Genomic DNA, 56,880 nt, shown 5'->3' with positions numbered 1-56,880 from the left:
CGCTTCATCCAGCAAAAACTGGAAGACACCGGAATTTCGCCTTCATTCGAAGAAATGAAGGAAGCGCTCGACCTCAAGAGCAAGTCGGGAGTTCACCGGTTGATCTCGGCACTGGAAGAACGCGGCTTCATCCGTCGCTTGCCGAACCGGGCACGCGCTCTCGAAGTGATCAAGCTGCCGGAAGATGCGGTGACCGGGTCGAATGCTGCGGCCCCATCCGTCGCTCCTGCGGCGAACGACGCAATCATCGCTCCGCATGCCGCAAAGGCAGTCGCTCCCTCGCCCGCGAACGATATCATCGAAGTCCCGCTGCACGGACGCATCGCTGCCGGCGCCCCGATCGAAGCGATCGAGGGCCAGTCGAGCATGCCTGTCCCTGCGGCACTGCTCGGCCCGGGCGATCATTACGCGCTCGAAGTATCGGGCGATTCGATGATCGAAGCCGGCATTTTCGACGGCGACTTCGCCCTCGTCCGCAGGGCCGACTCGGCTCGCGATGGCGAGATCGTGGTCGCATTGGTCGATAACGAAGAAGCGACTCTCAAATACCTGCGCAAGGAAGGGCCGATGATCCGGCTCGACCCGGCCAATGGTGCCTATGACCCGCAAATCTACGAAGCTGGCCGTGTCCAGGTGCAGGGCAAGCTCGCTGGCCTCCTGCGCCGTTACCACTGACCTGTGAGAGAAACCGAATTTACAGGGGCGTCCAACGGGCGCCCCTTTTCGCATGGCGCTCAATCGACCTCGGGATTCCACCAGCCATGTTCACCTTGCGACGCCGCGACAGTGCGAACACGCTCTTCCCCGAGATAGAGAGCGATACCGCCGTTACGCTCCAGATAGCGCCGGTCGACCTTCAACCAACGTGGCATACAACTCCGGGGCAGCCAGCGGTCCGCGACAACGATATCTGAAAGCTCGCAGGCGGCGGCCAGTTGCCGCTCATCAATACGCTGCTTGTTTAGCGCGACCAGAACAATCCAGTCGCGATCGTTGCCGGTCAGCCTGATAGTGCAGAAATCCGAACTGCACCGTGCGCCTTGATACGACTGAATGCGCTCGGGCTCTATCTCGCTCCCCGCAAGTTCGACGATATTGGTCCGTGCATATGTCCCGGGCGCACCTCGCAAAACGAACAGTCGGCCTTGCTCGTCGACCAAGCCGAGATTGCCGCCGTCGCGCGTGACGAGCAGGTCGGGTACAGGCGAAACCGCCAGAGAAATCGCGCCAACCCCTGCGGGGAGCAGCCCCCATAACCGCGCATTGCCCCGCCACAGAGCGAGCCACAGGCCGCCGGCAACAAACAGGGCGATAATCCCAAGTCCCATGTGGGGCACCAACTTCACCGCCCCGGGCTGGGAAGCGGTGAAGTGGGCAAGGCCGATCAGCAGGTCGAGCGACACCCCGACGAGCCACCAGAACGGTGCCCCTGCTCCGACCAGATCGAAGATCAGCGCAAGCGCGATCAAGGGCATCGACACGAACGTGACCAGCGGAATGGCCAGGACATTGGCGAAAGCGCCGTAAAGACCTGACCGGTGAAAATGGAAAAGCACCACAGGTGTCAGGGCGATCTCGATGACCAGGCCTGTTACGAAGAGCATGAGCGTACGCCGCGCCAGCCACCTCGCCCCGCTTTCTTCACGCGGAGCAAGGAAAGCCCGGACGGGCGCGGAATTGTGCAAAGCGATGATCGCGATCACGGCCGAAAAGCTCATCTGGAAGCTGGGGCCGACAAGTGCTTCGGGCCAGGCGAAGAGTACGGCAGCTGCGGCCACCGCCACCATCCTCATGGACAAAGGTTCGCGCCCTAGGGCCAGCGCGCCCAAGACCAGCATGGCCCCGATGCAACTGCGCACTGTCGGCACCTCCGCCCCCGTGAGGAGGGTGTAAGCGATCCCCGCCCCGGCGCCCACCGCTGCAGCGACCAGCGGCAACCGCACTCTCAGGGTGAAGTACGGCCACAAAGCGAACAGCTTGATCGCCAGGAAATAGGCTGCTGCGATGACGGCGCTAACGTGCAGCCCGCTGATCGAGAGCAGGTGCGTCAGTCCCGCATCGCGCATCGCGTCCTCGTCTGCGGTAGATATCCCGCCGCGATCGCCGCTGGCAAAAGCTGCAGCGATTGTCCCCGGCGCTCCATCAAGGCGGGCTCTGACATGTGCGGACAATTGCCTCTGCGCGCGGGCGATCAGCGAATTGCGATTACCTGCCTGCTCGACCAGTTCTATTTCTCCGGCAACCGAGCCTGTTCCTGCGAGGCCCTGAAACCATGCTGCCCGGGCAAAGTCATAGGCGCCGGGCAATATAGGCGCAGACGGAGGCATGAGCCGAGCCCTGAGCCGAATTCGCGCGCCCTCTTCCAGCCCGGCCATATCCTTCTCGATCGGCACGTTCACACGGACCTTGATCGGCACTCCCGCTTCCGCGTCCCTCGACGCAAGGGTGAGGCGCACGCGTTCTTGGGCAGGTTGTTCCTCCCGCTCGAGGATGCGCGCATCGAGCGTCACCATCTTCGGATGCTCGATAGCCGGAGCCCCCACCAGTTCCGACTTGCTCCACACCACTGCCAAACCGAGCGCGAAAGCAATAGCTACAACGGTCGACGCGAGCCGCAGGGCTGCGCGGTCATCCCGCCCTCGCCATATGGCCAGGGACGCCAGGGCCGCAAGCAGGGCCAGGCCGATAGCGGCCGACCATTGCCAATCGTTCTTGAGCAGGAACCAGGCGGCGATACCCCCGGCGAAGGCGACAGTAATCCAGGGCCCGCGATCGAATGACGAGGTCGTCAGAAACCTCTCTGCGGCCTCACCCGTTCTGGACAAGACAGCGCGCATGCGCCAAGGGCGCTGCACTGCAACATCGGCGATGCCGTCCGGCTCGCCAAACGGCACCTGTGGCGTCCCCTCTATCGCCATGGAAGTCTTTGAAAGGAAAGAAAAGCAGATGGCAAGTGAAACCGCGGCAGGTACCAGCGCAAAGCAAGTCGTGACCCGCTTTGCCCCCTCGCCGACCGGATTCCTGCACATCGGCGGAGCCCGTACTGCACTTTTCAACTGGCTATTCGCCCGCCATCACGGTGGCAAGGCGCTGTTGCGGATCGAAGATACCGACAAGAAGCGCAGCACCCAGGAGGCGATCGACAAGATCCTCGAAGGTCTCGACTGGCTGGGCCTCGATTATGACGAGCCGCCCGTCTTCCAATCCGATCGTGCGGAGCGTCATGCCAATGTCGCGCATAAGCTCCTCAAGGCGGGTCATGCCTACAAATGCTTTGCGACGCCGGAAGAACTGGAGCAGATGCGCGCCGAACAGCGCGCCAACAAGCAGCCGATGCGCTACGATCGCCGCTGGCGTGACCGGGATGCATCGGAAGCTCCTGAAGGAACTCCCTTTACGGTTCGCCTGAAGGTCCCGACCGAAGGCGCGACGACGATCAAGGATGCCGTGCAAGGCGAAGTTACCGTGCAGAATGCCGAGATCGACGACTACATCCTCCTGCGCGCAGACGGCACTCCGACCTACATGCTCGCCGTGGTCGTCGATGACCACGACATGGGCGTTACGCACATCATCCGCGGTGACGATCACCTCAACAACGCGTTCCGTCAGCTTCCGATCATTCGCGCAATGGACGAGATCGAGGGCAACTGGCCCGATCCCGTTTACGCCCACGTTCCCCTGATCCACGGGTCCGACGGCGCCAAAATGTCCAAGCGGCATGGCGCAATCGGCGTCGAGGCTTATCGCGACGACGAAGGCGTCCTGCCCGAAGCGCTTTTCAACTACCTGCTTCGCCTCGGCTGGGGTCATGGCGACCGCGAGGAAATCACGCGCGACGAGGCGATCCAGCTGTTCGACCTCGACGGGGTCGGCAAGAGCGCTGCCCGTTTCGACATCAAGAAACTGCAAAATCTCAACGCTCATTACATTCGCGAAGCCGAGGACCAGCGGCTGGCCGAGCTGGTAGCGCAGGAGATTGGCAAGCCGGACGAGACAGAGATACTCGCCGAGGCCATGCCGGTCCTAAAACCGCGTGCAAAGACCGTTCACGAACTCGCTGAAGGTGCAGCCTTTTTGTTCAAGAAGCGACCGTTGGAGATGAGCGAAAAGGCTCAGGGCCTCCTTGACGACGATGCACGTGCCCGCCTGGCCGGCCTTTCCGAGCTTCTAAAGGCGGAAAATAGCTGGACAATCGAGGCTCTCGAAGCCACTACGAAATCGTATGCCGAGGCGCTTGAACTGGGCCTTGGCAAGCTCGCGCAGCCGCTGCGCGCCGCACTCACGGGCACGACCACGTCGCCCGGAATTTTCGATGTTCTGGTCCTGTTGGGCAAGGAGGAATCTCTCGCGCGGATCGACGCGCAGGCCTCCCCGGCAGGCATCGGGCAAAACTGACTGAGGAGACTCGCGTGGCCGATAAACAGGCAACTCTCGATCTAGGCGGACAAAGCCAAACCTTCCCCGTGCTGGAAGGCAGTGTTGGTCCGGATGTCGTCGACATCCGCAAGCTTTATGGCACCACCGGCAAGTTCACCTACGATCCCGGCTTCAAGTCCACCGCCAGCTGCGAAAGCGCGCTGACCTATATCGACGGCGAAGAAGGCGTACTGCTGCACCGCGGCTATCCGATCGGACAGCTGGCGGAACATTCCAGCTTCATGGAAGTCAGCTACCTGTTGCTGAATGGCGAACTGCCATCGCATGATGAGCTCGACGACTTCACCTACACGATCACGCGCCACACCATGGTCCACGACCAGCTGCGCCAGTTCTATCAGGGTTTCCGCCGCGATGCGCACCCGATGGCCATCATGTGTGGTGTCGTCGGCGCTCTCTCGGCATTCTACCACGACAGCACCGACATTTCGGATCCCGAGCAGCGCAAGATCGCCAGCCACCGCCTCATCGCCAAGATGCCGACGATCGCAGCGATGGCGTACAAGTATGCCGTGGGTCAGCCGTTCCTTCACCCGAAGAACGACCTCAGCTACACGGGCAACTTCCTGCGCATGACCTTCGGCGTTCCGGCCGAGGAATATGAAGTGCACCCGGCCATCGAACGCGCGATGGACCGCATCTTCATCCTCCACGCCGACCACGAACAGAACGCATCGACCTCGACCGTGCGCCTCGCAGGGTCATCGGGCGCGAACCCGTTTGCATGCATCGCTGCCGGCATTGCTTGCCTCTGGGGTCCCGCGCACGGCGGCGCAAACGAAGCGGCATTGAACATGCTGCAGGAAATCGGATCACCCGATCGCATTCCGCACTACATCGAGCGTGCCAAGGACAAGAACGATCCGTTCCGTCTGATGGGCTTCGGTCACCGCGTCTACAAGAACTACGATCCACGCGCCACGGTCATGCAGAAGACCCTGCGCGAAGTGTTCGACGCGCTGAACGTCAACGACCCGGTCTTCGAAACCGCTCTCCAGCTCGAGGAACTCGCGTTGAACGACGATTATTTCAAGGAAAAGAAGCTCTTCCCGAACGTGGACTTCTACTCCGGGATCATCCTCAATTCGATCGGCTTCCCGACCACAATGTTCACCGCGCTCTTCGCCCTCGCCCGTACCGTGGGTTGGGTCGCGCAGTGGAACGAGATGATCTCCGATCCCGCACAGGTGATCGGCCGTCCGCGCCAGCTCTACACTGGCCCGACCGAGCGCGATTACGTGCCGATGTCGAAGCGCTAAGACATACCAAAAAAATCGGATCAGGGGCGCTTCGGCGCCCCTTTTTCGTATCAACTGTCCGTGTTGTCCTTGTCCGGCACGGAAGAGCCCGGACCATCGCGCCTTTTACTGCGCAAGTCCTCGGCAGCCGGAACCGACAGGGTGAAGCGTGCACCCAACCCGGGCGCGCTTTCAACGGTCAGGTCACCGTCCATCGCACGCGCGATCCGGCGCGAGATATAGAGGCCAAGACCCGATCCCCCATCGCCGCTGCGGCCGAGACGCTCGAACTTTTCGAAGACACGGGCCTGCTGGTCTACTTCCAGTCCATGCCCCTGATCGGCCACGGTGATGAGCGCGCGCGATCCGATCTGGTCGAGACGCAACCAGACCTGGCTGCCTTCCGGGGAGTAGCGGATAGCGTTGCCCACAAGGTTCAACAGGATCTGGAGCACCCTGCGGAATTCGGCGATTGCCAGCTGGCTCTCGCCTTCCACTGGCGGCACGAGCGTAATCCCACGCTCCTGCGCCCTAACCCCTAGGATACCGCACGCTCGGCGAGCGACATCGGCAAGGTCGATGCGATCCGGAGCAGTGACGAAGTCTTCCGATTCCACGATTTCCAGGTCGGAAAGGTCGTCCACCAAGGCGAGAAGATGCTGGCCCGCGCTGGCGATGTCTGCCGCGTACTGGCTGTATTCCTCCGCGAGAGGCCCTGCAAGCTTGGTCCGGATGGTTTCCGCGTTGGCGATGATCCGATTGATCGGCTGCCGCAGAACCGGAGTCAGATCCTTGCCGAGCGAGGGGGTGTCTGCCTGATCTCCGGCGTCATGATCCGACATCGGAGTGCTGGCCGCGAGGTGCAGGACGAAGCCCGCGCTACCCGGTTCTCCCTTGCCCAACGGCTCTAGGTGGGCGGTCCACTGTCGCTTCGAACCCGGAATACGGCACTGCGCCCCGTCGAGGAGGCGCCAGTGCAGGGGTTGTTCGTAGTCCTTGGTGGGCAAGTCGACGAGGTCCGTCCAAGGCTGCCCGAACGCCGCGAGCGAGCGATTGCGAAAATCCGCCAGATCCGCCGCTTCCGTATCGACCGACAGGATCGCTTGATTGCTGTCGAGCCTTGCCGTGCATTCGGCAAGGTGGCGATTGACCTCGATCTTGCGTCGATCCGCATCGATCTCGTTGTCGGGTGGCAATTGTTCGCTCTGCCAACTCTCGATGACGATCTCGCAGCCACTGTCACCGCCATTGATTGGCGTAATTTCGGCCCAGGCAGTGATGCGGTTCTCGCCATCGATCGCCTCGAATTGACGCGCAAGCTTGAGCCCGTAGGACCGCGCTTTCTCCACCAGCGAAAGGAGCCCTGGAATTGCGATGGTAGAGCCGAGGCTTCCTCCGCAATCGCGGTTGAGCTGCGCAAGGACGCCGCTTGCCTCCGTGAGGCGATCTTCCTCGTCGCTACGCCCTTCGGCGATATGTCTGGTGGTCACGTTCATCCGCCGATCTCCGGCGCGGCATCGGAAAGCATGGAGCGCGCTTCGCTCGCAGTCAGGTTTGCCAGACCCGGCACGGGTGCCGCTTGGGGATGGAGCTGGAGCAGGACTTCGTCGACCTGCGACGGGGCAAGGCCGGCGGACCTGAGGCTCAGGGCGAGGCGCGTGACCTGCCTTGCATTGGTTGCCAGCACCACAAGCGTGCGCTCCTGGCCCGACTTCGCACCGAGCACCGTCAGGAAGAGCCCTACGCCAGCCTTTTCCGGCAGGAGTGCATCTTCCAAGCTCCGTCCCAGACCGGCAGCGAGGCGTGCCATGAGCGCGAGCCTCCCCGATCCTTCGTCGAAATCGCTGCGTAGCTTCGCTTCGGCACGGGTCAGCGCATCGGATGCCCGCCCGCCGTTATAGTCACGCCACGTGAGCAGGACCTGGTGAAAGAGATCGCCCGGCAATTCGGACAAGGGCAATTCCATACGCCGCTGTGCCTGTACAAAGCGTGCCTGCGCAGCCAGCGCAGACATCGCTGTGCTGGCAGTCGCGGCGTTTTCGCTGGCGATCAGTTTCTGCAACTCGGGCGAGAGCACCGGATCGATCCCGTATTGCGCTTCGAGCCTTTCGGTAAGTTGCCATTCTACCGCCAAGGCGTGGCAGTGCGACAGCAAGGCGGAATTGGCCTGTAAGTGCATCGCCAGAGCCTCACCGTGGCGTTCGGCAAAAGCCTCCCTCCCCGATTGACCCGTTGCCTGCGCCTGTACCCGAAGGATCTGCCAGGCGAGATCGTTGAGCATGCCGCGCAAGCGGGCAAGGATCTCGTCGCTGAACAGCGAATGGTCGGGCGTGGACAGCAAATGTCCGAGAATAGGTTCGATGCGCGAAAGCGTCTGGTCGCCGCGGGACAGCGCAGCACGCAGGTCACCCTCAGCGTCATCCCTGGTCCCAGCAAAGTCCTTCGCCATCATCATTCTCCGCGCGTAGCAGTTCGTTGGTTAATTCGGGGTTAGTCCTTGCGAAAGGGCCCGAAAAACCTGGTGACGAGAACAAGCAAGGCAATGGCGGCAGCAGCTTGAGCGCCGAAGCCGAGGAAAGCAGCCGGAGCAAGCAGGAAGCCAAGCAATATCCGGTCGGCGTAGGTGCGCCTCCAAACTTCGCTCCCGTGCCGTTCCCCGAGCCTAAGAAGGCCAAGCAGAACGAGCGGGACGAAAACCCGCGTGAGTTCACTTTCCTCGGATGATGCCAAGTATATCAATAGGATGAAAATTACATCTAAAGAAGATTCGAGGAGCTTGAGCAACGGGCTACGCTTGGCGGCGACCTGTCCCTTGTTGGCTACGCGTTCGACGACACGTCCCATACGCGCAAACAAGGCAGCCATCGTCACCAGCGCCAGGCCGACAGCTGGCATGGAGAACGCACCTGCAGCGATCGAGAAAAGCGTGAACACGCCCGATGCGACCACCGGACCGTTCTCCCCGCGTCCACCCACTATGTCTCGTGCGAGACGCGTCCCCGCGCGCTCTGCAATCGCAATACCCGGGGCATGGAAGGACACAGGTTCGCGCTGTGCCTCGATCCAGCGCAATTCCCTGGCGGCCAGCCCTTCGCGCGTCGCGTCGATCGTCCAGTCGTTTTCGTCCACGAGTTTACGTTCTGCAGGAACAAGCCTCGTCCCGGATTGAAGCGCAAGCCGCATCAGGACCGACGGGACGTCGATATCCGGCTCCATTTCGACGAGACGCTCTACCAGATTGCCCCGTGTCAGCAGCACTCCGCTCCAGGCGAATTCGGGATCGATCCGCTCGAAACCGGCGGGAACCGCTATGTCCGCGGGAAAAGCGATAACGGCAGGCTTCGTCAGCAGACGTTCTGTCGTGGCAGCATCTGGTAATACGCCGGAAGCGATTACCAATATCTCGTCGGTCGCAGTTACCAGGCCCGACAGCTTTGCCGGTTCACGCAGCGCCATGAACTTGGCACCTGCACGTTCTGCACGGTGCTGCAATTCGATCACTTCACGGCCGATACCATCGGCCATGCAGGCCACCGCCTCGCATCCAAGCGAGAGAGCAAGGTCGAGCTGGCGGTCGATGACACGGGCCCCTGCGAAGGGGACGAAAGCCGGTCTCATCCGTCCGGGCCTGGGATCCCGGTCGAGAGTAGACAGCAAGGCAATGCGCACGACTTATGTTCTCCGACGACGTGGGCCGACCTTAGAAGCACAGCGCAAGAGTGGAAAGCAGCGAGCTTTGCCGCCCTCGCCTATTCCCCGAATTTATGGATAAACGCCTCGATCGAGCTGATGACCGTTGGCTCTCCCGGCGCTGCTTGCAGAGCTCCTTGGGCCAAATCCATCAACTCGTCAGCCGCGAAGCTGGCCGCAAGGCCCCGCAGGCGCTCTGCCGCCTGGTACCAGTTTGCATCGCAACGAGCGCGTTTCAGCAGGTCCAGTCGCTGTTCGACACTGCCAAGAAAGGCGGCGCGCAGCTCTCCTGCGATCGCGGCGTCCTCGCCGGCTGCCTTGGCCAAGGCACTGTCAAAACTGGCAGAATGGTAAGCCATGGGCCTGCGAAATACGGCGAACCGAGTTAAAGAGGCTTTAAGGATACGGCAAAAGTGGTAGCCTTGCCGACTATGAGAAAGCGTTCGCACATCAGTGTCGTCGAGGGTGAGCCTGCAGCCGAAGCGGTGCAGGAGCCGGAAGCTCTTGAACTTCAAGAGGAATTTGTCGAAACCGAGGAATGGTTCGACGAAGAGCCCGAGCCTATGTCGCGCGCCGGGTGGATTGCCCCTGCCCTCGCCGCCATTCTGACTGCAGCATGGAGCGGCTTCTACGCCTGGGCGCATCGCGCGGAAATTCTTGCCGGGGGGACGCCTCAGCAATGGAGTGCATGGATCACGGCATGGGCCATTCCGGTCCTGCTGATCGTTTCCCTGCTGATGCTTGTGCGCCGCAATTCGACCGTGGAAGCCCGCCGTTTCGGTGAGGTATCGCGCTCGCTCTCCGAAGAATCGGCCCGCCTCGAGGCCAAGTTGGCAGTCGTGAACCGCGAACTGAGCCTCGCGCGCGAATTCCTCGAGAGCCAATCTCGCGATCTCGAATTCGCAGGTCGCTCTGCAAGCGAACGCCTTTCGGAGCATGCCGACCGGTTGCAAAGCCTCGTGCGTGACAATGGCGAGCAGGTCGACGCGATCGCCAGCGTCAGCTCTACAGCTCTCGACAACATGACCCGCTTGCGTAACAGCCTGCCCGTCATCGCCACTTCGGCCAAGGATGTGACAAACCAGATCGGCGGCGCCGGACGCAATGCACAGGAACAGCTCGACAAGCTCGTCGAGGGTTTCGAGCGCCTCAACGAATTCGGTGCGGCCAGCGAGCGCCAGGTCGCCTCCCTTCGCGAGCGGGTCGACGAAGCTGTCGAAGCGTTTTCCGCACAGGCTGGCGATCTCGAACGGATCGCCGAAGAACGTTTCGCAGCCCTTCGCGAAGGCAGCGATGCCGCACGCGCAGATCTCGACAGTCGCGAAGTGGAAGCACTCGCGGCGATCCGCACGCGCTCCGAAACCCTGCGTAGCGAACTGGCCGAAGCCCAGCAGACCGCCAATGCGGAGGAAGAGCTGGCCCTGTCATCGATGCGTGAACGTTTCACTGCACTGCGGGTCGAAGCCGCGCAGGCCTCGGGCGCGATCCGCAAGGGCGAAGAAGGCGCAATGGATGCGTGGAGCACGCAGGTCGCCGAAATGAAGGATCGCCTAAGCGGTGCCGTGGCTGAAATCGAGAAGATGGACGCCGCCGTTATCCAGGCGGCGACTGCGCGCCTCAACGTGCTGTTCGAGCGGGCAGAGACGATCAACACCCAGATCAGGGCCAATGGCGAAGCACTGGATCATGGGGCGGAGCAACGCCTCGCAGCCCTTGGCGAAGCGCAGGATCGCATCAGCCAGGAGCTGGCCGCAAAACTCGCAGCAATCGACGAGGCAATTGCCGAACGCCGCGAAGCCCAGCGCAACCAGATGACCGTTATCGCCGCTGAAGGCGACGCGCTGGCCGACAAGATCGCCGACCTGGGAACGACATTCGAAACGGTCACTGATCAGGGTCGCGAAGCAAACGAAACCATCGCCAATGCTATCGAGGCTCTGAACGAGAAACTCGCCGGAAGCCGCGAGGCTCTCGACGGGACAGACGCTGCTGTCGCCACTCTCACCGATTCAAGTGTGCGCCTCCTCGAGCTGATACAGGCGAGCGCGCGCCAGAGCCGCGAGGATTTGCCGGTAGCCATGGCAGCGTCGGAAGATCGCCTTGCCCAGATCGAGCGCCGGACTACGGAAATCCGCGACCTGCTCGAGCAGGCCCGCCAATCGGGTGATACGCTGACCGAAGGTATGGCGGACGTCGAACGCCGCACGCAAGAGGCGATGGAAGGGTTCGAGAACTTCCAGTCCGGCTTCGGAGAGACCGCAGCGGCCCAGGTCGACAGCGTCGAGCGCCTGCGAACAGGTGTGACAGCCCTTTCTGCCGAGAGCGAACAGCTCGCAGAACGCGTTCAGGGTGAATTGCGCACAGCGATCGCGGCTTTGGAAACCAGTGCTCGCGAAGCGATGGCGGCAATCGAGAGCGAAGAAACAGCGCGGGTTGAAAACCTCGCCAAGTCGGTTGCGGAACGCAGCGCTGAAGCCATCGACAATGCCCTGGCCGAACACACCGACACCGCCCTCGCCCGTCTCGACGAGGCGCGCAGGCGGTCAACGGATGCAGCTCGCGATGCGACCAAGCAGCTGCGCGACCAGCTCAAGCGCCTGAACGACCTTACGGGCAATCTCGAAGCCCGCATCTCGCATGCGCGCGAGAAAGCCACCGACAGTGTCGACAGCGATTTCTCGCGCCGTGTCGCGCTGATTACGGAAAGCCTCAATTCCAACGCGATCGATATTTCCAAGGCGCTATCGGCAGAAGTCACCGATAGTGCGTGGGCCAGCTATCTACGCGGAGATCGCGGGATCTTCACGCGCCGCGCTGTCCGCCTGATCGACAATGGCGAGGCGCGCGAAATTGCGGAGCTGTACGATGAGGATCCGGACTTCCGGGAACACGCCAACCGCTACATCCACGACTTCGAGGCATTGCTGCGCAACCTCCTGTCCACGCGCGACGGCAACGCGATCAGCGTGACCTTGCTCTCCAGCGATATGGGTAAGCTTTACGTGGCCATGGCGCAGGCGCTGGAACGCCTGCGCAACTAGGCAGGCTACCGGCCTACAGTCGGTCCCCAGAAGATCAGGTCTTCCGCCTCGATCCAGCCATAGGCGTAATTCAGCACGTAAAGCGTGGTGAGCACGATCGACAGGATCGTTGCGCGAACTGCAATGACGCCGGGCCTGAAATTGACTGGGGCACTGTCTGCCTGCCCCGGCACTTTCTCCGCGCCGACTTCATCCGGTGTCTTGATTCCGAAGGGCAACAGCACGAAGGCGCTGACGACCCAGAAGAGGACATAAATCGCGACTATCGAAGTCCACTGCATCGGGAGTCCCATGGCTCTTACCCCAGGTTCTCTGGCAGGAGGACACGTACCTGAGGGCGCTTGCCCGACCAGCGCTGGGCCGCACGACGGGCAGCGAGCCGCGCCGCTTCATGCACAGACGATGCACTTCTGGCGTCCTTGCCCTTGAGCTTGCCGAGCGCCTCGCGGATATCTGCCAGCGCTTCTTCGGTGAAATCGCCGTAATCCTCGTCGAGAGGCAATCCCAGGCTGTCGATCCGCGGAGACAGGTCGCTGTCGAGGGCGACGATCACCACGCCTTCGTGCATGATCCGGCGACGCATGACGATCGCATCGCCATCGGCCGGGGCGATTATGTCGCCGTCGAGGACAAGACGCCCCGCCCTCACCTTTGCAATCGTGCCCGGAGCACCGGGTGCGAGGCGCACGATATCGCCGTTCTGCTGGACCACGGCATCGGGGATGCCGTTCTCGCGGCCTAGCCTTGCCTGCTCCTGCATATGCCGCATCTCGCCATGGACCGGCACCAGAATTTCCGGGCGCAGCCAACCATAGAGGGCTTCGAGTTCCGGACGGCCGGGATGGCCCGACACGTGGATCAAGCTCTGCCGGTCGGTCACCATGGTCACCCCCTTGGCCGCGAGGCGGTTCTGGACCGCGCCGATGGAAAGTTCATTGCCGGGGATCTGGCGACTGGAGAACAGGACAACATCGCCAGGGACGAGTTGCAGCGGATGGTTGTCTTCGGAGATACGCGACAATGCCGCTCGCGGTTCACCTTGGCCGCCGGTCGCCAGGATCATGACTTCACCGCGGGGCAGGCCCATGGCGGTATCGAAATCAACCGGCTCGGGCAGATCTTCGAGGTAACCGTTCTGCTGCGCCACTTCGATGATGCGGTCGAGCGAACGCCCTGCGACGCACAGCTGCCGCCCGGTTTCTCGGGCGACATTGCCAAGGGTTTGCAGGCGGGCGACATTACTGGCAAAGGTCGTCACCAGGACACGCTTGCCCTTGTGCCGCTGCACCTCTTCGAGGAGCCCCTTGTAGACCGCCCCTTCGGAGCCGCTGGGCGACGGATTGAAGACATTGGTGCTGTCGCAAACCAGCGCCAGCACGCCATCGTCGCCGATCTCGGTAAGCTCTTCTTCAGTGGCGGGCTCGCCGATGATGGGATCGTCGTCCAGCTTCCAGTCGCCGGTATGGAATATCTTCCCGTACGGCGTATCGATCAGAAGCGCGTTGCCCTCGGCAATCGAGTGAGCAAGCGGGATGTAGGTAATTTCGAAGGGTCCGACCTGGAAACTGCCGTGGTCTTCCTCGATCTCGTGGAGTTCGATTTCGCCAAGCAGGCCCGCCTCTTCCAGCTTTCGCCGCACCAGTTCCATCGTGAACGGCGTCGCATAGATCGGCACGCCGAGGTCGGCTGCAAAATACGGCACCGCGCCGATGTGATCCTCGTGCGCATGGGTGAGCACGATGGCTTCGAGCTGCTTCGTCCTCTCTTCGATGAAGTCGAGGTCGGCGAAGACGAGATCCACGCCGGGATACTCGCCGCCCGAAAAGGTCATGCCAAGGTCGACCATCAACCACTTGCCGTTGCAGCCGTAGAGGTTGACGTTCATCCCGATCTCGCCCGAGCCACCAAGGGCGAGAAACAGCAGTTCGTCTTCGGGGGTAAAATTCTTTTTCAAGTGGATGCCCTTTCAGCCAGCATGGCGAGACCATCCAATGTGAGGTCGCTATCGACCTCGTCGAACAGGTCGGTAATTTCATCGAACAGGAGTGCCAGTCCGCCGGTTGCGACGACTTTGGCCGGTCGGCCTATCTGGCGCCTCATGCGCTCTACAAGGCCCTCTATAAGGGCTACATAACCCCAGAACACGCCTATCAGCATCTGGTCTTCGGTATTGCGACCGATGACGTTCTCATCATCGGGTTTCCTGATCGCGATACGCGGCAGTTTTGCCGTGTTCCCGACCAGCGCATCGAGCGAAAGATTGATCCCCGGGGCAATGATTCCGCCCTTGTAAGCGCCTGTGAAATCCACCGCATCGATAGTCGTCGCCGTGCCGAAGTCGATCACGATCAGGTCGCCTTTGTACTTCTCATGGGCAGCAATGGTGTTGAGGGCGCGGTCTGCGCCAAGCGTTCGCGGATCGTCGACATCGATCGCAATACCCCATTCCGCTTTGTCCTGCCCGGCGATGAGCGGATCGATACCGAAGTATTTTTGCGCCAGCACAGTGAGATTGTGGATGGATCGCGGAACGACCGATCCAACGATGATCTGATCGATGTCTTCCCGGTCATGTCCCTGAAGTTCGAGCAGTCGCAGCAGCCAGACGGCATATTCGTCACCGGTCCGGCGGGGATCGGTCGCGATACGCCAGCGCGCCTTGATCTCTCGTCCTTCGAAAAGCGCGAAGACCACATTCGTATTTCCGACATCGGCTGCAAGCAGCATGGATCAGCCCTCCTCTCGTGCCAACATCACGTCACCAGCGTGGATGACCTTCACTTCGCCATCAGACAACCGCAATTGCAATGCTCCGGTTTGATCGAGCCCTGCAAACGCGCCCTTGATCGGTTGTTCCCCAGGGGGCTGAACATGAAGCAGCGTACCGTGACGGTGTGCAGCCAGTTCCCAGCGGCGGATCAGGGGCGCAAGGCCGAAGGTGCGCCAGCGCTCCAGCTCGGTGTCGAACTGGCGAGCGAGCGAATTTGCGAACTGGTCTCGATCCGGCGCCGGTCCCGAAGCCGATAGAGCGATTGTTTCGCGGTCTGGAAGCTCCGGCGCTTTCGCAAGGTTCACGCCTATGCCGACCACGATGATATCGCCCTCGCGCTCGAGCAAGATACCTGCGAGCTTGGCGCCGCGCATGAGGACGTCGTTCGGCCATTTAAGAGCAATTGCGCCGGGCTCCCCGACCATCGAGATCACGGTTTCATAGACCGCCAATCCGGCAACGAGAGCAAGGCTCGCCGGAGCAGGATCCGAGGGGCGGACCTCCACCATGGTCGACCCCATGAAGTTCCCGGCCCCGTCGAACCATGCCCTGCCCTGCCGGCCCTTCCCGGCCAGTTGGCGGTCTGCAACGAGCCAGCTTCCCTCGCTGACGCGGTCGCCCCGACGAACGCGCTCCAGCAGATCCGCGTTGGTCGAACCAGTTTCGGCTAGGAACTCGATCAAGCTGCGAAGGACAGGGCCTGGGCGGCAGCGTCAGCCGCCGCACCCAGCCATGGCGTGAGCAGGTAACCGAGCGGGGAGATAACCAGAACGCAAAGGCCGAGAACCACCCAATGGGAAACCGGCGCTTTTGCAGGTGCTGCACCCTTGGGTTCGTCGAAAAACATCACCTTGACGAACTTGATGTAATAGAATGCGCCGATAACGCTGGCGGCGATACCGATAGCGGCCAACGCAATCATGTCGGCCTGCACGGCTGCCTGGAACACCACGAACTTGCCCCAGAACCCGAACAGCGGCGGAATACCCGCAAGGCTGAACATCAGCGCAAGCAAGCACCAGGCAAGTGCCGGGCTGCTGGTGGACAGGCCGGAAATGTCGTCGAATGTGGCGAGCGCCTCGCCCTTGTCGTTACGCAGCATGAGCAAGGCAACGAAGCTGCCGAGCGTCATGAAGACATAGATCGAAAGGTAGACGAGCACGCCGGAAATCCCGGCCGGTGTCGCGGCGGCAAGGCCGATGAGGATGAAGCCTACGTTGTTGATCGAAGAGTAGGCCAGCAAACGCTTTAGGTTCTGCTGCCCGATGGCGCCCAAAGCGCCCACAACGATGGAAGCCAAGGCCGCGAAGATTACGATCTGCTGCCACGCTTCTGCCTGTCCGCCGAACGGCACCGCCGCCATCCGGACCAGCATGGCGACCGCAGCGACCTTGGGTGCGCTGGCGAAGAATGCCGTGACCGGCGTCGGCGCGCCTTCGTAGACGTCAGGCGTCCACATATGGAAGGGAACTGCGGCGACCTTGAAGGCTAGGCCGGCGAGCACGAACACGACGCCAAAGAGTGCGCCGGTCGAGAAGTCTGCGTCGAAGGCAGCCCTCACCCCATCGTAGCTCGTAGTGCCGGAGAAACCGTAGACGAGGCTGACGCCGTACAGGATGATACCCGAGGCGAGGCCACCGAGAATGAAGTACTTCAGACCGGCTTCGCTGGACTTGTCATCGCGCCGCGCGAAGCTCGCGAGGACATAGGACGAAAGGCTCGAGAGCTCGAGACCGATATACAGCGTCATCAGGTCGACCGCCGAAACCATGATCCCCATGCCGACTGCGTTGAACAGCATCAGCACGGCGAATTCTCCGCGGAACTGGCCGCGATCCTCGAAGTAGCGAGGGGCCACGATCAGGCAGGCAATGGTCGCGATGTAGACGAGCGATTTCGCGAAAATGCTGAAAGCATCGACTTCCAGCAGGCCGCCGAATGCCGCAGCGCCTACGCCATCATTGGCGAGCGAGAGGTTGAAGATCAGGGCGCCGAAAAGTGCGGTAACCGCGGCGATCGTAATGGCGCGGGCCGAAGAGCGGGTCGTCCAGGCGGTGGCGAGCAGGAGGATCAAGCCGGCAATCGACAGCCCGATTTCCGCACCGGTCAGGTAGAGCGAGTTAGCGTAGGACATCAGTGCTCTCCCTCCGTTCCGTGCTCTGCAGCGATATAATTTGCAGCATGTTCGTCAGGCGTCCCTACCGTCAGTGCGCTGTCATATTCGGGCGCGACGCTGGCAAGGCGGGCTTCGAGAGTGGCAATGTCCTGGCGCATCGGGGCGAGGAAACTTTCCGGATAGACGCCCATCCACAGCACGGCGGCGGCGATGGGTGCGAGCATTGCCCATTCGCGGGCATTGAGATCCGGCATCCGGGCAGCGTCGGCATTGACCTGCTCACCGAATGCCACGCGGCGATAGAGATAAAGCATATAGGCAGCGCCAAGGATGATGCCCGTGGTGCAGACCAGCGTCACAAATGTCGAAACCTTGTAGATGCCTGCAAGGGCGAGGAACTCGCCGACGAAGTTGCTGGTCCCCGGCAGGCCGATCGATGCCATGGTGAACAACAGGAAGAAGAGCGCGTATTTCGGCATGTTGATCGACAGGCCGCCGTAGCGGGCGATCTCACGCGTGTGCAGACGGTCGTAGATGACGCCAACGCACAGGAACAGCGCACCCGATACAAGGCCGTGGCCGAGCATGACCATCATCGCGCCCTCCAGCCCCTGCACGTTGAATGCGAAGAGGCCGACGGTCACGATCGCCATGTGGGCGACGGACGAATAGGCGATGAGCTTCTTCATGTCCTCCTGCACCAGCGCGACGAGCGAGGTGTAGATGACGGCGACCATAGAGAGTGCAAAGACCAGCCACGCGAGATCCGCGCTGGCATCGGGGAACATCGGCAGGCTGAAGCGGATGAAACCGTAACCGCCGAGCTTCAACAGCACGCCAGCCAGGATGACCGAACCCGCAGTCGGAGCCTGGACATGGGCATCGGGAAGCCATGTGTGGACCGGCCACATCGGCATCTTCACCGCAAAGCTCGCGAAGAACGCCAGCCACAACCACAGCTGCGCATCGACCGGGAAGTCGTACTGCATCAGTGTGGGAATATCGGTCGTGCCCGCCTCGTTCACCATCCACAGCATGGCGATCAGCATCAGCACCGAACCGAGCAGGGTGTAGAGGAAGAACCTATACGAGGCGTAGATACGGTTATCGCCGCCCCAGACGCCGATGATCAGGTACATCGGGATCAGGCCGGCCTCGAAGAAAATGTAGAACAGGAACAGGTCCTGCGCGGCGAATACGCCGATCATCAACACTTCCATGAGCAGGAAGGCCGCCATGTATTCGCCCACACGCTTGGTGATCGAATCCCAGCTGGCGAGGATGCAGATCGGCATCAGGAATACCGACAGCATGATCAGCATCAGGGCTATGCCATCGATGCCGAGGGCATAGCTGAACCCGGCGAAGAGTTCGGCGCGTTCGACGAACTGCCATTGAGCGCCGCCGATCTCGTAATTAAGCCACAGCAGGATGCCGAGCGCGAGATTGAACAGCGTCGCGAACAGCGCGACCATTCGCGCGCTGCCGGCATTCAGGAACAGGCAGGCGATGGCCGCAACCAGCGGCACGGCGAGCATGAGCGAGAGGATGGGGAACTCCATCAGAACAGCACCCAGGTGACGGCGGCGACAAGTCCGAGGAGCATCACCAGCGCATAGCTATACAAATATCCGGTCTGGAACTTCTTGGCGCCCACTGCACCTTTCTCGACCATCCAGGCAACGCCGTTGGGGCCGAAGCGGTCGATCGTGCCGACGTCGCCCAGTTTCCAGAACTGGCGGCCCAGCCAGAAGGCAGGAACCACGAAGAGGTAGTGATAGAGCTCGTCGAAATACCACTTGTTGTAGAGGAAGCGGTAGATCGGACCGAGCTGTTCGGCTGCCTTGCCTGGGATCGAAGTGTCCTTGATGTAGGCGAGCCAGGCGACGAACAAGCCGATCAGCATCACGATCAGGGCTGCATACTTCACCGCATAGGGCACGGCGTGCATCGCGTGGATCAGGGCTTCGTTGTAGAAGATCGAACCGCCCCAGAACGCTGCACTGTCGAGGAATGCAGGTGCAAACACCTGGCCTGCTGCAATCGCACCGATCGACAGCACCCCGAGCGGGATCAGCATCGAGATCGGGCTTTCATGCGGGTGATAGCCACCGGTCGTGTCCTCGCCCGCTTCTTCGGGGGTCTTGTGGACCGAATGCTGGATGTGCTCGCTCTCGATCCAGCGCGGCTTGCCCCAGAAGGTAAGGAACATCAGGCGCCAGCTGTAGAAGCTGGTCAGTAGCGCTGCGAAAACGCCCATCCAGAAAGCGAAGCTCGCCATTTCCGTGCCCCGCGCAAACGCGACTTCGATGATGGCATCTTTGGACCAGAAACCAGCAAACCCGAGGTGCAGATCGTAGATACCGACACCGGTAATCGCCAGCGTACCAGCCATCATGGCCCAGAAAGTCAGCGGGATGTGCTTACGCAGATTGCCGTAATACCGCATGTCCTGTTCGTGGTGCATCGCGTGGATGACCGAGCCTGCACCGAGGAACAGCAGCGCCTTGAAGAAGGCGTGCGTGAACAGGTGGAACATGGCCGCGCCATATGCGCCCACCCCTGCGGCAAAGAACATGTAACCGAGCTGCGAACAGGTCGAGTAGGCGATGACGCGCTTGATGTCCCACTGTGTCGTGCCGACGGTCGCCGCGAAGATACAAGTTGCAGCACCTACGAAAGTCACCATCGCGAGCGCGATGGGCGCGGTTTCGAACATAGGCGACAGGCGGCAGACCATGAAGACACCTGCGGTGACCATGGTCGCCGCGTGGATCAGCGCGGAAACGGGCGTCGGGCCTTCCATTGCGTCTGGCAGCCAGGTGTGCAGGCCAAGCTGGGCCGACTTACCCATCGCGCCGATGAACAGCAGGATGCACAGGACATCCATGGTGTGCACGCGCAGGCCCAGGAAACCGATGGTCGCGCCGCTCATGCCGGGAGCCGCTTCGAGGATTTCGGGGATCGAGACCGTGCCGAAAACCCAGAAGATGCCGAAGATACCCATCATGAAGCCAAGGTCGCCGACGCGGTTGACCACGAAGGCCTTGATCGCCGCAGCATTCGCACTGGGCTTCTTGAACCAGAAACCGATCAGCAGGTAGCTGGCGAGGCCCACCCCTTCCCATCCGAAAAACATCTGGACCAAATTGTCGGCGGTCACCAGCATCAGCATGGCGAAGGTGAAGAGCGAGAGATAGGCAAAGAATCGCGGCTGGTCCGGGTCCTCGTCCATGTAACCCCAGCTATAGAGGTGGACGAGCGCCGAGACGGTCGTGATGACCACAAGCATGACCGCAGTGAGCGTATCGACGCGCAGCGCCCAGTCGAAGCTCAGCGCACCCGATTGGATCCAGGTAAGGACTGGGACGACGGTCGCTTCGGCATTGCCGGACCAGAACGACAGGAAGATCGGCCAGCTGAGGGCGCACGAGATGAACAGGCCACCCGTGGTGATGCTCTTCGCGAACACACTCGGCGCGCTCTTATTGACCAGTCCTGCGACAATTGACGCGACCAGCGGCAGGAATACGATGACGAGGATCGATTGCACGTTTGCTTACCCCTTCATCCGGTTCGCATCATCGACCGCAATCGTGCCGCGGCCACGGAAATAGATCATCAGGATCGCCAGACCGATGGCGGCTTCGGCAGCAGCAACGGTCAGGATGAACATGGCGAAGACCTGCCCGACCAGATCGCCGAGGAAGGCGCTGAATGCGACCATGTTGATGTTCACTGCAAGCAGGATGAGTTCGATCGCCATCAGGATAATGATGATATTCTTGCGATTGAGGAATATTCCCAGGACGCCGAGCACGAACAGGATCGTGCTGACGACGACATAATGTTCGATGCCAATCACAGCTCGACTCCCTTGCCCACTTCGGGCTGTTTCATGACGGTTGCCTCGTCCGGATTGCGGCGAACCTGCTTGCCGATGTCCTGCTGCCCGCGCTTCGATTTGGAAGGACGGTGGGTCAGGACGATCGCGCCGATCATTGCAACCAGCAGGATGATGCCCGCGATTTCGAACAGGAACACATACTTGGTGTAGAGCAGCGCACCGATCGCGGCAGTATTGCTTTCGGCCACGACAGAAGCATCTCCCGCAGGCGGCGTACCGAGGTTGATCGAGCCGACGTTATAGGCGCCGATGCCCAGCACCAGCTCAGCGAGCAGTATCAGCGCCACGACGATGCCAAGCGGGAAGTTGCGAATGAACCCTGCGCGCATGGCCGCGACATCGATGTCGAGCATCATGACCACGAACAGGAACAGCACGGCGACCGCCCCGACGTAGACGATGACCAGCAGCATCGCGATGAACTCGGCGCCGACCAGGACCATGAGGCCGGCGGCGTTGAAGAAGGCGAGGATGAGCCACAGGACGGAATGCACCGGATTGCGGGCCGTGATTACCATCACGGCCGATGCAATCATGATGATCGCGAACATGTAAAAGGCGATAGTCTGGATCATGTTGCCCCGGTTACGGTTGCGGCGCGGTTAGCGATAGGGTGCGTCGGCTTCAAGGTTTGCGGCGATGGCCCGCTCCCACTTGTCACCATTCGCGAGCAGCTTGGCCTTGTCGTAAAGAAGCTCCTCGCGGGTTTCGGTTGCGTATTCGAAGTTCGGACCTTCCACGACCGCATCCACCGGGCAGGCTTCCTGGCAGAAACCGCAGTAGATGCACTTCGTCATGTCGATGTCGTAGCGCGTCGTTCGGCGGCTGCCGTCTTCGCGCGGCTCGGCCTCGATCGTGATGGCCTGGGCCGGGCAGACCGCTTCGCACAGCTTGCACGCGATGCAGCGCTCTTCCCCGTTGGGATAGCGGCGCAGGGCATGCTCGCCGCGGAAACGCGGGCTCAGCGGGTTCTTCTCGAACGGATAATTGATCGTGACCTTGGGCTTGAAGAAATACTTCAGCGTGAGGGCGTGCGCTTTCACGAACTCCCACAGGGTGAACGATTTGATCAGATGGGCGACGCTCATGCGGCGGCTCCGAAGTGACCGGTCGCCATGAGGTAACCGGAAATGACGAGGACGAAAACGAGGCTCAGCGGCAAGAATACCTTCCAGCCCAGGCGCATCAGCTGATCGTAGCGATAGCGCGGGACGGTCGCCATGACCCAGCTGAACATGAAGAAGAAGAAAAACGCCTTCAGCAGCAGCCAGACGATGCCCGGAATATCGAACCAGGGAATGAGGTCGATATCGAGCGGCGGCAGCCAGCCCCCGAAGAACAGCAGCGCGTTGAGGATGCACATCAGCAGGATGTTCGCATACTCGCCGAGCCAGAAGAGCGCGAAGCTCATCGAGCTGTATTCGGTCTGGTAGCCAGCGACGAGTTCCGATTCCGCCTCGGTAAGGTCGAAAGGAACGCGCTGCGTTTCTGCCAGGCAGGAAATGAAGAACATCACCCAAATAGGAAAGATCAGCGGGTGAACCACATAGGCGTTTATGATGCCGAGGCCGAAGCCTTCCTGCGCACGCACAATGTCGTTGAGGTTGAAGGTGCCCGCAAACAGGACCACGCAGACGAGGATGAAGCCGATCGAGACTTCATAGCTGATCATCTGTGCCGACGCGCGCATCGCCGAGAAGAACGGATACTTCGAGTTCGAAGCCCAACCCGCCATGATGATGCCGTAGACCGACAGCGAACTGATCGCGAGGATGTATAGCAACCCGACGTTGATATCGGCCAGGACCATGCGTGCATCGAATGGGATCACGGCCCAAGCCGCCAGCGCGACAGTAAAGGTCACGATAGGCGCAAGCAGGAAGATACCCTTGTTCGCCGCGCTCGGGATAATGGTTTCCTGCAAGAAAACCTTCAGACCGTCGGCAAAGCTCTGCAGCAGGCCGAAGGGGCCGACCACATTGGGGCCGCGGCGCAGGTTGATTGCCGCCCAGACCTTGCGGTCGACATAAATGATCATGGCCACTGCCAGCATCAGGGGCAGCGCGATGAGCAGGATGCCGGCGACGGTGGCTACGCCCCACGCCCATTCATAGCTCATGCCGAGGGATTGGAAGAACTCGGTCATTTGCGACCTTCCATGTGAATATCGAACCGCACGAGAGCAGCGGCAGCGACCAACAGCCAGCTGCCGTAAAAGACATTATCGATTACCGGACCGCCGGAAAGGATCGTCGCGGCAACAGCCGCAACGAAAAACAGGATCAGGAAATGCGGTGTGAAACGCGCCACCATGCGTGTGAAAGGATCGCTCATTCTGCCGCCTCCGCAAGCTCACCGCCATGGAGCAGTTCGCTGGAACAACGCTGCATCACTTCGCTGGCACGCGCGATGGGGTTCGTGAGGTAGAAATCCTTGATCGGATAGGCGCTCATCGTACCTTCCGCCTTTGCCTTTGCGTCGGCCGTGGGAAGCGAGCCATAATCGGCCAGGCCTTCCTCACCGAGAGCCGGGACTTCAGCGATCATCGCAGACTGCAGCTGTGCGAAACTGTCGAAGCCGACCTCGACCTTGAGTGCATCGGCGAGCGCGCGCAGGATCGTCCAGTCCTCGCGTGCGTCACCCGGTGCGAATACCGCCTTTTCGGCGAACTGCACGCGGCCTTCGGTGTTGACGTAGGTCCCGTCCTTTTCGGCATAGCTCGCTGCCGGGAGGATGATGTCCGCCGAATGCGCGCCCTTGTCGCCGTGGTGCCCGATGTAGACCTTCAGCGTATCTGCAAACGGCTCGAAGTCCATTTCGTCAGCGCCGAGGCTGATGAGGACCCTGGGCTTGGCTTTGACGATGTCCGCCATGCCGCCCTTTTGCGCGAAGCCGAGCATCAGGCCGCCCATGCGCGCGGCGGAGAAATGCAGGACGTTGAAGTCCGCACCCCAATCGCTGGCAAGCGCCATTGCCTTGCCATGCGCGCCCTTGAGCGCACCGCCGCCGACGATGACCGCGCCGCGTTCGGCATTCTCGAATGCGTCCTCGACGTCCTTCGGGAGCTTGTTGAGAACGCCAAGGTCTTCACCAAGGAATTCGGCAGGATAGGTCGTGTCCCAATAAGGTCCGACGACGTAAACCTTCGCGCCGCGTTTCACGGCCTTGCGAATGCGTACGTTAACCAGCGGGGCTTCCCAGCGGATGTGGCTTCCGACAATCAGGATCGCGCCTGCGTGTTCAAGCCCCTCGAAGGTCGAGTTGAAATTGACCGCTGCAAGGTTCGACACGTCGTAATCCATGCCGGTCTGGCGGCCTTCGATCAGCTTCGAACCGCAGGCCTTAAGGAGCGACTTGGCGGCGAACATGGTTTCGCAATCGACCATGTCACCGGCGACGGCGGCAATGGCCTTGCCCGGCTTGGCCTTGGCGATGGCCTTGAAAGCCTCGTCCCAGGTCGCGGGCTGCAACTTACCCCGCTTGCGCATGAAGACCTTGTCGAGACGACGCTTGGACAGGCCGTCGACCATGTAGCGGCCCTTGTCGGACAGCCATTCTTCATTGACCGCATCGTTGACGCGCGGAAGCGCGCGCATGACTTCGCGGCCACGGCTGTCGAGGCGGATATTTGCGCCGACCGCATCCGAAACGTCGATGCTGAGTGTCTTCTTGAGTTCCCACGGACGCGCTTCGAACGCATAGGGACGCGAGGTGAGCGCGCCGACGGGGCAAAGGTCGATCACGTTCGCCGACAGCTCGTGCTCGGCTGCCTGCTCGAGATAAGTCGTGATCTGCATGTCCTCGCCGCGACCGACCGCGCCGATTTCGTCGACGCCTGCGATTTCCTCGCTGAAGCGCACGCAGCGGGTGCAGTGGATGCAGCGGGTCATGACCGTCTTGATAAGCGGGCCCATGTATTTTTCGGTCACAGCGCGCTTGTTCTCGTGATAGCGCGTCGCCCCGCGACCATAGGTCATCGACTGGTCCTGCAGGTCGCATTCGCCGCCCTGATCGCAGATCGGGCAATCGAGCGGATGGTTGATGAGGAGGAACTCCATCACCCCTTCGCGCGCGGTCTTGACCATCTGAGTGTCGGTGCGGATTTCCTGCCCCTCGGTGGCCGGAAGCGCGCAGCTCGCCTGCGGCTTGGGCGGACCGGGCTTCACCTCGACCAGGCACATGCGGCAGTTGCCCGCGATGCTCAGCCGCTCGTGATAGCAGAAGCGCGGAATTTCCTTCCCCGCAAGTTCGCAGGCCTGAAGGACGGTCGCGCCCTCGGGGACTTCTAGTTCCTGTCCGTCTACGGTGACTTTAGGCATTATTTGCACCTTCTGAGTGCTGTTCGTCTCCAATAGCACGGAGACTGCTCCAATTTTTCATCAGCACCCAAGCGGAAGCTCCGATGATTAAAAGCGAGACGAGCGCGGCCGTGCTGAAATTCGGAAAGAAGCCGGTATTCATTGCTATCGCGAGCACCCACCCCAACATGATTCCAGCAGCCCAAAGATATGCGCCAAGCCGCAGCATCTGCCACAATGCCACACCTGCAGCGACCGCAAGTACCTTCGGCAGTGCGAGCAGGAGCCATGTATTCACATCGTAAGGTTCCGCTGCGGTAGCGGCTCCATACAAGCTTCCAATCAGGGAAACGGAGAACACAAGTATCAAGTAGATCGCTAGGACTGTAATGGTGGTAGGCCGTGTTCTCATTCTGCGGCCTCCGCAAACTTGGCTTTATGTTCTTCGATCCGGCGTTCGAGCTCGGGGCGGAAGTGGCGGATGAGGCCCTGGATCGGCCACGCCGCCGCATCGCCCAGCGCGCAGATGGTGTGACCTTCGACCTGCTTCGTAACCTGCTGCAGCATGTCGATTTCCTCGATTGCCGCATCGCCTGTGCGCAGGCGTTCCATCATGCGCCACATCCAGCCCGTGCCTTCACGGCAGGGCGTGCACTGGCCGCAGCTCTCGTGCTTGTAGAAATAGCTTAGACGCGAAATCGCGCGGACGATGTCGGTCGACTTGTCCATTACGATGACGCCGGCCGTGCCGAGGCCCGACCCGAGGTCCTTGAGACCGTCGAAATCCATCGGCGCGTCCCAGATTTGCTCTGCCGGAACCAGCGGGACCGACGAACCGCCCGGGATGACGGCGAGGAGATTGTCCTTGCCGTCGATGATGCCGCCGCAGTGCTTCTCGATCAGCTCGCTGAACGGGATGCTGAGCGCTTCCTCGACCACGCAGGGCTTGTTCACATGGCCGCTGATCTGGAAAAGCTTGGTGCCCTTGTTATTCTCGCGGCCGAAGCTTGCAAACCAGCTCGCGCCGCGGCGTAGGATGGTCGGTACAACGGCGATCGATTCCACATTGTTGACCGTTGTCGGACAGCCATAGAGGCCCGCGCCTGCAGGAAACGGCGGCTTGAGGCGGGGCTGGCCCTTCTTGCCTTCGAGGCTTTCGATCATCGCGGTTTCTTCGCCGCAGATGTAGGCACCCGCGCCGCGGTGCAGGAACACGTCGAAATCATAGCCAGACTTCGAAGCGTTCTTGCCGATGAGGCCAGCGTCATAGGCCTCGTCGATCGCGGCCTGCAGCGTTTCGGCCTCGCGGATATATTCGCCGCGGATGTAGATATAGGCCGCCCTCGCCCGCATGGCGTAACCGGCGATCAGCGCGCCCTCGATCAATTTGTGCGGATCGTGGCGGATGATCTCGCGGTCCTTGCACGAACCGGGCTCGGATTCGTCGGCGTTGATGACGAGGAAGCTGGGACGACCGTCCTTCGATTCCTTCGGCATGAACGACCATTTGAGACCGGTCGGGAAGCCTGCGCCACCACGGCCGCGAAGGCCAGAAGCCTTCATTTCCTCGATGATATTGTCGTGCCCGCGCGCGATCAGCGACTTGGTATCGTCCCAGTCGCCGCGCTGCTGCGCAGCCTTCAGGCCCCAGTCCTGGAAGCCATAGAGGTTGGTAAAGATGCGATCCTTGTCAGCCAGCATTGCGATTCTTCCAGTTCCTGACTGTCACCCAGACACCTGCACACAAAAGTGCCGCGGCTATTACGTTTCCTACAAATCCTTCGATGCTGGTTGCGAGCACATAGGCAAGGCCAGCGAGCAGGGTTAACACGACGCCGTGAAAGATGATGATCGTGAGTTGTTGCCCGATGTCACGGTCACGCCACAAAATGAGCGGAGGCTGCGTTGATCCCTCGCCTTCGACATTCCGCGGTTGCAAAAGAGCTGAAAGTACCATCAGCGCCGTTGCCAGTAGCGATTTCGCTGACTCGTCCATTGGCGTTGCGAACCAAACGGCCGCGGATGCGAGCGCGAGAATTGATGCGGCAGCGGTGCGTAGCGGAAGCGCGATCATCCCATCCCCCCGAAGACTACGATGGCGGCGACAATCAGAATTGCCACGAGTGCCACGGTCTTGACGATACCCTTGAGCACCTTCCACGCGATGATCACGCCGACGATGGCGAGGATGATGGTGAGCCAGTCGGCGCTCATGACCATTCACTCCGGTAATCGTGGTTCGCGTCGACCATTTCCTTGAGGGTGGTCGGACCACCTTCAGGCTCGCTGGTCTTCTTGCCTTCGATCTGCGTTCCGGTCTTGGGCTGTTTGCCCGCGGCCAGCTCGTCGAGGATCTCGTCCAGACGCTCGGGCGTGAGGTCTTCGTAATTGTCGTCGTTGATCTGGGCCATCGGCGCGGTGGCGCAATTGCCCATGCATTCGACTTCGGTGAGCGTCCAGAGGCCGTCGTCGGAGACGTGGCCCTTCTTCATGCCGCGCTTCTTGCAGGTTTCGAACAGACCGTCCGAGCCGCGCAGCATGCAGGGCGTCGTGCCGCAAACCTGCACGTGGTACTTACCCACCGGCTTCATGTTGTACATGAAGTAGAAGCTGGCGACTTCGAGCACGCGGATCACCGGCATGTCGAGATAATCGGCGACATATTCGATCACCGGCAGCGGGAGCCAGCCCTGCGTGTTCGTTTCCTCACCGACCTGGCGCTGGGCGAGGTCGAGCAGCGGCATCACGGCCGAGCGTTGGCGCCCCTCGGGATAGCGCGCAATCGCCTTGTCCGCGCGTGCGCGGTAGCTTTCGTTGAACTCGAACGCGCCCCAGCGCTCGCGCAGTTCTGGAGTATCGGGTGCGGGATTGCGGTCAGCCATTGTTGCTGCTCTTATTGTTCGGATTAACGACAGCCATCAAACCGAAGACTGCAGCGATGAAAAGAAGGCCCAACCCGAACCCGCCGAGATCGAGGTCGGTAACACGCGCACCTAGATAAAGGACGAGAAAAACCCCCGCCAACACTGTATATTTCGCGCGCGTCACCGGTCACACTCCCCGAACACGACATCGATTGCGCCGAGGATGGCGGTGGCATCGGGCAGCATATGACCTTTGCACATGAAATCCATTGCTTGAAGGTGGCTGAAGGCCGTCGGGCGGATCTTGCAGCGATAGGGTTTGTTCGACCCGTCGCTGACGAGGTAGACGCCGAATTCGCCTTTGGGGCTTTCGGTGGCGACATAGACCTCGCCCGCAGGCACGTGAAAGCCCTCGGTATAGAGCTTGAAGTGGTGGATCAGCGCTTCCATCGACTGCTTCATCTCGGCGCGCTTGGGCGGCGATACCTTGCGGTCGCTGCTGGCGATCGGGCCGGTGGGCATGTCGCGCAGGCACTGCTTGATGATCTTCGCGCTTTCGTAAACTTCCTTCACGCGCACCACGAAGCGGTCGTAGCAGTCCGAATTGGTGCCGACGGGAATGTCGAATTCCATGCGGTCGTAGACGTCATAAGGCTGCGACTTCCTGAGGTCCCACGGGATACCGGCGGCGCGGATCATCGGGCCGGAGAAGCCCCAGGCCAGCGCGTCTTCCTTGCTGACCACGGCGATATCGACGTTGCGCTGCTTGAAGATGCGGTTGTCGAGCACCAGGCTCATCGCATCGCCGAACAGTTCGGGCAGCCGCGTGTCGATCCACTCGCCGATATCGACCAGCAGCTTTTCGGGCACGTCCTGGTGGACACCGCCCGGGCGCAGGTAAGCGTGGTGCATGCGCGCGCCGCTCATCCGCTCGAAGAAGTTCATGCAGTCTTCGCGCAGTTCGAACACCCACAGGTTCGGCGTCATCGCGCCGACGTCCATGACGTGCGCACCGATGTTGAGCATGTGGTTGCAGATGCGCGTCAGCTCGGCGAACAGCACTCGGATGTACTGTGCACGCTCGGGAACCTCGACATTCATCAGCTTTTCGATGGCGAGTACGTAGCTGTATTCCTGCGCCAGCGGCGAACAGTAATCCAGACGGTCGAAATACGGCAGCGCCTGCAGGTAGGTCTTGTGCTCGATCAGCTTTTCGGTGCCACGATGCAGCAGGCCGACGTGCGGGTCGATCCGTTCGATAATCTCGCCGTCGAGCTCCATGACCATGCGCAGCACGCCGTGCGCAGCAGGGTGCTGGGGACCGAAGTTGATCGTGTAATTGGTGATCGTTTCGTCGCCGGTAGTCGGCGATTCTTCGAGTTGGAAACCGGTACTCATGCGCAAATCCACTTGCCGGAGTAGGTGGCGGTGCTGCCATCGGCAGCGCTTACGGTGAGGTTGGCGGGACGCGAAGCCGCATCGCCTGCCTGCGGCGCAACCTGGACGGTCACGCCCTCACCTGAAAATATGGCGCCTGCCTTGATCGAATCGAGACCACCGGGGGCCGTGTCGAGCAGCGTCAGGCCGCCTCCAACGCGGATAACTGCCTTGCCGGGCAAGGTCGGTTCCTTGAGCGCGCTAGCCATCACGAGTTCGCGATTGCCATCCATGAAGGTGCAGCCGCCATCGCGCGGACCCATGTCGACATTGGCGATGTCGCGAAGCTGCTCGAGCTGGGTCACATTGGCACCTGCAGGAGGAGCCTGCTGAGCGACATTCGGCGCGTCGGCGTCCACCGATGCGGCAGGTGCTTGGCCCGCCCCATTGATGCGACTGGCGAAATCATCCGCACTTTCCTGCGGCGCAGGCTCGGACGAGCACGCCGCGAGCGCGAGCGCAGTCAGAGGAAGGACAAGCGCGCGCATCAATTGGCGCCCTTCTTCGGCTTTGTCGCCTTGGCGGTATCGGTCGTCTTGCCGACACGCTTCTTGCGCTTGGGCCGGTCTTCTGTCGGCTCAGGAGGCGGAGCATCGGCACCGCCGTCTTTTTCGGCAGGCGCATCGGCGCTGACCTTCTCGGCTGCCTTTTCGTCGGCCTTTGCACCGGCACCCGTCTGCTTGGGGCTTTCGGTGGTCTTGGGATCGTCGATTGGCGGCATATCCGCCTTTTCGTCGCCCGGAAGGACGTAATCCGCGCCTTCCCACGGGCTCATGAAGTCGAACTGGCGCAGGTCCTGAGCCAGCTTCACAGGTTCGTAGACGACGCGTTTCTCGTCTTCGGAGTACCGCAATTCGACATAGCCCGTGAGCGGGAAGTCCTTGCGGAATGGATGACCTTCGAAGCCATAGTCGGTCAGGATACGACGCAGGTCGGTATTCCCGTCGAACAACACGCCGTACATGTCGAAGACTTCACGCTCCAGCCAGCCCGCATTGGGCCAGAGAGTCGTCACGGTAGGCACCGGCGTGTCTTCCGAGGCACGGCACTTGACCATGATGCGATTGTTGGTGGTGACCGAAAGCAGCATGTAGACCACTTCGAACCGCTCATCACGGCTCGGGTAATCGACACCGGCGATTTCCATCAGCTGTTGGTATTCGAAATCATCGCGCAGGGTGCGCAGGACGCTCTCGATGCTGCCACGCTGGACGTGGACAAGCAGTTCGCCATGCTCTTCGTGCGCCTCGACGAGATGATCGCCAAGTGCAGCGGAGATCGTGTTCTTGAGGCCGTCGATCTGGGTAAATCGGGGCGCGGAATGAAGCGTTGCCATCTCTTCGCCCTTACCTCTCGATCGTGCCGACGCGGCGGATCTTACGCTGCAGCTGCATCACACCGTAGAGCAGCGCCTCTGCCGTCGGAGGACAGCCGGGCACATAGATGTCGACAGGCACGATGCGGTCACAGCCGCGAACCACGCTGTAGCTATAGTGATAGTAGCCGCCGCCATTGGCGCAGCTGCCCATCGAGATGACATATTTCGGTTCCGACATCTGGTCGTAAACCTTGCGCAATGCAGGCGCCATCTTGTTGCACAGTGTGCCGGCGACGATCATCACGTCCGACTGACGGGGTGATGCACGCGGTGCGACACCGAAACGCTCCATGTCATAGCGCGGCATGTTCACATGGATCATCTCCACCGCGCAGCACGCGAGGCCGAAAGTCATCCACCACAACGAGCCTGTACGCGCCCAATGGAACAGGTCCTCGGTGCTGGTGACGAGGAAGCCCTTGTCATTCACTTCGGTCTGGAGCGCGTTGAAATAGTCCTGGTCGGGCTGGCGCACATCGCCAGGCTGAGCCGTCGGTTGCAGAAGCGCGTCGCGTCCATGCGGGCTGGAAGTCATTTGCTGGCTCATATCAGTCCCAATCCAGTGCGCCCATCTTCCATTCGTAAGCGAGGCCGATCGCGAGAATAAGAAGGAAAATCACCATCGAAATCCAGCCCGTCCATCCGGTGATGTCGAGGCTGACAGCCCATGGGAAAAGGAACGAGGCTTCGAGGTCGAACAGCAGGAACGAGATCGCGACAAGATAGAAGCGAACGTCGAACTGGCTGCGGGCATCATCGAATGCGGGAAATCCGCACTCGTATTCGCTGAGCTTCTCCGCATCGGGAGCGTGCGCGCCGGTAAGGCGGGAAACGCCCATCGGCAGGAACACGAAGGCAGTCGAAAGGACGACTGCGATGAAGAGGAAGATCAGGATCGGTAGATATTGTTCGAGGTCGACCACGAATGATTCCTAAGCGGGGCTTGGTTCGGGCACGCCTCTAGGCTCCTCACGTGATGGGTGCAAGGGTCCGAAAGCCGCAATTCCCGTAAGTATGGTTGCAACGGATGCACATTCCGCTCCGGTGAGGGCGCGGTCCGTGCATCCGGATCGGTATTGAGCATTTGTCGGGCGCACCCGCGTCGATCACGAGAGCAGCGCGCGCCACGACAGCCTTTACTTCATCATCTTGTGGATGGCCTTGCGGGTGGCATCGCCATAAGGCGGCTTGAACCCTGCCAGCTTCGCGACGTCGATCTTTGGCTGGGTGTAGACGCTTCGGGCATGGCTGAATTCGCGGAATCCCTCGATACCGTGATAGCTTCCCATTCCGGAAGGACCGACCCCGCCGAACGGCAGATCATCCATGGACACGTGGAAGATCACGTCGTTGACGGTGACGCCGCCGCTGATCGTCTTCGTCAGGACCTTCGACTGCTCGTCGGAATCCTGCCCGAAATAATAGAGGCCCAGCGGACGATCGTGCTCGTTCACATAATCGATCGCCTCGTCCATGTGGCGGTAGGTCTTCACCGGAAGGACCGGGCCGAAGATTTCTTCCTGCATCGCCTTCATGTCCTCGGTCACGTTCTTGAGGATCGTCAGCGGCATCTTGCGGCTGTTGGTGTTCGAGAAATCCTCATTGCCCGGATTGACCTCGATGACCTCGGCACCTTTGTCGCGCGCGTCGGCAACCAGCCCCTGAAGGCGGTCGAAATGGCGGTCGGTGACAACACTGGCGTAATCGTCGTTGTCGAGCAGCGTGGGATACATGTTCGCCGTGCCCTGCCAGACCCCGTGGATCGCTTCGTCCTGCTTGCTTTCGGGGACGTAGAGGTAGTCGGGCGCAAGGCAGATCTGGCCCGCATTCATCATCTTGCCCATCGCGATGCGTTCGCCGGCCTTCGCGAAATCGGCGCTCTCACCCAGGAACACGGGACTCTTGCCGCCGAGCTCAAGGGTCACCGGCACGAGGTTCTTCGACGCCGCCTCCATGACTTTGCGACCGGTTGCTGTCGAGCCGGTGAATACCAGGTGGTCGAAGGGCATTTCCGAAAAAGCAGCCGCGATTTCCGGGCCCCCGGTGAATACGGCACACTCGTCTTCGGTGAAATATTCCGCGACCAGCTCCTTCATGAGCAGGCTGGTCTTCTCGGTGAACTCACTGGGCTTGATCATCGCCCGGTTTCCGGCCGCGAAAATCTGCATCAGCGGTCCGAACGTGAGGTTCACGGGGAAATTCCACGGACTAAGGATGCCGATCACCCCTTTGGGTTCGTAACGCACCTCGGCCTTGGCCCCGAGCAGGCCGAGTGGGAACTGCACATGGCGTTTGTCCGCCTTTGCCCAGCCATCCATGCGTTTGAGGCAGTATTTTCCGAAATTGATCGTGCCGACGATGTCGGTCATCATCGATTGCTGAGGCGAGCGGTTGCCGAAATCCGCGCTCATGACCTTGCACAGGTCGTCGGCATGATCTTTCAGCAACTTGATCGAACGCTCGATACGATCCTTGCGAAGAGCCATGGGTTCGGGACGCATCTGGTGATGAGCCGCACGTTGCTTGCGAAGGACTTCTTCCATCCTGTTCAGTCGCTCATCGGCCATCATATTCTCCCTTGGTCTGTGTTGCGCCGCAGCGACGCCTATCCTATCTCGACGACGAGATATTCCAGAACCAGAGGACCAGCACAAGCATGACCCAGTTCAGCGCAAACGATCCCGTCGTAATTCTTTCCTACGCCCGCACCCCCATGGGCGGCATGCAGGGTGCCCTCGCCGATGTGTCCGCGACCGACCTCGGAGCGACAGCGGTCAAGGCAGCGGTAGAACGTTCGGGCGTCGCACCCGACAAATTCGACCGCACCTATATGGGCTGCGTCCTTCCCGCAGGTCTTGGCCAGGCCCCTGCCCGCCAGGCCTCGATCAAGGCGGGACTGCCCAAATCCGTACAGGCAACCACGGTCAACAAGGTCTGCGGCAGCGGCATGCAGACCGTCATCATGGGTGCCGAGGCGCTCGCCAGCGGCACGGTCGATTACGTCGTCGCGGGCGGCATGGAGAGCATGACTAATGCTCCCTACCTCCTGAAGAAACACCGTTCGGGTGCGCGCCTCGGCCATGACACCACCTACGACCATATGTTCCTGGACGGGCTCGAAGATGCCTATGAGGAAGGCCGCGCGATGGGCACTTTCGCGCAGGACACCGCGAACGACTACCAGCTGACCCGCGAACAGATGGACGAATATTCCATCGAATCGCTGCGCCGCGCGAATGCAGCGATCGACGGCGGTGCATTTGCGGACGAGGTCGTTCCGGTCACCTTCTCGACCCGCAAGGGCGACGTCACTGTCGAACATGACGAGCAGCCCGGCAAGGGCCGTCCCGACAAGATTCCGCAACTGCGTCCTGCTTTCGCCAAGGACGGCACGATTACCGCGGCTACTTCTTCCTCGATCTCCGATGGCGCCGCTGCGGTTGTCCTGACACGCGAAAGCGTGGCTTCGGCAAATGGCCAGTCGCCAGTGGCCAAGATCGTCGCGATGGCCGCCCATGCACAGGAGCCTTCGGAGTTCACGGTCGCACCCGTCGGCGCGATCAACAAGGTCCTCGAGAAGGCCGGCTGGTCGGCGGACGATGTCGACCTGTGGGAAGTGAACGAAGCCTTCGCTTGCGTCGCAATGTTCGCCATGCGCGACATCGGCATCCCGCACGACAAGATCAATGTAAACGGTGGTGGCACCGCGCTCGGGCACCCGATCGGTGCAAGCGGCACCCGCATTATCGTCACCTTGCTCAATGCGCTCAAGCAGCAGGGCAAGAAGCGCGGCGTAGCATCGCTGTGCATCGGCGGCGGGGAAGCGACCGCCGTTGCAGTGGAACTGGCCTGAAGTGAACGCCGGTAGCGACGAACATGGCAGCGGGCACACCGTCGCCCTCTGCCTTCAGATCGCTGCCGGCATTGCTCTTGCAGCATGCAGTCCGGATCAGCCGAAACCCCAGCCCGTGAAGGAAAGCCCGTCACCGGCAGACATCGCCGGGACCTATGAAGCGACGCTGGCTGATGGCTCGCGTATCCGGCAGTCATTGAACGCCGACGGGACCTATCTCGACAGCGATGCAGACGGCAATCCTATCGAGAAGGGTACTTGGCGCCTGGACGGCAAAAGCCTGTGCTACGATCCGGAAGGGAGCGAACCGGACGTCTGTTATGATCAAGGACCTACGGGATCTGTCACGCGGATCGAGGAGGAAACCGCAGGCCCCGAGTGATCAGGGCTCGCCCGCACCCCACAGGCGGTCCTGCTGGATGTATCCCGCCCGATTGCCCACCGCGAATTCGCACCAGCCCTCGTCGCAATCGCCAAGCGTGCCAACGACACCCGGCTCCACGCGCCATTTGACCGAACCTCCGGCCTCCGGATCGGCGAGAATGGCCCCCTCGCCCTTCCCGACCACTATTGCCGCGCGGTCCGGGGTCAATAGACGCGAGACGACCCATCCCCGTACACCGTCCGGGTCTTCGATCAGGCGCCATCCTTCCATTATGCGCAGGACCTTCACGGGCAGTCCCTTGCGTCGATAGACCCATGCTATCTTGTAATCTGCGCTCGGCCCCACCCTCATGTTGAGTTCTGTTGCGCGCACGCTTGCCCAATACGGCACTTCGCGATCCTGCGCCAACGCAGGTGATCCCAATGCCAGTAAAGGAGCCAACAGGATAACAAGGGACACTCGCGACATAGGAGAGGCTGTACGATGGCCACGGATTCGCTTCAAGCATCGCTTGACCGTTTCCCGCACGTAAGCGTAGCGATGTGAACAACATGAGCGAGCACGACACTTCATTCGACCGTCCCGAGAAGCGCCTCGATAGGACGCCACGCGTTACCGTTACGCGCCATCTCGCCAAAGCCGTGGAACAGCGCATGTCCGAACTGTTCGATGCGCGCCTCAACACGGATGATAACCCGATGGACCGCGATGCGCTCGTTGCCGCGATGCAGGACTGCGACGTCCTCGTCCCCACCGTCACCGACCGGATCGATGCCGAGATGATCGAGGCTGCGGGAAGCGACCTCGGCCTCATCGCGAATTTCGGTGCCGGAACCGAGCATATCGACCTCAAGGCGGCAGCGAAAAAAGGCATCATCGTCACCAACACGCCCGGCGTATTCACCGACGATACGGCCGATCTGACGATGGCCGGGATTATTGGCGTTCCGCGGCGAATTCGCGAAGGGGTCGAACTCATTCGCAGCGGGAAATGGACCGGCTGGGCGCCGACCGCGATGCTTGGGCGCAAGCTGGGCGGAAAGACCCTGGGCATCGTGGGCATGGGACGTATCGGACAGGCTGTCGCCCACCGCGCCCGCGCCTTCGGGCTGGAGGTCGCCTACCACAACCGCAAACGCCTTCCCGAAGCGATCGAACGCATGTTCGGCGCGCGATATGTCGAAACACTCGACGAGCTCGTGGCCGAGGCGGATATCCTGACATTGCATTGCCCCGCCGATGCGGAAAATCGCCACATGATCGACGCCCGCAGGCTCGGCCTGATGAAAGAGGGCGCGAGCCTCATCAACACGGCGCGCGGCGACCTCGTCGATTACGAGGCGCTGGTTGCTGCCCTCGAAAGCGGCCAACTCGCCGGTGCAGGTCTCGACGTCTATCCGGACGAACCCCACGTTGACGAGCGGCTGATCCGGCACCCCAATGTCATGACCCTGCCCCACATCGGCAGCGCAACGCGCGAAGGCCGCGAGGAATCCGGCATCAAGGTGATCGCCAATATCCGCATGTGGGTCGACGGGCACCGACCGCCCGACCAGGTTCTGAGCGGATTCTGACGCCGAAGGTGACAAAGGCGACAGGGTGTCGCCTTCCGATCTTCCACCCAAGCTATTGCAATTACACGATTTTCCAATGTGCATGGGAGGGTGACACCTCGCCCTGCCGAAACCCGACGCACGCGTTTGTGATGCAGCACCGGCTGCTGCGGCTAAACGGCCCGGAGGATTGCTGGGTCTCATCGCACGCTAGCGAGCATAAGGCGGGCAAGTAGGAAAACCCCTGTTCCCCAATCGCAACCGATACCGGCTTTGCATTGTCGGCGAGTAGCTTTAAGCGCTCCGTCCCATGGACGAATTTTCAAGCCAGATCGAAGCGCTCGAACACCAGTGGATGCGCGCCTGGGCGCAACGTGACCGCAATGTGATGAAGACGCTCGCGTCGAAGGACTTCATTTTCCTGCTCGGATCGAACAGTCCCGCGATCCTCGATCGCGCAAGCTGGCTGGAGGCGGCGACCACGCGCTTTCGCTGCAACGGCTATCGCTTCGACGAAGTCTACGTCCGTCGTCACGGCAACATCGCGGTTTTCGCCACCCGCATGACGCTCGACGCGACCATGGGGGACCATGACTGGTCGGGCGAAACCTGGCTCATGGACCTGTGGCAAAAGGGCAAGGTGCGCCGCAAATGGCGCATCGTCGAACGCACCATCTCGCGGCCCGACGAGGATGCCAAGATGCCCGATGCCATCAGGTCGATGCAGCTCTGGCGCTGAACCTCAAAGCGTGGCGGAACCGTAACCTTGCGAGATCAGATTCGAGAGTTCGGTTTCAAACCTCTGCAACTCGGAATGCGTAACACTCGCGTCGATTGAAACGCTGTTCCAATCAATCTCTTCAGCCAGCCATATCTGCAATCGCAAGTGACCCAGGTCATCCCTTGGTTCGACACGAATTTTGAACAAGCCATCAAAGGCTTGAAATTCCACAACGTCAGAAATCGGAAACCTGCGAAGTTCTTCGGCTAGCCGATTGAGCTCCATCGGCAACCGGTTTCGGTAACGAGCTTCACCGCGGAATGAGCCAGTGTCGACAATCAATCGGCACCCATCATCGTCGAACCCATCGTCGACCGGGGGATCGAATGAAATCCGCAGCGCCAAAAGGCCTCAGTCCCCCGTCAAAATCCGCTCGACCAACTCCTTCACCGTGGGGGTGAAGTTGTTCGAGTAGAACGGGTCCTGCTTGAACCGGTAGGCGGCGTGGCCTGCGAAGGCGAGGTTCTCGTCCGGGTCGCCGCCATGGGCGATGTCCTGCAGGGTCTTCTGGATGCAGAAGCTGCGCGGGTCGGCGAGGCGTCCGGTCGTGTGGTTGTCGTGATCCTTCCAGCTCGAGAACTGGCAGTGCGACAGGCAGCCCATGCAGCCCTGCTGGTCGGCGCGGATTTGTTCGGCGCTTCCGGGCGTCACGAAAACCACGGTGTCGTCCGGGGTCTTGAGAGCCTCGGTAAAGCCTTCGTGCATCCATGCCTGCGCTTTACGCTGGTCACCCGGGTGGACGAAAAAGTACTTTGCCTTGCCATGATCCGATAGCGGGATCGTGCCGTCTTCCTGGTCGCGCTTGAAGATCGGGATCTGGCGTTCCGAACGGTGCATGAGATCGTAGAGGAACGGCGTTTTCACCGCGCTGGAATAGAAACCGGTGGGGCTGAACTTGTGCAGCAGGACGTCGCCCGGTTCGACCGTGCGAAGCATGTCTTTCCAGACCTGCGGGATCGGGCTTTCCTCCGTCAGCAGCGGGCGCGTACCGAACTGGAAGGCAATCTTGCCGAGCTCCGGATTGTCGATCCAGTCGTTCCATTCGCGCAGGAACCAGACACCGCCTGCCATGACGATTGCCGTATCTTCCGAGACACCTTCCGCGCGCATCGTCTCCCGCAGGGCCTTCACGCGCGGATAGGGATCTTCCGGCTTTGTCGGGTCTTCCGCGTTGGAAAGGCCGTTGTGCCCGCCGGCGAGCCAGGGGTCTTCGTAGACCACGGCGGCGAGCAGGTCAGGCACCTTCGAATAGCTGCGCTTCCACAAGGCGCGGAAGGCGCGCGCGGACGACACGATCGGGAGGTAGTGGACGTTATAGCGCTGGGCGATCTCGGCCAGCTTGTACGGCATACCCGCCCCGCACGTGACGCCCGTGATCTTGTCGGCGCAATTTTCCAGCACGCCTTCGAGCACCTGCTGCGCCCCGCCCTGTTCCCACAAGACGTTGATGTTGATGGCGCCGCGGCCTTCGGAAATCTCGTAGGCCCGGTTCACCTGCTCGGTCGCGCCGTCGATGGCGTAGCGCACGAGTTGTTCGAAGCGCTCGACCCGGGTTGCCTGCGGATAGACCTGAGGAATGGGGTTTCCGTCTTCGTCGTAGCTATCGGCGTTGACGGCGCTAACCGTGCCGATGCCGCCTGCAGCCGCCCAGGCGCCAGAGCTCGCGTGATTTGTCGCCGAGACGCCCTTGCCGCCTTCGATAAGCGGCCAGACTTCGCGTCCACCATAGACGATCGGGCTAAGACCCTTGAAATTCATGCAATCCTCTTTCCCTGATTGGGCACTTTCTCGTGCCTAGCCCTCGTTGCCGCTATCTGCGCGGCAGGGCGTTATCTCTTCCGGCTTTGGCCTGTTAGCCGCTGCCTTGAACTGTGCATAGTAGCCCGACAATTCGGGAGCGTCCTTGAAAGCCACAAGTTCATACCCGGCCCGGCGAAATTCGCATGACAGAAGCAAAGGGTCGATCCCGTGCTGGTCCGTCGGTCGATCGACGTCCACGACTATCACCTGACCACCGTCCCGCAAGGCCGGCCACATATTCCACAGGAACTCGTAGGGCTGCTGGATCTCGTGATACATGTGGACCATGAAAATGCGGTCGAAGCTGTTGTCCGGTAAACGCGGATTGCTGGGTTCACCGAGCCTGATGGACACGTTGTCGAGACGTTGACGCTCTACCCGGCGACCCAGTCTCTGGATGGCTTCGGGGTCGATATCCTGCGCAAGCACCCGCCCGGAATCTCCGACACGCGGCGCGAGGCGAACCGTGTAGTAGCCGTTCCCTGCGCCAATATCCGCCACGGTCATGCCCGGCTCTATTTCTGCAAGGTCCATGACTTTTTGCGCTTCACCACGGCTGTCGCGGGCGTCTTCCGTCGAGAACTGGTAGGAGATGACTTCGGATACAGGCCTGTCCGGCTCGGGAAAGACCGGTCCGGAAGCTTGATCGCTCGTGACCGCATCGCACCCGGCAAGCGCGCCCAGCGCAATCAGGAGGAGCGACGCACGCCTCACTCGGCGTCCTCCACCTCTACCGTTTCACCAGTAACCTGCTGCGCGAGCGCGGCGGAAATGAACGGATCCAGTGCCCCGTCTAGAACGTCGTCGGGCGTCGGCGATGTCACGCCGGTCCTGAGGTCTTTGACCATCTGGTACGGCTGAAGAACATAAGACCGGATCTGGTGTCCCCACCCGATATCGCTCTTTTCCTGGTACTCGCCCGAAGCAGCCGCTTCGCGTTCCGCCATCTCCCGCTCGAACAGGCGTGCTTTCAGCATATTCATCGCTGTTGCGCGGTTCTTGTGCTGGCTGCGGTCGTTCTGGCTGGCGACCACGATACCGGTCGGCTGGTGGGTAATGCGAACGGCAGAGTCGGTCGTGTTGACGTGCTGTCCGCCAGCACCGGATGCGCGATAGGTGTCGATCTTGAGGTCTGCGGGATTGATCTCGATGTCGATATTGTCGTCGATGACCGGATAGACCCAGACCGAACAGAAGCTCGTGTGACGACGTGCAGAACTATCGTACGGGCTGATGCGGACGAGGCGGTGGACGCCGCTTTCGGTCTTGGCATAGCCATAGGCGTTTTCGCCTTTCAGCAGCAGCGTCGCCGACTTGATCCCGGCCTGGTCGCCGGCCTGGTATTCCACCGTTTCGACCTTGAAGCCGCGGCGCTCTGCCCAACGCGCGTACATGCGGAAGAGCATTTCTGCCCAATCGTTGCTTTCGGTGCCGCCCGCTCCGGCATGGATTTCGAGATAGGTGTCGTTCCCATCGGCCTCTCCGGACAGGAGCGCTTGCACCTTGTCCCGGTCAGCCCGCTCGGCGAGCGCGGCAAGACTGGCGAGCCCTTCATTGGCGACATCTTCATCGCCTTCGGCTTCACCCATCTCGACGAATTCGATCGCGTCAGCCATCTCGCTCTCGATCTCGCGCACCGTGTTGATCGCGGTCTCGAGCCGCTTTTGCTCCTGCGTAATGGCCTGCGCCTGCTTGGGATCGTCCCACAGGGTCGGATCCTGAACCCTGGCGTCAAGTTCATCCAGCTGGCGCAGTGCATGATCCCAGTCGAGCGACTGGCGCACCAGCGCAAGAGCAGCTTCGATACGGTCGATATTGGCCTGCCCTTCGGCACGCATAAGACGAATTCCTTGTAGTCCGTTGGTTCGCCCACCTAACGCGCAGGCTATAATTGTAAAGCTGCGCGGGTGTGCTTGGAGCAGTCAGCCTAGTAGAGGCCCTCGTTCTCTTCGACGAAGTCTCCGGCGGAATCGTCGCGGCCTTCGGCCTCGACCCGTCGGTTCGCGCGGACCCCTTCTCGAGCCCGCTTGATGAGCTCCAGAATCTCGGCCCTCTGCGCAGCCATTTCGTCGGAACGGGTCGAACGCGGCGGTTCGGTATCGGGCTTGAAAGCCTCCCAGATCACGGAGGCCTTTGGATCGTTCGACGGTTCGCCGTCGAATACCCGCTTGCCGGTACGGCGGTCGATCTTGACCATCCGGATACCGGGTGGGGCCACGAAATCCGGCGAAGTCCAGCGATCCTTCGTCGCTTCGACGAAGCGCTTCATGATGGGCGCGGCAGTGTTGCCGCCTTGCACCCAACCACCCAGGTTCCGGGGCTGGTCGAAGCCGACATACATGCCTGCAACGATATCCGGCGTGCCGCCCACGAACCACGCATTCGTCGGGCCGTTGGTGGTGCCGGTCTTGCCGAAGAGCGGAAGTTCGAGACTGCGCAGGCGCACTGCGGTGCCGCGTGTGACGACGCCTTGCAGCATGTGGACCATCTGGAAGGCCGTGCGCGGGTCGAGGACCTGTTTCCCGGACGGTTCAAACCGCGGCATCGGCTGACCGTCCCATTCCGCCATGTTACATCCGGTGCATTCGCGTTTGTCGGTCCGGTAAATCACCTTCCCGCGCCGATCCTGCACGTAATCGATTACCGAACCTTCGTTCTGACGCCCCCAGTTTGCCAGCGCGGAATAAGCGTTGACCATCTTCGCGACGGTCGTTTCGCCCGCACCCAAGGCGAAGGAGTAATACGGTTCATAGTTTCCGATGCCCACGCGGGAGATCGTCTGAACGACGTTCTGCATTCCTGTGTCGTCGGCAATATGGACTGTCATGAGATTGCGGCTTTGCTCCAGCCCCCACCGCAGTGTGTGCTCTCCACCGCCGCCGCCGCCGAAGTTCCGGAAGCATTTCTCACCAAGCTGTGCACCCTGCCATACGCAAAAAGTCTGGTCGGGGACTTGGGTTGCAGGCGTCATCCCATTGTCCAGCGCGGAAGCGTACACGAAGGGCTTGATGGTCGAGCCCGGCTGGCGATCGGCCTGCGTGGCGCGGTTGAAACTGCCCAGACGGCTATCGAAGCCGCCCTGCATGGCGAGAACACGGCCCGTCTGCGGCGCTTCGGCAAGGAATGCCCCGGACACTTCGGGCACGACGCGCAGACGGTAGCCGGAACCTGAAGGCTCTGCCGCAACGACGTCCCCGAGCTTGAGTGTGCTCGGCGCTCCAGAAAGCGCGTAATCTTCGCCATTGGTCAGGCCGATCGTCGGCGAACTGCCTGCCTTCGTAATGACACCGACACGCCAGTCTTCGTAATTGATGCTCAGGTTCGAAGAGGCGAGCTGCGAGTGCAGGCTGCCGTTTTCGGGATTGAGCGTTGCGATCGGTCCCGTGAAGCCGCGGTTGCCGTGATAGCTGAGCAATTGAGCGCGGAGCGCATCGCGTGCCGCATCCTGAAGTTCGACGTCGAGCGATGTGCGAACCCACAGGCCGCCGGCGTATACGCTGTTCCCGCCCTCATCGGCCGTTTCACCGAACTCCGTGATCAGTTGGCGGCGAACTTCTTCGAGGAAATAGCCTGCATCGGCCGAACGCTCGCTACGCTGCTGGACAAGGTCCAGGGGCTGCGCCTTTGCCGTATTCGCTTCTGCAGCGGTGACGAAGTCGTTGGCGACCATCTGGTCGAGTACGAAATTGCGGCGCGTGACAGCAAGATCGCGGTAACGCTCTCGCCCGTAACGTTCCGGCGCCTTCGGCAGGATGGCAAGGAAAGCCGTTTCGTGCAGGTCCAGCTCGTCGACGTCCTTGTCGAAATATGCGCGCGCGGCCGCCTGGACGCCGAAGCTCCTTCGGCCGAGCGGGATTTCATTCAGATACAGTTCGAGGATTTCCTGCTTGGTCAGAACCTGCTCGATACGCTGCGCCAGTATCATTTCCTTGAGCTTGCGCGTGACCGAGTATTCGTCACCGAGAAGGAGGTTCTTCGCGACCTGCTGCGTGATAGTCGAACCGCCGACCGCGCGTTCGCCGGAACCATACTTGGTGGCATAATCGAACACGGCATTCAGGGTGCCGGTGAAATCGACGCCCCCGTGGCTGAAGAAAGTCTTGTCTTCGGCCGAAAGGAAAGCCTCGATCATCGGCTGCGGGAAGTCGACGTACTGCAGCTGGACGCGCCGTTCGCGGGCGTAGGAATGAACGATCTCGCCATCAACGCCGCGGACCACGGAAGGAAGCGGTGTTTCGTATTCGAGAAGGGATTCGGCGTCGGGCAGGTTGCGCGCAAGCGATGCCCACAAAAGCACGAGCAGCATCAGCGCAATGCCGATCAGATAGGTCATGACACGCAGGCGCTGGTTGTCGTGCCAGTTCTCGCGCATCCAGTTGACAAAGCGCACGGGATCGCCGGTCAGGCGGTCGCGATAATACTGCAGATGACTGGCGTAACTCATGATCAGCGCAGGCCTTTAGCACGCGTTTTATCGCGCGCGCTATACTAACTGTGGCTATTTGCGATCAACGCTGCTGCTGGCGTGCAAAGTACAGTCCGACAGCCTGAGCCATCACCTCTGCAAAGTCCTCGCGGCCTTCGGCAGACGCAAGGCGTCTTGCCTCGGATTCGTTCGTGATGAACCCGCTTTCGAAAAGGACCGAGGGGATATCGGGAGCGCGCAAGACCAGCAGGTCGGCCGAGTGCCGGGGTTTCGGGTGAAATTGCACCTTGCCCTCGCCTACCCGCTGGATCAGGCCCGCGAACTCTTCCGATTCCGCACGGGTCCGGCGCCGCGACAGCTCCACCAGAATCTCGTTCACTTCCTCGCTCGCGCCGCCCAGCGAAACGCCGTTAAGCGTGTCGGCTGCATTCTCCCTGGCGGCAAACCTGGCGGCGGCGGCACTCGATGCGCGATCGGAGAGTGTATAGATACTCGCGCCTTCTACTTCTCCGGCATCCCCAGCGCTATCGGCATGGATGGAAATGAAGAGATCGGCTTGGAGGCGGCGCGCCAGTTCATAACGCTCGGCATGAAGAAGATAGCGGTCATCGTCGCGAGTTAACGCAACCCTTGCGATGCCGCGCTCGTCTATCTCGTCGCGAAGCGCTCTGGCCAGACCCAGTACCAAGGTTTTCTCGCGGTACCCCGATGCGCTGGCGCCGGGATCGAAACCGCCATGCCCCGGATCGATGACGACCAGTGGCAAGTTCTCGCGGCCTCGGATTTCGGGAAGTTCCGGCTCATCGGCCTTGCCGGGCAAGGCAGCTCGGAGAACCAGACCTGGTTCTGCCGCAGAAAGGCCGCCTCCCACCGCCACGCCAATTGCTGCGGCAAGCGCGGTTACCGTCACAAGAAGGGGTGCGGCGAGATGCATGATGGATTTCATGGTCACCAAAACCTTAAGGCTTCGTGCACCTTATGCGCAATATAGTTGCCGATCGAAACCCACGGTGCTAGCGCTCCTCATATCGGTTCGGTGCCTCCGATCGGCGCGAAAATCGCGACGAAGAGGGACGCCGATACCGTTTTCGCCCCGCCATCCTGGTGTGGCCCTTATTTGTACAGGTTGATGCACAGAACGCACTCATCCCTTTCCGCAGTTCCTGCGCCGATCTTCGGCAAGACGGCTGCCGCGACGGATGCAAGGGCGCAAATTTTGCGCAGTGCTTCGGATGCAGACACGAATATCCGGACAGACGATCGCAGTGTTCTGAACCGGACCGCTAATGCCGCACTCCCACAGACGGGAAGCGGTTTCCACACACAATCGCGCAGCAGGAAGGACGGGCTCGCCCCGCCCCGCCGCGCATGGAGAATAATTAATGGCAACGCGCATGCTCATCGACGCGCGCCACCCGGAAGAAACCCGGGTGGCAGTCCTCAAGGGAAACCGGATTGAGGAATTCGATTTCGAATCTGCCGACAAGAAGCAGATCAAAGGAAATATCTATCTAGCCAAGGTCACGAGGGTCGAACCTTCGTTGCAGGCGGCTTTCGTCGATTTCGGCGGCAACCGTCACGGCTTCCTCGCTTTCAGCGAAATCCACCCCGACTATTATCAGATTCCCAAGGAAGACCGCGCGGCCCTTCTGGCCGCCGAAGCGGAAGCCGCCGAGGAAGAACAGCGCCTGCGCGCTGAAGAAGAAGAGCGCGGCGAACTTCCCGGCGAAGAATACGATGCCGAGGATGAAAGCTCCGAAGCGCTCGCGGAAGATCTCGCAGAAGACGGGCTCGAAGAAGTCGACACCTCCGACAAGGACAACGTCTCCACGATCGAGGAAGGTCATCTCGACGGCGAAGACGACGACGATAGCGAAGACGGCGACGACAGCGACGACGACGATGCCAAATCGAAGTCACGCTCGCGCCGCGGTCGTGGCCGCCGACAGGGCAAGGGTCGCAGCCGCGCCAAGGAAGTGGACGAAGCCCGCGCAAAGCGCATGGCCCTGCGTCGCAAGTACAAGATCCAGGACGTCATCCAGCGCCGCCAGGTGCTTCTCGTCCAGGTCGTCAAGGAAGAACGCGGCAACAAGGGTGCCGCGCTCACCACCTATCTCAGCCTCGCCGGTCGTTACACCGTTCTCATGCCGAACAGCAGCCACGGTGGCGGCATTTCGCGCAAGATCAATTCGGCAAGCGACCGCAAGCGGTTGAAGCAGATTGTCGGCGATCTCAGCCTGCCCAAGACGATGGGCCTGATCGTTCGCACGGCCGGCCTTTCGCGTACCAAGACCGAGATCAAGCGCGACTTCGACTACCTCGCGCGCCTGTGGGACGAAATCCGCGAAAAAACGCTGTCATCGGCGGCACCTGCGCTCATCCATTCGGATAGCGATCTCATCAAACGTGCCATCCGCGACATCTACAATCGCGAGATCGAAGAAGTCGTCGTCGAAGGCGAAGAAGGCTACAAGTCCGCCAAGGCCTTCATGAAGATGCTGATGCCCAGCCACGCGCGGCGGGTAAAGCAGTATGTCGACCCGGTGCCGCTGTTCCAGCGCTACGGCGCGGAAGACCAGCTGAAGGCGATGTACGATCCGGTCGTCCAGCTGAAGAGCGGCGGCTACCTCGTGATCAACCCGACCGAAGCCCTGGTTTCGATCGACATCAACTCCGGCCGCTCCACCAAGGAGCACAATATCGAGCAGACCGCGCTCCACACGAACCTGGAAGCGGCCAAGGAAATCGCCCGCCAGCTGCGCCTGCGCGACATGGCCGGTCTCGTTGTCATCGACTTCATCGACCAGGAACACCATTCCAATACCCGCAAGGTAGAGCGCGCCATGAAGGATGCGCTCAAGAGCGACCGCGCGCGCATCCAGGTCGGCCGCATTTCGAGCTTCGGCCTCATGGAAATGAGCCGCCAGCGCCTGCGCACCGGCGTTCTCGAGGCGACCACCCGCGAATGCCCGCACTGCGACGGCACCGGTCTCGTCCGGACTGCAAGCTCTGCCGGTCTTTCGGCCCTGCGCCTGATCGAGGAAGAAGCAGCCAAGGGTAAGGGATCGCGTATCCGCCTCGCCGCCAGCACCGAGGCTGCCGTTTACCTCCTCAACGAAAAGCGCAACGACCTGATCGAGATCGAGCAGCGTTATGGCGTCATCGCGGAAGTCATTCCCGAAGGAGAAGATGAGGGCGCAAAGATGACGGTGTCGAGCCACGGGCCGAAACCGAAGGACGCACCCAAGTTCGATACGATTGTCGATGACGAGGATGACGACGAAGAAGAGTTCGTCGAGTCTTCCGACGAGGACGAAGATGATGACCGTCCCCGCAAGAAGCGTCGCCGTCGCCGCGGCGGACGTGGTCGCAACCGAGGCCGCGAACAGGATTCGGACAACGGCGAAGACGAAGATTCCGGCAGCGAACCCGAGAATGAAAACGAAGACGAAGATGACGACGGCGAAGACAAGCCGAAAAAGCGTCGTCGTCGCGGTGGTCGCAGGCGCGGTGGTCGTGGACGCGGCGGCAAGTCCGACGAGGTAACGTCGCAGGACGCGGAGAACCTCGAAGAGGTGTCGGAGCAGATCGTCGAGGACATGGCCGTTGTAGCGGGTCCGGATGACACCCCCGAAACCGCCGGCCAGGCGGCCGAGGAGGAAAAGCCCAAGCGCAAGCGCGCGCCTCGCAAGAAGAAGGTCACCGAAGAGGCCGAAGCGGCTGTCGAAGAGGCACCTGCCGAAAAGCCGAAGCGGACGCGAAGGAAAAAAGCCGACGAGAAGGTAGCGGATGCTCCGGCGAACGCTGAAGATGGCGAGGAGAAGCCCAAGCCGAAGCGCACTCGGAAGAAGAAGGTGGAAGAAACTCCTTCGGAAACCGTCGATGATGCCGCACCGGTCGAGGAAAAACCGAAGGCCAAGCGCCCCCGCAAGAAGAAGGCCACCGAAGAGGTCGCCGATCAGGTCAAGGAAGACATGGCTGTCGTTGCCGGTCCTAAGGACACGCCTGAAACGGCCGAATCCGCGGCGAAGCAGGACGACCAATCAACCGACGAGGGTGGCAAGCCCAAGCGCGGTTGGTGGCAGCGCACCTTCGGAGACTAATGTGATCGACACCGCCCGCCTGGCTTCGGTCAGGTGGGCGGTCGTCCGTCAGACACCCGCGCGGCGGGCTACGCCCCACTCCATCCAGCCCATCACTTTCGGCGTATGGTCGAGATAGGCCTGTCCTAGCGGCTCGACCTCAAAACCCGCGCCGCGCAAGGCGGAGCCAATCGGACGCGTCAGATGGCACCCGCCCGCCAACGGTTTCCAGACCGGCTCGATCCGGTCTTGCCACTTGGCAACGGAGGCATCGGGAGCTCGGCCATGCTCGAGGAAGAGCAAACGCCCTCCGGGTTTCAGGATCCTGCGCAGTTCCCCGAGAACCTTCGATGGATCCTCGACGCTACAAAGCGTATAGGTGCAAACGGCCGTGTCGAATGTGCCGTCGGCGAATGGGATCTCTTCACCGACCCCTTCTCGGATATCCGCAGTCCAGCCACGCTCGCGCGCTCTCTCGCGTGCGCTATCCAAAAGCTTTTCGTTAGGATCGATGCCCGCAAAGCTCTCGACACGATCCGGATCGTATAGCGGCTGGTTGAGACCGCCCCCACACCCCAGTTCGAAAACGCTTCCTTCAGCCAGCGGGACGATCTGCCTACGCCGTTCCTCGATGCCCTTTTGCCCGCAGGCAAGGGTGATCATCCTCGGCATGACATGCCGGTCGTAAAGACTGCGCAAGCCCAAACGCTCTCTCCCCACGTTTTAAGGCAGTATGCCTGAAAAACCGGAAGTGAAAACCGCTTTTGCGCCTATGCACGCCCCTGCCGAAGCAACTCACGGATATCATTGAGGTCTTCAGGCTTATCGACATCGACTGCGGCGAGGCCGTCCGGCGCCTTAACAAGGCTTGCCCTTACGCCCATGCGCGTCCCAAGCATCTCGATTGCCTGCGCCATCGAAAGCCGACCCAGCGCGTATTTGACGAGCGTCGTGAAGCCCAGGCGGCGAACGATCCGCCACGGACGCTTGCGGTCGGCTTCCACCGCTTTCCAGCTTTCGATGGCCCGCCTTGCCCCTTCGTGCTGGAGGTAGAATAGATTGCAACCGGACCATGCTCCGTCCGCAAGGCGAAGGTAGGTCCGCTTCGAGCCGGGCATCGCCGCTTCGATATCGCGACGCTCTGCCAGCATGATCGACAAGTCTGCCGCTTGCGGTGTGGTTTCGACGATGTGCCTGACCCATTCGGGCTTCAGCAGACCATGGTCCGCAGTAGTCACCAGGAGCGGAGCACCCAGCTCAGCAAATGCGATCGCCGTGCTTTCACTCGGCCCTTGCCCGGTAGGGAGAACCTCCAGACCGAGCGAGCGAGCCAGGGCTACGACGTCCGGGTGATCGCACGATACCGCGATACGTCTCGCACCTGCTTCTCGCAACGAGCGCGATACGCGTTCGAGCAGCGCTACACCCTCGAGCTCGATCAGCGCCTTGTGCGGCTTTCCCTCAGTTCCGGCCAGCGGATCTCCGCCCGGCCGCGTGCCCGCGAGAATCAATGCCGAGTAGGTCACGTCGCAGCCGCCTTTTTGCGAAGGTGGCGAAGAATGACCCACACGGTCACGCTCATGGCGACGTAGAAGACGCTCATTGCCAGGGCCACCGCCCATCCAACTCCGACCGGACCCGACGATACGAAAACGAGGATTGCGCCAATCAGTACGGCCAAGGCGAAGAGGCGGACGCGCAGCGCATACTTCGCATGGCCGGTCGAATAGAGCATCGGCTCGTACGAAACGCTGGCAAGCTCGAAGGCGGCGCCCACCGCCAAGGGGATGAGGACCACTGCCCCGCGCGCGTAATCGGACCCGCCGATGAGGACGAGCAGGGGTTCTCCGAGGAATATCGCCAGCACGAGGACCGTGACGCCCGCGAGAGCCGCAATCCTGGTAACCTTGCGCACCAGGACTTCGAAACGATGGGCCTCGTCCGCCATGGACGAAATCGCGAACTCGGGAAGGACTGCTCGCGCGATAAGGACCGCGAATTGTTTTACGCCTTGTGCGAGCTGGTCGGCAAGTCGGTACAGGCCCGCCGCCGAAGTCCCTAGGAAATAGCCCACGGCAAGGAGAGGCCCCTGCCTTACCGCAGCATCGAGTGTCGTTGCGACATAAGTCACGCCGAAGAAGCTCCTGACCCCATCGTTTTCGCGCAGCATCTGGTTCCAGTGCCCGAAGTGCCTGCGGTGGAAGGCCAGTGGTGCAAGGCGCCTTGCGGCGATCCAGTAGAGTGCGGCGGAAAGCAGGTCGAACAATGCCCAGGCGAAGAGGAACTTGCCCACGCTCGCACCGGTCCACAGGATGATCCCGCTGGCAATAAGGCGACCGGTTGGAACCACCGCTTCGATATACATACCCACATCGAAGCGCCCGAGCACGCGGACAATCCCGCTCGGCGTAGTCAGGCGCGACCACATGAGGGCGCAGGCGAACAGAAAGCCCATCGTCACGTACTCGGGATTCAGTTCGAGGATTTCGGCGAACCCGAAATAGAGCAATGCTGCGATCACACAGCCGGTTATCGCGCCGAGCACGTCGGCAGATGTACAAAACCAGATCAGGCGACCAAACCTTGGATGATCTTCTTCAAGGACCGGCTGCGCGCCGAAACGGACCAGCGTCTGCCATGTCTGGAAACCGGCGACGGCCACCAGGGCCTGCGCAGTTCCGAAAATCAGGGAAAAGTGTCCGAAATCCTTTAGGCCGAGGGAGCGCGCAAGGATCGCCAGATAGAAGAAACTGCAGACCGCGCCGAAGCCCTTGCCCCCGAGAATCCAGGCTAGGTTGCGCAGGATATTCGACAACCCGTCACGTCTTTTTGCGGGTTCTGTAGCCGGCTGCATGGCGCGGACCTTTGAACGAAATGTCCTTGCGGTGCAATTGCATGGTTTGCGACTACCCACTACCCGCACTATGGCGCCTGCCATGCGGGCCATATTCCTCTTCAATCACGACGCAGGTCATCAGGTTGCTCACCTTGCGGGAATTGCGGCGGCGACTGCCAGATTGCATCGCGGGATCGAGACGGTAGTCGCCTATGCGACGCCCGAAATACGGGCCCGCTTGGAAGAACTGATCGAGCCTGCTTCGTCTGAGCTGATCCGCTGGGAAGAATTGAAACTATCGGGCTGGCGCAAGGCTGTCGCCACGATCTTCGACCGCGTGCTTCCCGCAAGCCGCCTCATGCGCCTGCGCGCCAATCTTCCGCTATTCGCCAGCGCGAACATGATTATCTCGACGGAGCGGACCTGTCTGCGGCTGAAGAAGCACCTCCCGGATGATCGCATGCCTTACTTCGCGAAGGTGCCGCACGGCGCCGGGGACAGGAGCGTCGCCTACCATCCCGACTACACGCGCTTCGACCGCAGCTTCGTGGCCGGGCCAAAGGTGGTCGACCAGCTTGTTGCCCACGGCGTCGACCGCGAACGCCTCGTCATCGTCGGCTATCCCAAGTTCGAAGGGATCGACCTCGATGCCAAGGCGCGCTTCTTCGACAACGACAATCCGACCTTTGTTTACAACCCGCACTTCGACCCGAACCTGTCCAGCTGGTACGACGAGGGGCCAGAGCTGTTGAAATGGTTCGCGAGCGATGCGGGGAAGGACTTCAACCTCATCTTCGCGCCGCATGTGATGCTGTTCAAGAAAGAGCTTCATGTCTCACCGGAGTACAAGATCGCGCGCAAGCGTCCGGACGTACCGGCAGAGGCCCTCAAAGCCGAAAACGTCCTCATCGACGTCGATTCCACCCGCCTGTTCGACATGAGCTACACGCTCGGAGCCGATGCCTACATTGGTGACGTGTCGAGCCAGATCTACGAATTCCTCGCCCGCCCGCGCGCCGCATTCTTCTTCGACAGCCGCCGCGAGAAGCTGGAGGAAGACGACGAGTGGCACCTGTTCTGGGACGCCGGCCCCGTCGTGCAGACGAGCGCCGAACTTGCGGCCCTCCTGCCCGATTTCGAGCGCATCGCATCGGAATATCGCGACAAGCAGGTCGAGTTATTTTCCTATACCATCGACCTTGGCGATCGTCCGGCGAGCGAGCGCGCGGCAGATGCAATAGCCGCGGCCGTCAAAGAGCAAGCGGGTCGATAACTTTCCAGCCACGCGCCCTCGCCTTCGCGGCGTCGCTTTCAGAGCTGGTGACGAAGAACGGCTCGTCCGCCCAGTCGAGCAAGGGCGCGTCGGCGAAGCTGTCGCTCAGGAAACGTACGTGCGCCGCTGCCCGGTCGATACGCTGGCTCGAAAACCAGGCCAGGACGCGTTTCTTCTTGGTTTCGCCATAGCAGTTTCCGCCGGGTATTTCCTCGCCATTCCAGAGGGTTGCGATCAGATGCTCAAAACCCAATCGCTTCGCGAAGCCTTGTGCGTAAAAGCCGAAAGCGGCCGTTGCCACCATCATTGCAGCGCCCGAGTTGCGGTCATCTTCGACCATTGCCATTACTCCCGGCATTAGCCCGGGGTTGCGTATTCGCGCTTCCGCATATTCGTCGCCAAGCCCTTCCAACCGGTCGAGCCCGACATCGCCGACCATCAGCTTCATGCCGAAACGCTTGAGCGAAGTGCGGGAATAAAGGCCCAACCGGTAACCGATCATCGCTGCGATCCAGACCGGGAAAAGGCCAAGTCGCCATGCCGCATGCCGCCGCGCTGCAAAAGCGAGAAACGGGGTGAAAGTGGGTCGACGCGTCAGCGTCCGGTCGAGGTCGTAGATTGCGATGTGCACTCCCATGCGCTGCCATGTGCGTCTTTTGCACGCAAGCCCGCTGAAATTTGGCCGTTCCGGGCCTTGCACCCCTCGCGTGAACCGCTAGATGGGTTGCGTAACGCAACAGGATCGCTTGAAAATGGCCACGTTTACCCTTCCCAAGAACTCCAAGATCAGCGGCAAGGGCCGTGCTCATTCGGCAGGCGGCGGAACGCGGGTAAAGAAGTTCAAGGTCTATCGCTACGATCCCGACAGCGGTGAAAATCCGCGCTACGACACCTTCGAGATCGACCTGGACGATTGCGGTCCGATGGTCCTGGACGCCCTGTTCAAGATCAAGAACGAGATCGATCCCACGCTGACATTCCGTCGGTCGTGCCGCGAAGGCATCTGCGGTTCGTGCTCGATGAACTTGAACGGCAAGAACGGCCTCGCCTGCACCACCGCGATCGACGATCTGAAGGGCGAAATCCGCATCACCCCGCTTCCGCACATGGAAGTGGTGAAGGATCTGGTCCCCGATTTCACGCATTTCTACGCACAATATGCTTCGATCCGTCCCTGGCTGCAGACCGTCAGCCCGACGCCCAGCGGCAAGGAACGTCTCCAGACCCCCGAACAGCGCGAACAGCTCGACGGTCTGTACGAGTGCATCCTGTGCGCCTGCTGCTCGACCGCCTGCCCCAGCTACTGGTGGAATTCGGACAAATTCCTTGGTCCGGCCATCCTTCTGCAGGCCTATCGCTGGCTGGCCGACAGCCGCGATGAAATGACCGGAGAGCGGCTGGACCAGCTGGAAGATCCTTTCCGGCTGTATCGCTGCCACACGATCATGAACTGCGCGAATGTCTGCCCCAAGGGTCTCAGCCCGGCGAAGGCAATCGCGGAAACCAAGAAGATGATGGCCGAACGCGCAATCTGACGTGGTTCTGCCGGACACCGTTTTCGAACATGGCCCCGATCCGGAAAATCCGGGCTGGCGCCATTGGAACCTGAAGGACCAGAGCCTTTTCAACGGCGCCGTGATGGGCAAGCTCATCACGCGCGTCGACGAAGACGGCCGTTCGCGGCTGCGGATGTTCCCGGAACGCCGGCATGAAAACCTTCAGGGCATCATTCACGGGGCGGTTTCCCTGTCCCTGATCGATATCTCGTTGTTCACGACCATGCACACGATCGGGACCGGCAATGCAGGGCCCTCGGTCACGCTGGAATTGTCCACGCAGTTCGTCGGCGGGGGAGACCCGAAGCGGCCGCTCGACGCGGTCTGCGAGATCGTGCGCGAGACTGGCAGTCTCGTGTTCGTCAGGGGTTCGGTCGTGCAGGAAGAGGATGTCATCTGTGCATTCTCGGGCATCGTGAAGAAGATGCGCACTCGCCCCCTCCCCCAATGACGGGAATGCTCGCCCGCTACGAACGTCTGGTCGCGGCTGGCGAGTTGCAGCCTGACCCCGACCAGAGACGCGCCGCCGAACGCCTCGACAAGCTCCAGAAAGCTCTCGAATCCGAAGAACCGGGAGGATTGCTGTCGCGGCTCTTTCAGGCGAAGAAAACGCGTCCGCAGGGCGTCTACATGTGGGGCGGCGTCGGTCGCGGCAAGTCCATGCTGATGGACCTTTTCGTCGAAACCCTGACCATCGCGGAAAAGCGCCGCGTTCATTTCCATGAGTTCATGCTCGAAGTTGACCGCATGATCCGTGACGAACGCAAGAAAGAAGCGGGCAATCCAATTGCACCCGTTGCCGCACGGATCGCTAACGACGTTCGCTGCCTCGCCTTCGACGAGATGGTGGTCAACAACACCGCCGATGCGGCGATCATGGCGCGCCTGTTTACCGCACTGATTTGCGATGAAGGTGTGACGATCGTCACGACCTCGAACCGACCGCCAAGCGACCTCTACAAGGACGGACTGAACCGCTCGCTCTTCCTGCCGTTCATCGATCTCGTGCAGGCGGAACTCGATCTCGTCCCCCTGAACGGGCCGACCGACTATCGCCTCGACCGCCTCGGCGATCTGGCGACCTGGCACACCCCCCTCGGGAATGACGCTACCGCGCAGGTCAGGGAGGCATTCTTCCGGCTTACCGACTACGCGCCCGAAGATGCAGAGCACGTGCCGAGCGGCGAACTGGAACTCGGCGGCGGACGAACCCTGCATGTGCCCAAGAGCTTCAAGGGCGTCGGCGTTTTCAGCTTCAAACGGCTTTGTGGAGAAAACCGCGGGGCTGCCGACTACCTCGCCATCGCGCATGCCTATCACTCGGTAATCGTGGTCGGCATCCCGCGCCTGTCTCCGGAGAACCGCAACGGGGCGATACGTTTCACCAAGCTGATCGACGCGCTTTACGAGAATAGCGTGAAGCTTTTCGCCACCGCTGCTGCGGAACCCGAAGACCTGTACACATCGGGCGACGGATCGTTCGAATTCGAACGTACGGTAAGCCGTCTGAAGGAAATGCAAAGCGCAGATTACATGGCGCGAGGCCACGGGCTCGCAGCTTAGGCGCTTGGACGCAAATGGCGCAGCGAGCGCTCCAGCATCAGCAATTGCCACAGGGTACGGCCGTTGTCGGACCGACCCTCGATATGGTTCTCGGCAAGGCGGACAAGCGCACTACGCTGAAACCAACCGCTGTCGACCAGGAGGCTGCTCGACGCGATGCGCCGCGCCTCGTCGGCCAGCGGGCCGCGGAACCACTGCGCCAGCGGTGTTACGAACCCCTGTTTCTTGCGGTAAAGGATGTCGTGCGGGAGATAGCGCTCCATCGTGTGCTTCAACAGCCATTTGCCGTCATTGCCACGGATGCGCTCACGCTGCGGCAGTGTGGCACCGAACTCGACGAGGCGATGATCCAGCAACGGCTCGCGTGCTTCAAGGCCGACTGCCATGCTGGTGCGATCGGTCTTCGTGAGGATATCGCCGGGCAGCCAGAACTTGAGGTCCGCATATTGCGCCCGGTCGAGCCCGGAGCGCGCCGGTGCCCTTCGCATCAACTGCTCGAAGGGCTGTTCGGCGCGGTACTCGCCGCGCGCCGTGAGCAGCGTCTCACCGTAAAGACCATCGCGCAGTTCCGGCGAAAGGATCGCCAGGGCGCGCGCATATCCGGCCTCGCCATTTTCGGCCAAGGACAGCAGCGTGGTCTTCGCACGCAAGGGGCGCGGTGCCCAGTCAGCCTTGGGCCACACTTTACCGAGCCCGCTAAAAACCGCGCCGCGCAATCTTGCCGGCAAGACTGAACGGGCCTGTTCTTCCCTCAGCTGGAAGAGATGGCGGCGATATCCGGCAAAGGCTTCGTCGGCTCCGTCGCCGGAAAGGGCGACCGTGACATGCTCCCTTGCCAGTTCGCACACCCGCAAGGTGGGCAAGGCGCTGGCGTCGGCAAACGGCTCGTCGAAGATCGCGGCAATGCGGTCGATTTGGCCGAACTGATCAGACGAGACGATGCGCTCGTGGTGGTCCGTTGCGAAGAGCTTCGCCACCTGCCTGGCGTATGCCGTTTCATCGACGCTTTCGACATCGAAGCCGATCGAGCAGCTCGTTACCGGACGATTACTCGCCTCGCTCATCAGGGCAACGACAGATGAACTGTCGACTCCGCCCGACAGGAATGCACCGAGCGGAACGTCTGCGACCATCCGGCTGGTCACGCCTTCGCGCATGAGGTGCAGCAATTCGGCGGAGCGGTCGGCGGTCTTGCCCCTCGCCCTCCCCTCGAAACTCACGTCCCACCATTGTTTCGGCTCCGGCAGGGGACGCCCATGGTCGAGCAACATGAAATGCCCGGCCGCCAGCTTGCTCACGTTTTTCAGGATTCCGCGATGGTCGGGTACATAGCCCCAGGTCATGTAGTCCTCGATCGCGAGCGGATCGATTTCCCGCCGCATCAGAGGATGAGCCAACAGCCCCTTCAACTCGCTTGCAAAGCCGATCGCGCCGCCCGGAAGCTGCGCTACGTACAGCGGCTTCACACCCAACCTGTCGCGGGCGATGAAAAGCTGGCGCCGGTCGTGATCGTAAAGGGCGAAAACGAACATGCCATCGAGCCGGGATAGGCAATCCGGCCCCCATTTTTGCCAGGCGGCCAGGATCGTTTCG

55 protein-coding genes (2 of these 55 cut by a window edge) are annotated in these 56,880 nt (G+C 61.2%); 13 read left to right on the top strand and 42 right to left on the bottom strand.

What is annotated here, in order from left to right:
• Window positions 1–675, top strand: partial view of a transcriptional repressor LexA gene (gene lexA, locus CVE41_RS14215; RefSeq protein WP_100261245.1) — the 3' portion only. It extends 30 nt beyond the left edge of the window; only the last 675 of its 705 coding nucleotides appear in the window; its start codon lies beyond the left edge, outside the window; the stop codon is at window positions 673–675.
• 59 nt (window positions 676–734) lie between these two features.
• Here the strand turns inward: lexA and CVE41_RS14210 are convergent, their stop codons facing one another.
• The gene (locus tag CVE41_RS14210; RefSeq protein WP_100261244.1) at window positions 735–2,918 is read right to left on the bottom strand and encodes a ComEC/Rec2 family competence protein; all 2,184 of its coding nucleotides are present in this window, start codon (window positions 2,916–2,918) and stop codon (window positions 735–737) included.
• A gap of 28 nt (window positions 2,919–2,946) precedes the next feature.
• Here CVE41_RS14210 and gltX point away from each other — a divergent pair, with 28 nt between their 5' ends.
• Both gltX and CVE41_RS14200 read left to right on the top strand, forming a co-directional pair.
• Window positions 2,947–4,398: a glutamate--tRNA ligase gene (gene gltX, locus CVE41_RS14205; RefSeq protein ID WP_100261553.1), complete on the top strand. Its 1,452-nt coding sequence runs from the start codon at window positions 2,947–2,949 to the stop codon at window positions 4,396–4,398.
• Between the two features lie 14 nt (window positions 4,399–4,412).
• Entirely contained in the window at window positions 4,413–5,699 is a 1,287-nt protein-coding gene (locus CVE41_RS14200; RefSeq protein ID WP_100261243.1) for a citrate synthase, read from the top strand.
• Between the two features lie 50 nt (window positions 5,700–5,749).
• Here CVE41_RS14200 and CVE41_RS14195 read toward each other — a convergent pair whose 3' ends face one another.
• From CVE41_RS14195 to CVE41_RS14180, 4 genes are all read right to left on the bottom strand, one after another.
• Window positions 5,750–7,174 carry a sensor histidine kinase gene (locus CVE41_RS14195; RefSeq protein ID WP_100261242.1) on the bottom strand — a complete coding sequence of 475 codons (1,425 nt, stop codon included), beginning with the start codon at window positions 7,172–7,174 and terminating at the stop codon, window positions 5,750–5,752.
• Window positions 7,171–8,127 (bottom strand): hypothetical protein, encoded by a 957-nt coding sequence (locus CVE41_RS14190; protein ID WP_232725721.1) that lies wholly within the window; start codon window positions 8,125–8,127, stop codon window positions 7,171–7,173. Before CVE41_RS14190 ends, CVE41_RS14195 begins: the two co-directional genes overlap by 4 nt.
• A 41-nt stretch (window positions 8,128–8,168) precedes the next feature.
• On the bottom strand, window positions 8,169–9,296 hold the full coding sequence (locus tag CVE41_RS14185) for a hypothetical protein (RefSeq protein WP_100261240.1): 1,128 nt from the start codon (window positions 9,294–9,296) through the stop codon (window positions 8,169–8,171).
• Between the two features lie 131 nt (window positions 9,297–9,427).
• Window positions 9,428–9,727 carry an Hpt domain-containing protein gene (locus tag CVE41_RS14180; protein ID WP_100261239.1) on the bottom strand — a complete coding sequence of 100 codons (300 nt, stop codon included), beginning with the start codon at window positions 9,725–9,727 and terminating at the stop codon, window positions 9,428–9,430.
• Between the two features lie 72 nt (window positions 9,728–9,799).
• Between CVE41_RS14180 and CVE41_RS14175 the strand changes: the two genes are divergently transcribed.
• Window positions 9,800–12,409, top strand: a complete 2,610-nt coding sequence (locus tag CVE41_RS14175; protein ID WP_100261238.1) for a coiled-coil domain-containing protein — start codon at window positions 9,800–9,802, stop codon at window positions 12,407–12,409.
• Between the two features lie 5 nt (window positions 12,410–12,414).
• On the opposite strand, the gene CVE41_RS14170 is transcribed toward CVE41_RS14175, so the two are convergent.
• From CVE41_RS14170 to CVE41_RS14060, 25 genes are all read right to left on the bottom strand, one after another.
• Window positions 12,415–12,690 (bottom strand): DUF1467 family protein, encoded by a 276-nt coding sequence (locus tag CVE41_RS14170; protein WP_100261237.1) that lies wholly within the window; start codon window positions 12,688–12,690, stop codon window positions 12,415–12,417.
• A gap of 17 nt (window positions 12,691–12,707) precedes the next feature.
• Window positions 12,708–14,363 carry a ribonuclease J gene (locus CVE41_RS14165; protein ID WP_198507676.1) on the bottom strand — a complete coding sequence of 552 codons (1,656 nt, stop codon included), beginning with the start codon at window positions 14,361–14,363 and terminating at the stop codon, window positions 12,708–12,710.
• Window positions 14,360–15,136: a type III pantothenate kinase gene (locus CVE41_RS14160; protein WP_100261236.1), complete on the bottom strand. Its 777-nt coding sequence runs from the start codon at window positions 15,134–15,136 to the stop codon at window positions 14,360–14,362. The genes CVE41_RS14165 and CVE41_RS14160 overlap by 4 nt, the downstream gene beginning before the upstream one ends.
• A gap of 3 nt (window positions 15,137–15,139) precedes the next feature.
• Window positions 15,140–15,862 (bottom strand): biotin--[acetyl-CoA-carboxylase] ligase, encoded by a 723-nt coding sequence (locus CVE41_RS14155; RefSeq protein ID WP_100261235.1) that lies wholly within the window; start codon window positions 15,860–15,862, stop codon window positions 15,140–15,142.
• Window positions 15,859–17,313 (bottom strand): NADH-quinone oxidoreductase subunit NuoN, encoded by a 1,455-nt coding sequence (nuoN, locus tag CVE41_RS14150; protein ID WP_100261234.1) that lies wholly within the window; start codon window positions 17,311–17,313, stop codon window positions 15,859–15,861. The genes CVE41_RS14155 and nuoN overlap by 4 nt, the downstream gene beginning before the upstream one ends.
• Window positions 17,313–18,857 carry an NADH-quinone oxidoreductase subunit M gene (locus CVE41_RS14145; protein WP_100261233.1) on the bottom strand — a complete coding sequence of 515 codons (1,545 nt, stop codon included), beginning with the start codon at window positions 18,855–18,857 and terminating at the stop codon, window positions 17,313–17,315. The genes nuoN and CVE41_RS14145 overlap by 1 nt, the downstream gene beginning before the upstream one ends.
• Entirely contained in the window at window positions 18,857–20,848 is a 1,992-nt protein-coding gene (gene nuoL, locus CVE41_RS14140) for an NADH-quinone oxidoreductase subunit L (protein WP_100261232.1), read from the bottom strand. Before nuoL ends, CVE41_RS14145 begins: the two co-directional genes overlap by 1 nt.
• A gap of 6 nt (window positions 20,849–20,854) precedes the next feature.
• Entirely contained in the window at window positions 20,855–21,160 is a 306-nt protein-coding gene (gene nuoK, locus CVE41_RS14135; RefSeq protein ID WP_100261231.1) for an NADH-quinone oxidoreductase subunit NuoK, read from the bottom strand.
• A complete protein-coding gene (locus tag CVE41_RS14130) occupies window positions 21,157–21,777 on the bottom strand; it encodes an NADH-quinone oxidoreductase subunit J (RefSeq protein ID WP_100261230.1) in 621 nt (206 codons plus the stop codon). The genes nuoK and CVE41_RS14130 overlap by 4 nt, the downstream gene beginning before the upstream one ends.
• Before the next feature lie 27 nt (window positions 21,778–21,804).
• Window positions 21,805–22,290, bottom strand: coding sequence for an NADH-quinone oxidoreductase subunit NuoI (gene nuoI, locus CVE41_RS14125; RefSeq protein WP_090479327.1), 486 nt, complete (start codon window positions 22,288–22,290; stop codon window positions 21,805–21,807).
• The gene (gene nuoH / locus CVE41_RS14120; protein WP_100261229.1) at window positions 22,287–23,348 is read right to left on the bottom strand and encodes an NADH-quinone oxidoreductase subunit NuoH; all 1,062 of its coding nucleotides are present in this window, start codon (window positions 23,346–23,348) and stop codon (window positions 22,287–22,289) included. The genes nuoI and nuoH overlap by 4 nt, the downstream gene beginning before the upstream one ends.
• On the bottom strand, window positions 23,345–23,536 hold the full coding sequence (locus CVE41_RS14115; RefSeq protein ID WP_100261228.1) for a hypothetical protein: 192 nt from the start codon (window positions 23,534–23,536) through the stop codon (window positions 23,345–23,347). The genes nuoH and CVE41_RS14115 overlap by 4 nt, the downstream gene beginning before the upstream one ends.
• The gene (gene nuoG, locus CVE41_RS14110) at window positions 23,533–25,521 is read right to left on the bottom strand and encodes an NADH-quinone oxidoreductase subunit NuoG (protein ID WP_100261227.1); all 1,989 of its coding nucleotides are present in this window, start codon (window positions 25,519–25,521) and stop codon (window positions 23,533–23,535) included. Before nuoG ends, CVE41_RS14115 begins: the two co-directional genes overlap by 4 nt.
• The gene (locus CVE41_RS14105; protein ID WP_100261226.1) at window positions 25,514–25,798 is read right to left on the bottom strand and encodes a hypothetical protein; all 285 of its coding nucleotides are present in this window, start codon (window positions 25,796–25,798) and stop codon (window positions 25,514–25,516) included. The genes nuoG and CVE41_RS14105 overlap by 8 nt, the downstream gene beginning before the upstream one ends.
• Window positions 25,799–25,908: 110 nt before the next feature.
• Entirely contained in the window at window positions 25,909–27,201 is a 1,293-nt protein-coding gene (gene nuoF, locus CVE41_RS14100) for an NADH-quinone oxidoreductase subunit NuoF (RefSeq protein ID WP_100261225.1), read from the bottom strand.
• Window positions 27,191–27,574, bottom strand: a complete 384-nt coding sequence (locus CVE41_RS14095) for a hypothetical protein (RefSeq protein WP_100261224.1) — start codon at window positions 27,572–27,574, stop codon at window positions 27,191–27,193. Before CVE41_RS14095 ends, nuoF begins: the two co-directional genes overlap by 11 nt.
• A complete protein-coding gene (locus CVE41_RS14800) occupies window positions 27,571–27,714 on the bottom strand; it encodes a hypothetical protein (RefSeq protein ID WP_198507675.1) in 144 nt (47 codons plus the stop codon). The genes CVE41_RS14095 and CVE41_RS14800 overlap by 4 nt, the downstream gene beginning before the upstream one ends.
• Complete coding sequence (gene nuoE, locus CVE41_RS14090) at window positions 27,711–28,382, bottom strand: NADH-quinone oxidoreductase subunit NuoE (protein WP_100261223.1); 672 nt, start codon at window positions 28,380–28,382, stop codon at window positions 27,711–27,713. Before nuoE ends, CVE41_RS14800 begins: the two co-directional genes overlap by 4 nt.
• Window positions 28,375–28,548 (bottom strand): hypothetical protein, encoded by a 174-nt coding sequence (locus tag CVE41_RS14795; RefSeq protein WP_198507674.1) that lies wholly within the window; start codon window positions 28,546–28,548, stop codon window positions 28,375–28,377. The genes nuoE and CVE41_RS14795 overlap by 8 nt, the downstream gene beginning before the upstream one ends.
• Complete coding sequence (locus CVE41_RS14085; RefSeq protein ID WP_100261222.1) at window positions 28,545–29,762, bottom strand: NADH-quinone oxidoreductase subunit D; 1,218 nt, start codon at window positions 29,760–29,762, stop codon at window positions 28,545–28,547. The genes CVE41_RS14795 and CVE41_RS14085 overlap by 4 nt, the downstream gene beginning before the upstream one ends.
• Entirely contained in the window at window positions 29,759–30,289 is a 531-nt protein-coding gene (locus tag CVE41_RS14080; RefSeq protein WP_100261221.1) for a hypothetical protein, read from the bottom strand. Before CVE41_RS14080 ends, CVE41_RS14085 begins: the two co-directional genes overlap by 4 nt.
• A complete protein-coding gene (locus CVE41_RS14075) occupies window positions 30,289–31,137 on the bottom strand; it encodes an NADH-quinone oxidoreductase subunit C (protein ID WP_100261220.1) in 849 nt (282 codons plus the stop codon). Before CVE41_RS14075 ends, CVE41_RS14080 begins: the two co-directional genes overlap by 1 nt.
• A gap of 10 nt (window positions 31,138–31,147) precedes the next feature.
• Complete coding sequence (locus CVE41_RS14070; RefSeq protein WP_408633973.1) at window positions 31,148–31,714, bottom strand: NuoB/complex I 20 kDa subunit family protein; 567 nt, start codon at window positions 31,712–31,714, stop codon at window positions 31,148–31,150.
• Between the two features lie 13 nt (window positions 31,715–31,727).
• On the bottom strand, window positions 31,728–32,102 hold the full coding sequence (gene ndhC, locus CVE41_RS14065) for an NADH-quinone oxidoreductase subunit A (protein ID WP_090479351.1): 375 nt from the start codon (window positions 32,100–32,102) through the stop codon (window positions 31,728–31,730).
• 213 nt (window positions 32,103–32,315) lie between these two features.
• On the bottom strand, window positions 32,316–33,746 hold the full coding sequence (locus CVE41_RS14060; RefSeq protein ID WP_198507790.1) for a coniferyl aldehyde dehydrogenase: 1,431 nt from the start codon (window positions 33,744–33,746) through the stop codon (window positions 32,316–32,318).
• 89 nt (window positions 33,747–33,835) lie between these two features.
• Between CVE41_RS14060 and CVE41_RS14055 the strand changes: the two genes are divergently transcribed.
• Window positions 33,836–35,032, top strand: a complete 1,197-nt coding sequence (locus CVE41_RS14055; RefSeq protein ID WP_100261219.1) for a thiolase family protein — start codon at window positions 33,836–33,838, stop codon at window positions 35,030–35,032.
• Window positions 35,013–35,414 (top strand): hypothetical protein, encoded by a 402-nt coding sequence (locus CVE41_RS14050; protein ID WP_157799523.1) that lies wholly within the window; start codon window positions 35,013–35,015, stop codon window positions 35,412–35,414. Before CVE41_RS14055 ends, CVE41_RS14050 begins: the two co-directional genes overlap by 20 nt.
• On the opposite strand, the gene CVE41_RS14045 is transcribed toward CVE41_RS14050, so the two are convergent.
• Window positions 35,415–35,885, bottom strand: coding sequence for an SH3 domain-containing protein (locus tag CVE41_RS14045; protein WP_100261217.1), 471 nt, complete (start codon window positions 35,883–35,885; stop codon window positions 35,415–35,417).
• A gap of 83 nt (window positions 35,886–35,968) precedes the next feature.
• Here CVE41_RS14045 and CVE41_RS14040 point away from each other — a divergent pair, with 83 nt between their 5' ends.
• Both CVE41_RS14040 and CVE41_RS14035 read left to right on the top strand, forming a co-directional pair.
• Window positions 35,969–36,991 (top strand): 2-hydroxyacid dehydrogenase, encoded by a 1,023-nt coding sequence (locus CVE41_RS14040; RefSeq protein ID WP_100261216.1) that lies wholly within the window; start codon window positions 35,969–35,971, stop codon window positions 36,989–36,991.
• A gap of 289 nt (window positions 36,992–37,280) precedes the next feature.
• On the top strand, window positions 37,281–37,709 hold the full coding sequence (locus CVE41_RS14035; RefSeq protein WP_100261215.1) for a nuclear transport factor 2 family protein: 429 nt from the start codon (window positions 37,281–37,283) through the stop codon (window positions 37,707–37,709).
• Window positions 37,710–37,712: 3 nt separating this feature from the next.
• Here CVE41_RS14035 and CVE41_RS14030 read toward each other — a convergent pair whose 3' ends face one another.
• The 6 genes from CVE41_RS14030 to CVE41_RS14005 form a co-directional block, all read right to left on the bottom strand.
• Window positions 37,713–38,096: a hypothetical protein gene (locus CVE41_RS14030; protein WP_100261214.1), complete on the bottom strand. Its 384-nt coding sequence runs from the start codon at window positions 38,094–38,096 to the stop codon at window positions 37,713–37,715.
• 6 nt (window positions 38,097–38,102) lie between these two features.
• Entirely contained in the window at window positions 38,103–39,509 is a 1,407-nt protein-coding gene (locus CVE41_RS14025; RefSeq protein WP_100261213.1) for an NAD(P)H-dependent flavin oxidoreductase, read from the bottom strand.
• 36 nt (window positions 39,510–39,545) lie between these two features.
• Complete coding sequence (locus CVE41_RS14020; protein ID WP_100261212.1) at window positions 39,546–40,265, bottom strand: class I SAM-dependent methyltransferase; 720 nt, start codon at window positions 40,263–40,265, stop codon at window positions 39,546–39,548.
• A complete protein-coding gene (prfB, locus tag CVE41_RS14015; protein ID WP_100261211.1) occupies window positions 40,262–41,389 on the bottom strand; it encodes a peptide chain release factor 2 in 1,128 nt (375 codons plus the stop codon). The genes CVE41_RS14020 and prfB overlap by 4 nt, the downstream gene beginning before the upstream one ends.
• An 89-nt stretch (window positions 41,390–41,478) precedes the next feature.
• Complete coding sequence (locus CVE41_RS14010) at window positions 41,479–43,923, bottom strand: penicillin-binding protein 1A (RefSeq protein ID WP_198507789.1); 2,445 nt, start codon at window positions 43,921–43,923, stop codon at window positions 41,479–41,481.
• 136 nt (window positions 43,924–44,059) lie between these two features.
• Window positions 44,060–44,923: an N-acetylmuramoyl-L-alanine amidase family protein gene (locus CVE41_RS14005; protein WP_100261209.1), complete on the bottom strand. Its 864-nt coding sequence runs from the start codon at window positions 44,921–44,923 to the stop codon at window positions 44,060–44,062.
• 436 nt (window positions 44,924–45,359) lie between these two features.
• Here CVE41_RS14005 and CVE41_RS14000 point away from each other — a divergent pair, with 436 nt between their 5' ends.
• The gene (locus CVE41_RS14000) at window positions 45,360–48,080 is read left to right on the top strand and encodes an Rne/Rng family ribonuclease (protein ID WP_100261208.1); all 2,721 of its coding nucleotides are present in this window, start codon (window positions 45,360–45,362) and stop codon (window positions 48,078–48,080) included.
• Between the two features lie 48 nt (window positions 48,081–48,128).
• Here the strand turns inward: CVE41_RS14000 and CVE41_RS13995 are convergent, their stop codons facing one another.
• The 3 genes from CVE41_RS13995 to CVE41_RS13985 form a co-directional block, all read right to left on the bottom strand.
• Window positions 48,129–48,722: a class I SAM-dependent methyltransferase gene (locus tag CVE41_RS13995; RefSeq protein ID WP_332835718.1), complete on the bottom strand. Its 594-nt coding sequence runs from the start codon at window positions 48,720–48,722 to the stop codon at window positions 48,129–48,131.
• Between the two features lie 107 nt (window positions 48,723–48,829).
• Window positions 48,830–49,585: a nucleotidyltransferase family protein gene (locus CVE41_RS13990; RefSeq protein WP_232725719.1), complete on the bottom strand. Its 756-nt coding sequence runs from the start codon at window positions 49,583–49,585 to the stop codon at window positions 48,830–48,832.
• Complete coding sequence (locus CVE41_RS13985) at window positions 49,582–50,913, bottom strand: lipopolysaccharide biosynthesis protein (RefSeq protein WP_100261205.1); 1,332 nt, start codon at window positions 50,911–50,913, stop codon at window positions 49,582–49,584. Before CVE41_RS13985 ends, CVE41_RS13990 begins: the two co-directional genes overlap by 4 nt.
• A gap of 82 nt (window positions 50,914–50,995) precedes the next feature.
• Between CVE41_RS13985 and CVE41_RS13980 the strand changes: the two genes are divergently transcribed.
• A complete protein-coding gene (locus CVE41_RS13980; protein ID WP_157799522.1) occupies window positions 50,996–52,168 on the top strand; it encodes a hypothetical protein in 1,173 nt (390 codons plus the stop codon).
• On the opposite strand, the gene CVE41_RS13975 is transcribed toward CVE41_RS13980, so the two are convergent.
• Window positions 52,146–52,805, bottom strand: a complete 660-nt coding sequence (locus tag CVE41_RS13975; protein ID WP_100261203.1) for an HAD family hydrolase — start codon at window positions 52,803–52,805, stop codon at window positions 52,146–52,148. The two genes, CVE41_RS13980 and CVE41_RS13975, sit on opposite strands and share 23 nt — an antisense overlap.
• Before the next feature lie 115 nt (window positions 52,806–52,920).
• Between CVE41_RS13975 and CVE41_RS13970 the strand changes: the two genes are divergently transcribed.
• Genes CVE41_RS13970 through zapE form a run of 3 tightly spaced genes read left to right on the top strand, consistent with a single transcriptional unit; the run spans window position 52,921 to window position 55,287 of the window.
• Window positions 52,921–53,703 (top strand): succinate dehydrogenase iron-sulfur subunit, encoded by a 783-nt coding sequence (locus CVE41_RS13970; RefSeq protein ID WP_100261202.1) that lies wholly within the window; start codon window positions 52,921–52,923, stop codon window positions 53,701–53,703.
• Between the two features lies 1 nt (window position 53,704).
• Window positions 53,705–54,175, top strand: a complete 471-nt coding sequence (locus CVE41_RS13965; protein ID WP_100261201.1) for a PaaI family thioesterase — start codon at window positions 53,705–53,707, stop codon at window positions 54,173–54,175.
• The gene (gene zapE / locus CVE41_RS13960; protein ID WP_100261200.1) at window positions 54,172–55,287 is read left to right on the top strand and encodes a cell division protein ZapE; all 1,116 of its coding nucleotides are present in this window, start codon (window positions 54,172–54,174) and stop codon (window positions 55,285–55,287) included. The genes CVE41_RS13965 and zapE overlap by 4 nt, the downstream gene beginning before the upstream one ends.
• Here zapE and CVE41_RS13955 read toward each other — a convergent pair.
• On the bottom strand, window positions 55,284–56,880 hold the 3' portion of the coding sequence (locus CVE41_RS13955) for an XrtA/PEP-CTERM system amidotransferase (RefSeq protein ID WP_100261199.1). 302 nt of this gene lie beyond the right edge of the window; 1,597 of the gene's 1,899 nt are visible here — the last part of the coding sequence; its start codon lies off the right edge, out of view; the stop codon is at window positions 55,284–55,286. The two genes, zapE and CVE41_RS13955, sit on opposite strands and share 4 nt — an antisense overlap.

Origin of the sequence: Qipengyuania seohaensis (genome assembly GCF_002795865.1) — a bacterium.
Classification (GTDB): domain Bacteria; phylum Pseudomonadota; class Alphaproteobacteria; order Sphingomonadales; family Sphingomonadaceae; genus Qipengyuania; species Qipengyuania seohaensis.
Note: the sequence above shows the minus strand (reverse complement) of the source record. Positions and strands in the feature narration are given on the sequence as shown.

Bases quoted from the DNA above. Each gene is read 5' to 3' on its own strand.
- CVE41_RS14010 (WP_198507789.1), bottom strand. From the start codon at position 43,923: ATGCGCGAGAACTGGCACGACAACCAGCGCCTGCGTGTCATGACCTAT.
- nuoE (WP_100261223.1), bottom strand. From the start codon at position 28,382: ATGGCTGACCGCAATCCCGCACCCGATACTCCAGAACTGCGCGAGCGC.
- CVE41_RS14055 (WP_100261219.1), top strand. From the start codon at position 33,836: ATGACCCAGTTCAGCGCAAACGATCCCGTCGTAATTCTTTCCTACGCC.
- CVE41_RS13985 (WP_100261205.1), bottom strand. From the start codon at position 50,913: ATGCAGCCGGCTACAGAACCCGCAAAAAGACGTGACGGGTTGTCGAAT.
- CVE41_RS13995 (WP_332835718.1), bottom strand. From the start codon at position 48,722: ATGATCACCCTTGCCTGCGGGCAAAAGGGCATCGAGGAACGGCGTAGG.
- CVE41_RS14000 (WP_100261208.1), top strand. From the start codon at position 45,360: ATGGCAACGCGCATGCTCATCGACGCGCGCCACCCGGAAGAAACCCGG.
- CVE41_RS14130 (WP_100261230.1), bottom strand. From the start codon at position 21,777: ATGATCCAGACTATCGCCTTTTACATGTTCGCGATCATCATGATTGCA.
- CVE41_RS13970 (WP_100261202.1), top strand. From the start codon at position 52,921: ATGGCCACGTTTACCCTTCCCAAGAACTCCAAGATCAGCGGCAAGGGC.
- nuoH (WP_100261229.1), bottom strand. From the start codon at position 23,348: ATGACCGAGTTCTTCCAATCCCTCGGCATGAGCTATGAATGGGCGTGG.
- CVE41_RS14080 (WP_100261221.1), bottom strand. From the start codon at position 30,289: ATGCGCGCGCTTGTCCTTCCTCTGACTGCGCTCGCGCTCGCGGCGTGC.
- CVE41_RS14175 (WP_100261238.1), top strand. From the start codon at position 9,800: ATGAGAAAGCGTTCGCACATCAGTGTCGTCGAGGGTGAGCCTGCAGCC.
- CVE41_RS14045 (WP_100261217.1), bottom strand. From the start codon at position 35,885: ATGTCGCGAGTGTCCCTTGTTATCCTGTTGGCTCCTTTACTGGCATTG.
- CVE41_RS14180 (WP_100261239.1), bottom strand. From the start codon at position 9,727: ATGGCTTACCATTCTGCCAGTTTTGACAGTGCCTTGGCCAAGGCAGCC.
- CVE41_RS13975 (WP_100261203.1), bottom strand. From the start codon at position 52,805: ATGGGAGTGCACATCGCAATCTACGACCTCGACCGGACGCTGACGCGT.
- nuoI (WP_090479327.1), bottom strand. From the start codon at position 22,290: ATGAGCGTCGCCCATCTGATCAAATCGTTCACCCTGTGGGAGTTCGTG.
- CVE41_RS14005 (WP_100261209.1), bottom strand. From the start codon at position 44,923: ATGAAATCCATCATGCATCTCGCCGCACCCCTTCTTGTGACGGTAACC.
- CVE41_RS14025 (WP_100261213.1), bottom strand. From the start codon at position 39,509: ATGAATTTCAAGGGTCTTAGCCCGATCGTCTATGGTGGACGCGAAGTC.
- zapE (WP_100261200.1), top strand. From the start codon at position 54,172: ATGACGGGAATGCTCGCCCGCTACGAACGTCTGGTCGCGGCTGGCGAG.
- CVE41_RS14190 (WP_232725721.1), bottom strand. From the start codon at position 8,127: ATGGCGAAGGACTTTGCTGGGACCAGGGATGACGCTGAGGGTGACCTG.
- CVE41_RS14095 (WP_100261224.1), bottom strand. From the start codon at position 27,574: ATGATCGCGCTTCCGCTACGCACCGCTGCCGCATCAATTCTCGCGCTC.
- CVE41_RS14195 (WP_100261242.1), bottom strand. From the start codon at position 7,174: ATGAACGTGACCACCAGACATATCGCCGAAGGGCGTAGCGACGAGGAA.
- CVE41_RS14085 (WP_100261222.1), bottom strand. From the start codon at position 29,762: ATGAGTACCGGTTTCCAACTCGAAGAATCGCCGACTACCGGCGACGAA.
- nuoG (WP_100261227.1), bottom strand. From the start codon at position 25,521: ATGCCTAAAGTCACCGTAGACGGACAGGAACTAGAAGTCCCCGAGGGC.
- CVE41_RS14115 (WP_100261228.1), bottom strand. From the start codon at position 23,536: ATGAGCGATCCTTTCACACGCATGGTGGCGCGTTTCACACCGCATTTC.
- CVE41_RS14060 (WP_198507790.1), bottom strand. From the start codon at position 33,746: ATGGCCGATGAGCGACTGAACAGGATGGAAGAAGTCCTTCGCAAGCAA.
- prfB (WP_100261211.1), bottom strand. From the start codon at position 41,389: ATGCGTGCCGAAGGGCAGGCCAATATCGACCGTATCGAAGCTGCTCTT.
- CVE41_RS14185 (WP_100261240.1), bottom strand. From the start codon at position 9,296: ATGAGACCGGCTTTCGTCCCCTTCGCAGGGGCCCGTGTCATCGACCGC.
- CVE41_RS13980 (WP_157799522.1), top strand. From the start codon at position 50,996: ATGCGGGCCATATTCCTCTTCAATCACGACGCAGGTCATCAGGTTGCT.
- CVE41_RS14070 (WP_408633973.1), bottom strand. From the start codon at position 31,714: ATGACTTCCAGCCCGCATGGACGCGACGCGCTTCTGCAACCGACGGCT.
- CVE41_RS14040 (WP_100261216.1), top strand. From the start codon at position 35,969: ATGAGCGAGCACGACACTTCATTCGACCGTCCCGAGAAGCGCCTCGAT.
- nuoF (WP_100261225.1), bottom strand. From the start codon at position 27,201: ATGCTGGCTGACAAGGATCGCATCTTTACCAACCTCTATGGCTTCCAG.
- CVE41_RS14170 (WP_100261237.1), bottom strand. From the start codon at position 12,690: ATGCAGTGGACTTCGATAGTCGCGATTTATGTCCTCTTCTGGGTCGTC.
- CVE41_RS14800 (WP_198507675.1), bottom strand. From the start codon at position 27,714: ATGAGCGCCGACTGGCTCACCATCATCCTCGCCATCGTCGGCGTGATC.
- CVE41_RS14145 (WP_100261233.1), bottom strand. From the start codon at position 18,857: ATGGAGTTCCCCATCCTCTCGCTCATGCTCGCCGTGCCGCTGGTTGCG.
- CVE41_RS14160 (WP_100261236.1), bottom strand. From the start codon at position 15,136: ATGCTGCTTGCAGCCGATGTCGGAAATACGAATGTGGTCTTCGCGCTT.
- gltX (WP_100261553.1), top strand. From the start codon at position 2,947: ATGGCAAGTGAAACCGCGGCAGGTACCAGCGCAAAGCAAGTCGTGACC.
- CVE41_RS14210 (WP_100261244.1), bottom strand. From the start codon at position 2,918: ATGGCGATAGAGGGGACGCCACAGGTGCCGTTTGGCGAGCCGGACGGC.
- CVE41_RS14075 (WP_100261220.1), bottom strand. From the start codon at position 31,137: ATGGCAACGCTTCATTCCGCGCCCCGATTTACCCAGATCGACGGCCTC.
- CVE41_RS14035 (WP_100261215.1), top strand. From the start codon at position 37,281: ATGGACGAATTTTCAAGCCAGATCGAAGCGCTCGAACACCAGTGGATG.
- nuoN (WP_100261234.1), bottom strand. From the start codon at position 17,313: ATGTCCTACGCTAACTCGCTCTACCTGACCGGTGCGGAAATCGGGCTG.